Origin of the sequence: Cupriavidus sp. H18C1 (assembly GCF_049311595.1) — a bacterium.
Taxonomy (GTDB): Bacteria; Pseudomonadota; Gammaproteobacteria; order Burkholderiales; family Burkholderiaceae; genus Cupriavidus; species Cupriavidus cauae.
In genome coordinates, this window is the sequence record NZ_CP186009.1 from 1,896,417 (window position 1) to 1,954,087 (window position 57,671).

General features: G+C 69.8%; 44 protein-coding genes, 7 pseudogenes and 1 riboswitch (2 of these 52 cut by a window edge). Of the genes and pseudogenes, 22 read left to right on the forward strand and 29 right to left on the reverse strand.

Going from position 1 to position 57,671, the window contains the following annotated elements:
• From OJJOAM_RS24405 to OJJOAM_RS24415, 3 genes are all read right to left on the reverse strand, one after another.
• A protein-coding gene (locus OJJOAM_RS24405) for an autotransporter outer membrane beta-barrel domain-containing protein (RefSeq protein ID WP_422650177.1) crosses the window boundary here: on the reverse strand, nt 1–2,368 show its 5' portion. The gene continues 848 nt to the left of window position 1, outside the view; only the first 2,368 of its 3,216 coding nucleotides appear in the window; it begins with the start codon at nt 2,366–2,368; the stop codon falls past the left edge of the window.
• Nucleotides 2,369–2,684: 316 nt separating this feature from the next.
• The gene (locus OJJOAM_RS24410; protein WP_422650178.1) at nt 2,685–3,689 is read right to left on the reverse strand and encodes a tripartite tricarboxylate transporter substrate binding protein; all 1,005 of its coding nucleotides are present in this window, start codon (nt 3,687–3,689) and stop codon (nt 2,685–2,687) included.
• Nucleotides 3,686–4,567 carry an amidohydrolase family protein gene (locus OJJOAM_RS24415; protein ID WP_422650179.1) on the reverse strand — a complete coding sequence of 294 codons (882 nt, stop codon included), beginning with the start codon at nt 4,565–4,567 and terminating at the stop codon, nt 3,686–3,688. Before OJJOAM_RS24415 ends, OJJOAM_RS24410 begins: the two co-directional genes overlap by 4 nt.
• 115 nt (nt 4,568–4,682) lie before the next feature.
• On the opposite strand from OJJOAM_RS24415, the gene OJJOAM_RS24420 reads away from it, so the two are divergent.
• From OJJOAM_RS24420 to OJJOAM_RS24440, 5 genes and pseudogenes are all read left to right on the forward strand, one after another.
• Nucleotides 4,683–5,570: a LysR substrate-binding domain-containing protein gene (locus OJJOAM_RS24420; RefSeq protein WP_422650180.1), complete on the forward strand. Its 888-nt coding sequence runs from the start codon at nt 4,683–4,685 to the stop codon at nt 5,568–5,570.
• A 178-nt stretch (nt 5,571–5,748) separates the two neighbouring features.
• The gene (locus tag OJJOAM_RS24425; protein WP_422650181.1) at nt 5,749–6,741 is read left to right on the forward strand and encodes an SDR family oxidoreductase; all 993 of its coding nucleotides are present in this window, start codon (nt 5,749–5,751) and stop codon (nt 6,739–6,741) included.
• 468 nt (nt 6,742–7,209) lie between these two features.
• Complete coding sequence (locus tag OJJOAM_RS24430; protein ID WP_422651051.1) at nt 7,210–8,358, forward strand: MFS transporter; 1,149 nt, start codon at nt 7,210–7,212, stop codon at nt 8,356–8,358.
• A gap of 141 nt (nt 8,359–8,499) precedes the next feature.
• A pseudogene (chrA, locus tag OJJOAM_RS24435) lies at nt 8,500–9,699 on the forward strand (chromate efflux transporter); the annotation flags it as partial.
• 330 nt (nt 9,700–10,029) lie between these two features.
• Nucleotides 10,030–10,734, forward strand: a pseudogene (locus OJJOAM_RS24440) (UdgX family uracil-DNA binding protein); the annotation flags it as partial.
• Here the strand turns inward: OJJOAM_RS24440 and OJJOAM_RS24445 are convergent.
• From OJJOAM_RS24445 to OJJOAM_RS24470, 6 genes and pseudogenes are all read right to left on the reverse strand, one after another.
• A complete protein-coding gene (locus OJJOAM_RS24445; RefSeq protein WP_422650182.1) occupies nt 10,731–11,114 on the reverse strand; it encodes a Na+/H+ antiporter subunit G in 384 nt (127 codons plus the stop codon). The pseudogene OJJOAM_RS24440 and the gene OJJOAM_RS24445 overlap by 4 nt on opposite strands.
• 10 nt (nt 11,115–11,124) lie before the next feature.
• On the reverse strand, nt 11,125–11,400 hold the full coding sequence (locus OJJOAM_RS24450) for a K+/H+ antiporter subunit F (RefSeq protein WP_422650183.1): 276 nt from the start codon (nt 11,398–11,400) through the stop codon (nt 11,125–11,127).
• Nucleotides 11,385–11,888, reverse strand: a complete 504-nt coding sequence (locus OJJOAM_RS24455) for a Na+/H+ antiporter subunit E (protein WP_422650184.1) — start codon at nt 11,886–11,888, stop codon at nt 11,385–11,387. The genes OJJOAM_RS24450 and OJJOAM_RS24455 overlap by 16 nt, the downstream gene beginning before the upstream one ends.
• On the reverse strand, nt 11,885–13,435 hold the full coding sequence (locus OJJOAM_RS24460) for a monovalent cation/H+ antiporter subunit D (RefSeq protein ID WP_422650185.1): 1,551 nt from the start codon (nt 13,433–13,435) through the stop codon (nt 11,885–11,887). The genes OJJOAM_RS24455 and OJJOAM_RS24460 overlap by 4 nt, the downstream gene beginning before the upstream one ends.
• Before the next feature lie 167 nt (nt 13,436–13,602).
• Nucleotides 13,603–13,923, reverse strand: a pseudogene (locus OJJOAM_RS24465) (Na+/H+ antiporter subunit C); the annotation flags it as partial.
• Nucleotides 13,923–16,638: pseudogene (locus OJJOAM_RS24470) on the reverse strand (monovalent cation/H+ antiporter subunit A). The pseudogenes OJJOAM_RS24470 and OJJOAM_RS24465, both read right to left, overlap by 1 nt.
• On the opposite strand from OJJOAM_RS24470, the gene OJJOAM_RS24475 reads away from it, so the two are divergent.
• Both OJJOAM_RS24475 and OJJOAM_RS24480 read left to right on the forward strand, forming a co-directional pair.
• A complete protein-coding gene (locus OJJOAM_RS24475) occupies nt 16,553–16,831 on the forward strand; it encodes a hypothetical protein (RefSeq protein ID WP_422651088.1) in 279 nt (92 codons plus the stop codon). The pseudogene OJJOAM_RS24470 and the gene OJJOAM_RS24475 overlap by 86 nt on opposite strands.
• A 282-nt stretch (nt 16,832–17,113) precedes the next feature.
• Nucleotides 17,114–17,542, forward strand: coding sequence for a hypothetical protein (locus tag OJJOAM_RS24480; protein ID WP_043437284.1), 429 nt, complete (start codon nt 17,114–17,116; stop codon nt 17,540–17,542).
• Nucleotides 17,543–17,731: 189 nt separating this feature from the next.
• Here OJJOAM_RS24480 and OJJOAM_RS24485 read toward each other — a convergent pair whose 3' ends face one another.
• From OJJOAM_RS24485 to OJJOAM_RS24505, 5 genes and pseudogenes are all read right to left on the reverse strand, one after another.
• On the reverse strand, nt 17,732–17,947 hold the full coding sequence (locus OJJOAM_RS24485) for a hypothetical protein (RefSeq protein WP_422650186.1): 216 nt from the start codon (nt 17,945–17,947) through the stop codon (nt 17,732–17,734).
• A 36-nt stretch (nt 17,948–17,983) separates the two neighbouring features.
• A complete protein-coding gene (locus OJJOAM_RS24490; protein WP_053823726.1) occupies nt 17,984–18,433 on the reverse strand; it encodes a PA2169 family four-helix-bundle protein in 450 nt (149 codons plus the stop codon).
• A 218-nt stretch (nt 18,434–18,651) separates the two neighbouring features.
• Nucleotides 18,652–19,248, reverse strand: coding sequence for a GTP cyclohydrolase II (gene ribA, locus OJJOAM_RS24495; RefSeq protein WP_149318165.1), 597 nt, complete (start codon nt 19,246–19,248; stop codon nt 18,652–18,654).
• Nucleotides 19,249–19,459: 211 nt separating this feature from the next.
• A pseudogene (gene cls, locus OJJOAM_RS24500) lies at nt 19,460–20,888 on the reverse strand (cardiolipin synthase).
• Nucleotides 20,889–21,163: 275 nt separating this feature from the next.
• Nucleotides 21,164–23,008, reverse strand: a complete 1,845-nt coding sequence (locus OJJOAM_RS24505; protein WP_422650187.1) for a phosphodiesterase — start codon at nt 23,006–23,008, stop codon at nt 21,164–21,166.
• Between the two features lie 524 nt (nt 23,009–23,532).
• On the opposite strand from OJJOAM_RS24505, the gene OJJOAM_RS24510 reads away from it, so the two are divergent.
• The 3 genes from OJJOAM_RS24510 to OJJOAM_RS24520 all read left to right on the forward strand — a co-directional run bounded on the left by OJJOAM_RS24510 (nt 23,533) and on the right by OJJOAM_RS24520 (nt 27,811).
• Nucleotides 23,533–25,035, forward strand: a complete 1,503-nt coding sequence (locus tag OJJOAM_RS24510; protein WP_422650188.1) for a methyl-accepting chemotaxis protein — start codon at nt 23,533–23,535, stop codon at nt 25,033–25,035.
• Nucleotides 25,036–25,355: 320 nt separating this feature from the next.
• Nucleotides 25,356–26,864: a class I adenylate-forming enzyme family protein gene (locus OJJOAM_RS24515; RefSeq protein ID WP_422650189.1), complete on the forward strand. Its 1,509-nt coding sequence runs from the start codon at nt 25,356–25,358 to the stop codon at nt 26,862–26,864.
• 47 nt (nt 26,865–26,911) lie between these two features.
• A complete protein-coding gene (locus tag OJJOAM_RS24520) occupies nt 26,912–27,811 on the forward strand; it encodes an IclR family transcriptional regulator (RefSeq protein WP_422651052.1) in 900 nt (299 codons plus the stop codon).
• A 1,230-nt stretch (nt 27,812–29,041) separates the two neighbouring features.
• On the opposite strand, the gene OJJOAM_RS24525 is transcribed toward OJJOAM_RS24520, so the two are convergent.
• Nucleotides 29,042–30,742, reverse strand: a complete 1,701-nt coding sequence (locus OJJOAM_RS24525) for a thiamine pyrophosphate-binding protein (protein WP_422650190.1) — start codon at nt 30,740–30,742, stop codon at nt 29,042–29,044.
• Between the two features lie 388 nt (nt 30,743–31,130).
• Here OJJOAM_RS24525 and OJJOAM_RS24530 point away from each other — a divergent pair, with 388 nt between their 5' ends.
• Nucleotides 31,131–31,499, forward strand: coding sequence for a 5-carboxymethyl-2-hydroxymuconate Delta-isomerase (locus OJJOAM_RS24530; RefSeq protein ID WP_149318159.1), 369 nt, complete (start codon nt 31,131–31,133; stop codon nt 31,497–31,499).
• A 145-nt stretch (nt 31,500–31,644) separates the two neighbouring features.
• Nucleotides 31,645–31,872, forward strand: a complete 228-nt coding sequence (locus tag OJJOAM_RS24535; RefSeq protein ID WP_422650191.1) for a hypothetical protein — start codon at nt 31,645–31,647, stop codon at nt 31,870–31,872.
• 306 nt (nt 31,873–32,178) lie between these two features.
• Here the strand turns inward: OJJOAM_RS24535 and OJJOAM_RS24540 are convergent, their stop codons facing one another.
• From OJJOAM_RS24540 to OJJOAM_RS24550, 3 genes are read right to left on the reverse strand one after another with little or no spacing between them, the layout of a single operon-like run.
• Complete coding sequence (locus OJJOAM_RS24540) at nt 32,179–33,243, reverse strand: alpha/beta fold hydrolase (RefSeq protein WP_422650192.1); 1,065 nt, start codon at nt 33,241–33,243, stop codon at nt 32,179–32,181.
• A gap of 38 nt (nt 33,244–33,281) precedes the next feature.
• Nucleotides 33,282–34,700: a heavy metal sensor histidine kinase gene (locus OJJOAM_RS24545; protein WP_422650193.1), complete on the reverse strand. Its 1,419-nt coding sequence runs from the start codon at nt 34,698–34,700 to the stop codon at nt 33,282–33,284.
• The gene (locus OJJOAM_RS24550) at nt 34,697–35,380 is read right to left on the reverse strand and encodes a heavy metal response regulator transcription factor (protein ID WP_006580091.1); all 684 of its coding nucleotides are present in this window, start codon (nt 35,378–35,380) and stop codon (nt 34,697–34,699) included. Before OJJOAM_RS24550 ends, OJJOAM_RS24545 begins: the two co-directional genes overlap by 4 nt.
• A 473-nt stretch (nt 35,381–35,853) precedes the next feature.
• Here OJJOAM_RS24550 and OJJOAM_RS24555 point away from each other — a divergent pair, with 473 nt between their 5' ends.
• Complete coding sequence (locus OJJOAM_RS24555; RefSeq protein ID WP_422650194.1) at nt 35,854–36,237, forward strand: hypothetical protein; 384 nt, start codon at nt 35,854–35,856, stop codon at nt 36,235–36,237.
• A 292-nt stretch (nt 36,238–36,529) separates the two neighbouring features.
• Here OJJOAM_RS24555 and OJJOAM_RS24560 read toward each other — a convergent pair whose 3' ends face one another.
• Together OJJOAM_RS24560 and OJJOAM_RS24565 are read right to left on the reverse strand one after the other, a co-directional pair.
• A complete protein-coding gene (locus tag OJJOAM_RS24560) occupies nt 36,530–36,973 on the reverse strand; it encodes an HU family DNA-binding protein (RefSeq protein ID WP_149318156.1) in 444 nt (147 codons plus the stop codon).
• A 278-nt stretch (nt 36,974–37,251) separates the two neighbouring features.
• Entirely contained in the window at nt 37,252–37,749 is a 498-nt protein-coding gene (locus OJJOAM_RS24565) for a DUF962 domain-containing protein (protein ID WP_422650195.1), read from the reverse strand.
• 324 nt (nt 37,750–38,073) lie between these two features.
• Between OJJOAM_RS24565 and OJJOAM_RS24570 the strand changes: the two genes are divergently transcribed.
• The 5 genes and pseudogenes from OJJOAM_RS24570 (at nt 38,074) to OJJOAM_RS24590 (ending at nt 43,392) form a co-directional block, all read left to right on the forward strand.
• A complete protein-coding gene (locus OJJOAM_RS24570; RefSeq protein WP_422650196.1) occupies nt 38,074–38,829 on the forward strand; it encodes a Crp/Fnr family transcriptional regulator in 756 nt (251 codons plus the stop codon).
• Nucleotides 38,826–39,695 carry an arylamine N-acetyltransferase family protein gene (locus OJJOAM_RS24575; RefSeq protein WP_422650197.1) on the forward strand — a complete coding sequence of 290 codons (870 nt, stop codon included), beginning with the start codon at nt 38,826–38,828 and terminating at the stop codon, nt 39,693–39,695. The genes OJJOAM_RS24570 and OJJOAM_RS24575 overlap by 4 nt, the downstream gene beginning before the upstream one ends.
• Before the next feature lie 221 nt (nt 39,696–39,916).
• Entirely contained in the window at nt 39,917–40,681 is a 765-nt protein-coding gene (locus OJJOAM_RS24580; protein ID WP_422650198.1) for an SDR family oxidoreductase, read from the forward strand.
• Nucleotides 40,682–40,703: 22 nt separating this feature from the next.
• Nucleotides 40,704–42,496 (forward strand): annotated as a pseudogene (locus OJJOAM_RS24585) (class I adenylate-forming enzyme family protein).
• A gap of 404 nt (nt 42,497–42,900) precedes the next feature.
• Nucleotides 42,901–43,392 carry an acid phosphatase gene (locus OJJOAM_RS24590; RefSeq protein WP_422650199.1) on the forward strand — a complete coding sequence of 164 codons (492 nt, stop codon included), beginning with the start codon at nt 42,901–42,903 and terminating at the stop codon, nt 43,390–43,392.
• Nucleotides 43,393–43,417: 25 nt separating this feature from the next.
• Here OJJOAM_RS24590 and OJJOAM_RS24595 read toward each other — a convergent pair whose 3' ends face one another.
• The 5 genes from OJJOAM_RS24595 to OJJOAM_RS24615 all read right to left on the reverse strand — a co-directional run bounded on the left by OJJOAM_RS24595 (nt 43,418) and on the right by OJJOAM_RS24615 (nt 46,796).
• A complete protein-coding gene (locus OJJOAM_RS24595) occupies nt 43,418–43,942 on the reverse strand; it encodes a CreA family protein (RefSeq protein ID WP_422650200.1) in 525 nt (174 codons plus the stop codon).
• Nucleotides 43,943–43,968: 26 nt separating this feature from the next.
• Entirely contained in the window at nt 43,969–44,454 is a 486-nt protein-coding gene (locus tag OJJOAM_RS24600; RefSeq protein WP_149318152.1) for an acyl-CoA thioesterase, read from the reverse strand.
• A gap of 173 nt (nt 44,455–44,627) precedes the next feature.
• Nucleotides 44,628–44,909 (reverse strand): HU family DNA-binding protein, encoded by a 282-nt coding sequence (locus tag OJJOAM_RS24605; RefSeq protein ID WP_006577833.1) that lies wholly within the window; start codon nt 44,907–44,909, stop codon nt 44,628–44,630.
• Between the two features lie 268 nt (nt 44,910–45,177).
• Nucleotides 45,178–46,398, reverse strand: coding sequence for a Bcr/CflA family multidrug efflux MFS transporter (locus OJJOAM_RS24610; protein WP_422650201.1), 1,221 nt, complete (start codon nt 46,396–46,398; stop codon nt 45,178–45,180).
• A gap of 158 nt (nt 46,399–46,556) precedes the next feature.
• Complete coding sequence (locus OJJOAM_RS24615) at nt 46,557–46,796, reverse strand: hypothetical protein (protein ID WP_422651089.1); 240 nt, start codon at nt 46,794–46,796, stop codon at nt 46,557–46,559.
• On the opposite strand from OJJOAM_RS24615, the gene OJJOAM_RS24620 reads away from it, so the two are divergent.
• A complete protein-coding gene (locus OJJOAM_RS24620) occupies nt 46,684–47,214 on the forward strand; it encodes a hypothetical protein (protein WP_422650202.1) in 531 nt (176 codons plus the stop codon). The genes OJJOAM_RS24615 and OJJOAM_RS24620 overlap by 113 nt on opposite strands.
• A 181-nt stretch (nt 47,215–47,395) precedes the next feature.
• On the opposite strand, the pseudogene mdoH reads toward OJJOAM_RS24620, so the two are convergent.
• A pseudogene (mdoH, locus tag OJJOAM_RS24625) lies at nt 47,396–51,480 on the reverse strand (glucans biosynthesis glucosyltransferase MdoH).
• A gap of 774 nt (nt 51,481–52,254) precedes the next feature.
• Between mdoH and OJJOAM_RS24630 the strand changes: the two are divergent.
• On the forward strand, nt 52,255–52,737 hold the full coding sequence (locus tag OJJOAM_RS24630; protein WP_422650203.1) for a hypothetical protein: 483 nt from the start codon (nt 52,255–52,257) through the stop codon (nt 52,735–52,737).
• Between the two features lie 30 nt (nt 52,738–52,767).
• Here OJJOAM_RS24630 and OJJOAM_RS24635 read toward each other — a convergent pair whose 3' ends face one another.
• Nucleotides 52,768–53,421 carry a surface-adhesin E family protein gene (locus OJJOAM_RS24635; protein WP_422650204.1) on the reverse strand — a complete coding sequence of 218 codons (654 nt, stop codon included), beginning with the start codon at nt 53,419–53,421 and terminating at the stop codon, nt 52,768–52,770.
• Between the two features lie 142 nt (nt 53,422–53,563).
• The gene (gene ribB / locus OJJOAM_RS24640) at nt 53,564–54,193 is read right to left on the reverse strand and encodes a 3,4-dihydroxy-2-butanone-4-phosphate synthase (protein WP_422650205.1); all 630 of its coding nucleotides are present in this window, start codon (nt 54,191–54,193) and stop codon (nt 53,564–53,566) included.
• A gap of 326 nt (nt 54,194–54,519) precedes the next feature.
• Nucleotides 54,520–54,710: riboswitch (FMN riboswitch) on the reverse strand.
• 262 nt (nt 54,711–54,972) lie between these two features.
• Between ribB and OJJOAM_RS24645 the strand changes: the two genes are divergently transcribed.
• Complete coding sequence (locus OJJOAM_RS24645) at nt 54,973–55,551, forward strand: acyloxyacyl hydrolase (protein WP_422650206.1); 579 nt, start codon at nt 54,973–54,975, stop codon at nt 55,549–55,551.
• A gap of 4 nt (nt 55,552–55,555) precedes the next feature.
• On the opposite strand, the gene OJJOAM_RS24650 is transcribed toward OJJOAM_RS24645, so the two are convergent.
• The gene (locus tag OJJOAM_RS24650; protein ID WP_422650207.1) at nt 55,556–56,461 is read right to left on the reverse strand and encodes a helix-turn-helix domain-containing protein; all 906 of its coding nucleotides are present in this window, start codon (nt 56,459–56,461) and stop codon (nt 55,556–55,558) included.
• Nucleotides 56,462–56,666: 205 nt separating this feature from the next.
• Here OJJOAM_RS24650 and OJJOAM_RS24655 point away from each other — a divergent pair, with 205 nt between their 5' ends.
• Nucleotides 56,667–57,671 carry the 5' portion of a hemolysin family protein gene (locus OJJOAM_RS24655; protein WP_422650208.1) on the forward strand. 309 nt of this gene lie beyond the right edge of the window, so the window shows 1,005 of its 1,314 coding nt (coding positions 1–1,005); its start codon is at nt 56,667–56,669; the stop codon falls past the right edge of the window.

A 57,671-nucleotide genomic window follows, 5' to 3' on the forward strand; every position in this document is an offset into this window, starting at 1 on the left:
GGAAGTTGCCGTCACGGCTGTGGCTGCCCTCCCACTTGCCGACCATGCGCAGCCACCCGGACCGCGGCTGCTGACTGGCCGGCGCGAAGCCCTGCGATTCGACGAACTGCGGCTCGCCGAGCCGGTCGTGCAGGCTGTGCACGAACATCTCGCCGGCGACGCGGCGATTGGCCAGGTACGCCGCCGCTTCGGGCCGGAACAGCGGCCGCGGCGGCTGCGGCCCGGGCGGCGCGGGTTCCCGCTCGGAACGCAGATACCACGACTGCGGCGACGAGGGATCGAGGCTGCCGCGAAACAGCCGGTACTCATAGGCGCCGGCCACCACGCGGCCATCGAGCGCGAAGGCGTCGGTCGTGGTGGTGGCGCCGCTGGTCGCCTCGACCACCTGGATACCGTTCGCGCTCGTCAGAGCGCCCGCGCCACCGGCGTTGACGATGCGCAACCGCGACCGCCCGCCCGCACTGCCCTGCACCACCAGCTTGTCCGACGGCGAACCGTCGCCATCGAGCCGCGTGTTCAGCGCGATCAGTCCGCCGACCCCGGTGTACTGCTGCACGGTCAGCGTCTTGAAGGCGCCGGCCACCGGCGGCGCGAATACGACCTGGCTCGCATCGACGGTCAGTCGCGTCAGGTTGGAATTGCCGGTCATGTCCCAATGCGTGTTCCGTCTCAGGGTCACATCGGACACGCTGCCCGGCTCCGTCAATGCCGCGCCGGTGATGCGGCTGTTGTCCGCGACGATCGTGCCGAAGCCCGGCTCGGGGCTGATGGTGACGATCGTGGTGCCGGTCGCCATCGAGGTGTCGCGCTCCGTTGCCACCGGGTTCGATGACGCCTCGTTCGCGCGCTGCTCGCCCGGCGGCTGCATCGTGCGGCGCGCCGCGGCGGTAAAGGCGTCGTTCGGTCCGACCCGCAGCCATAGCGTGCCGCCGGTGACGGTGGCATCCGCCAGCCCGACTGTCGCGGTGCCGCCCGCCACGGCGATGGCGGGACCGGAAGCACTGGTCAGCCGACTGCCGCCGATCAAGTCGGCGCGCGAGTGGGTTCCCGACAGACCGGTGAGGAACAGGGCCGACGCATCGGCGCCGCTTGCCTCCGCGGCGATCCCCGTCGCGGTGACGGCCGCCCCCTGGTACACCGCAAAGGCATGGGCGCCGCTGCCCTGCGTGGCGACCGCGGTGCCGTCGAGCGCCGCCGACGATCCGTCGCCGATCGCGCTCAGGCCGTGACTGCCATCGCCGGCGGTGCGCACGCTGCCACGCGCGATCGTCAACGTGCCGGCGCCAAACACGGCGGCGCCGGGCGCATCCGCGCCGGCGGTCGAGACGGCGACCTCGGTGGCGTCGAGCGTGGTGCCGGCATCGCCGGCGAACAGGCCGACTGCGCGCTCGCCGCCTGTCGTCACCGCGCCGCGCAGCAACGCGACGTTGCCGCCTGCCCGTGCATAGGCGCCGTAGCCGTCGATGCCGGCGGTGGTCACGGTGCTGTCCGTCGCGGCAAGTTGGCCGGTGTGGGCGGCAAACCAGCCGGCGGCACTGTCGCCGCGGATATCGGCCGTCGTGCGCACGGCGTCGATACGCGCGCCGTCGGTGGCGAAGGCGCCGTGCGCATTGCTGCCGGCGGTCGCCACCGTCGCGTCGGCGATCGCGATCCGCGCGCCGGGCCCACCCATCCCCGAAGCGCGCACCGCAATGCCGGTGGGCCCTTCCGTGACGATCGATCCGCCGTTCATCGTGATCGCCGCACCCGTCTGCGCGTTGAGGCCATAGCGGCCGGCGGCCGCGGCCTGGCGCACCGTGATGGGCACGCGCGTCAGCGACAGCGTGCCGCCTCCGATCGCCATCGCCCCGCTACCGCCTCCGGTCGTGGTGATGGCCCCGTCGATCAGCGCCGCGGTACTGCCGGCGCCCTGAACGAATACGCCGTGGGCACGCAGATCGCCGCTCGCGCCGCCGGCGGTCGCGATGGACGCACTGGACAGGGCGACGCTCCCGCCCGAAAACACGCCGACGCCGAATTCGCCGTTTGCGCTGGTGCCGATCGACAGACCGCCCGACGACGCAGCGCCAGGCGGCGTCTCGACGACCGCGTTCTGCTCGACGCGCAGGGCCTGCCCGGCCGCCGTGCGCGTCGACAGGCGAATCGGCCCTTGCGTGGTATCGAACACCACGCGGCTGCCGTTCCTGGCAACGAGCGCCCAGCCTGCGCCGGGCGTGGCAGGCACGTCGATCGTGGTACCGCCGGCCACGACCGCGTCCTGCGCGTCGAGAATGATGGAATTGGTGATGAGGCCCGGGCCGATCGGCGTCTGCACCTGCGCCTGGGCGCCGATGGCGCCCAGTGCCGCGAGTCCGATGCAATGCCTCACCAGTGGTTTGCCGCGCCGCGTGGGCGAGGGACGCGGGGGGACGCACCCCCGCTTGCTGACAACAGGTTGTGCGCATGACAGTCTCCCCCGGTTTCGAACGACATGCCGGCGGACCGTCGTCGTCGGATCCGTGCCGCGGCCTTTCGTCGAAGGCCTGCGTGGGCCCGCCTGCATGGCGGTCTATTCTGCGACTGTCACGCGCAGAGAGTGCGCGTTTTTGTGCCGGGGATTTTTGATCTGCGGCGCTGCCGTCACCGGCCGCGTCGCGCCGCCGGCGCATGCCGGTCGGCATGCCGCCGGAGCGAGACCGCGGAAGTCAATCGAGGCTGAGCTTCGCCTGGGCCGCGACCTTCTTCCACTTGGCGATTTCGGCGCGGCGGAAGGCGTCCAGCTCGGCCGGCGTCGAGCCGACGGTCTCCGCGCCGAAGCCGGCAAGCTGCTCGGCCACGACGGGGTCCTTCAGCACCTGCGCCAGCGCGCGCGACACCTGCTCGACGATCGCCGGCGGTGTGCCTGCCGGCGCGAACACCGCGTTCCACTCGTAGCTCTCGTAGCCCGGCACGCCCGACTCCGCGATGGTCGGCAGGTCGGGCGCGGCCTTCGAGCGCTTGGCGCCGCCGACGGCGACCGCACGCAGCTTGCCGCTCTTGATGTGCTGCCACGCCGAACCCATGCTGGCGAACATCACCGGCACCTGGCCCGCCATCACGTCGACCATCGCCGGACCGCCGCCCTTGTAGGCAACGTGTTCCAGTCGCGTGTTCGCCATCAGGTTGAACAGCTCGCCGGCCAGATGCTGCGCCGAGCCGTTGCCCGCCGAGGCGAAGTGGACCGGCTTGCCGGCATTGGGCTGGCCGAGCTTGATCAGGTCGGCCACCGACTTGACCGGATACGAGGGCGTGACGACCAGCGCATTGGGCACGCGCAGCAGCAGCGACACCGGCGCGAAATCCTTCAGCGTGTCGAACTGCATGCGGCTGTGCAGCGCCGGATTCTGCGCGTGATTCGAGGCATCGAGCATCAGCGTGTAGCCGTCGGGCTTGGCGCGCGCGACATAGGCACCGCCGATCATGCCGCCCGCGCCGCCGCGGTTGTCGATCACCACCGGCTGGCCGAGCAGGCTCGACAGCTTCGGTGCCAGCAAGCGCGCGACCACGTCGACTGTGCCGCCGGGCGGATAGGTGACGACCAGCGTCACCGGCCGCTCGGGATAGGCCGCGGCGACGGGCGCGGCGACACCGGCCAGCAGCACCGCCGAGGCGGCGAACAGACAGGCGCCGGCACGGCGCGACAGCGTGTGGAACAGGGCAGGCAGCATCATGCGAAGTCTCCTTGGAATTGGAATTGGAATAGGTTCAGCGCGGTATCGCCGAGCAATTGCCGGCGCTGCGCGGCATCGTCGATCCAGTCGTCGAGCCATTGCCGGGTGGGGCCGTAGGACACGTGTGGATGTTGGGTATGAGGCCAGTCGCTGCCCCACAGCAGGCGCCTGGCGGTGAAGGTCTCCAGCAGCCGCTGCGCGGCAAGCCGCCCCGCCTGCGCGCATTGCGCATCGGGCCAGTTGCGATAGGCGCCGGACAGCTTGACCCAGACCCGACCGCTGTCGGCGTGGCGCAGCAGAGCGTCGAAGCCGGGGTCCGCCGCGCCGAGCGCGGGATCGGGCCGGCCGAAATGATCGACGACGATGCGGCAGCGGGCCGCCAGCAGCGCCGGCATGACTTCTCGCAGCCGCGCCGCGGGCAGATGCAGTTCGACGTGCCAGCCGCGGGCATGGATGCGCTCGAGCAGGCCGCGCCACGGCGCCGCGCCGAGGTCGGGCGCCGGCAGGCCGATCAGGTTCAGCCGGATGCCCACCACGCCGGCGGCGGCCATGGCGTCGATCTCCGCGTCGTCGATGGACGGGTCCACCACCGCCACGCCGCGCAGCCTGGCCGGCTCCGCACGCAGCGCGGCCAGCAGGTAGCGGTTGTCGGTGCCGAGGAAGCTCGGCTGGACCAGCACGCCATGGGTCAGGCCATGCGCGTCGAGCTGCGCCAGGTAGTGGCCCAGCAGCGCGTCGTGGTCCGGCCGGTAGCGCCGGACCGCGGCCAGCGCCAGGCCGTGCTCGAACACATGGGCATGCGAGTCGACGGCGGGTGGCGCGGATGGTGGCGCGGATGGCGGGGCAAACGGCGGCGCGGATGGCGAAGACTGGGACAAGGCGCGGCTCCGGATGGAAAACGGCTGAACGGACAAACGATAGTTCGGACGGATTCTAGGGAGCGCGGGTATAGTTTTCCATTATCCAGAATCTGATTATTCATACCGTTTCGATATGGAAACCCGCCACCTGCGCTACTTCCTCGCCGTGATCGACCAAGGCAGCGTCAGCCGCGCCGCAGACTGGCTCGGCATCGCGCAGCCGGCGCTGAGCACCGCACTGGCCCGCATGGAGAAGGACCTCGGGGTCCGGCTGTTCGAGCGCTCGCGCCGCGGCGCGCAGCCGACCGCGGCGGCGCTGGCGATCCTCGACGATGTGCGCACCAGCGTCGAGCGCATCGACGCGGCGGCCCGGCGCGCGCAAGAGATCGGCCGCGGCAGCGCGGGGCAATTGACCATCGGCCTGGTGTCCTCCGCGCTGTTCGATACGCTGCCGCGCGCGCTGCGCGAGTTGCGTCGGCGCGCCCCCGGCGTGCGCGTGATCCTGCGCGAGATGAGCAATGCCGAGCAGGCCGAGGCGCTGCGTACCGGCGCCATCGACCTCGGCCTGATGCATACGCCGGTGGCGGTCGGCGGCCGCATGCGGGAGCGCCCGCTGCTGCGCGACCGGCTGGTTGCCGCGATTCCCGACGAGCTCGAGCCTGGACCGGACGGCAAGGTGTCGCTCGCGCAGATCGCCGACGCCGGCCTGGTGCTGTATCCGCAGGCCCAGCTGCCGGCGTTCTATGCCGGCATCCTTGATGCGATGCGCAAGGCCGGCCACGAGGCGCACGTCGCGCAGGAGGCCAACCGGACGCTGACCGTGCTGGCCTGTGTCGCGGGCGGCTGCGGCGTGGCGCTGTTGCCCAGCTGGATCCGTTCGCTGAACTTCCGCGGCGTGCGCTTTTGCGAGGTCCGCGACGGCAACGGGCTGCCGACCTTCGACCTGTCGGCGATCTGGCCGGCGCGCTCCGTGCCGACGCTGGCGGATCTGTTCGCCAGCCTGGAGATGGGGCCGGCGTAGCAGCGCGGCACGGGCGCGGACAGGCACCGCGGCGAACAGGCACGGCGGGACGGGCTCAGCGTCCGACACACTCGCCGGATGACACGCTCGGCGGATAACAGGTTCGGCAGAGGATGTCGCCGTGGCATGCCGTTTGCATCGTCACCCCGCACGATTGCCGATCCGCGAAGGAGTGACCATGCGTCCGTCCCGTCCCGTCACCATCGTCATCACCGGCGCGTCCAGCGGCATCGGACGGGCCACCGCCGAAGCCTTCGCCCGCAGAGGCGTGCGCCTCGTTCTCGCGGCGCGCGGCGAAGCGGCGCTGCGCGAAGTGGCCCATGTCTGCGCGGCGCACGGCGCCGATACGCTGACGGTTCCGACCGATGTCGGCGACGCGGAAGCCGTCGCGGCGCTGGCCCGGCTCGCGGCCGACAGCGGCGACGGCCGCATCGACGTCTGGATCAACAATGCCGGCGTCGGCACGGTCGGCCTGCTGGAACAGACGCCGGTGCACGCCCACGAGCGGGTACTGCGGACCAACCTGATCGCCTACCTGTACGGCGCGCACGCGGTGCTGCCGTACTTCAAGCGCGAGGGACACGGCACGCTGATCAATGTGCTGTCGATGAATGCGTGGTCGCCGTCGGCTTATGGCGTGTCCTACACCGCCAGCAAATATGGCCTGCGCGGCTTCAGCGAGGCGCTGCGCGCCGAACTGCTGCCCTTCCCCGGCATCCACGTCTGCGACATCTTTCCGGCGGTGGCCGATACGCCGGCCTTCCGGCATTGTGCCAACTACACCGGCAAGGCGATCCGCCCGCCCCGGCCGCTGGTCGATCCCCGCACCATCGCCCGGGCCATCGTGCGGGCGGCCGCGCGGCCGCAACGTCAGGCGACCACCATCGGCAGCGTGGCGTGGCTGTCCCGCCTCGGCAACTTCGTCACTCCAGGCCTGACTCGCCGCTTTTCCCAGCAACTGGCGCAGCGCTACATGGACCGCGCCGATCCGGCGCCGCGCACCGACGGCAATCTGTTCGATCCGACCGAGGGCTATATGGCGGTGGACGGCGGCTGGCGGAACCGCAACGGGGGCTCGCGCGCCACCCAGGCCGGCCTGATCGGCGCCGGTCTGCTCGCCGTCGGGATCTCCCTGGGCATACGGGCGCTGTGGCGGCGGCAGCCCGACTAGGGGGCCCTCCGAGAGCCCCCTCCGAGAGCCCCTCCGAGAGCCTTCCGAGAGCCTTCCGAGAGCCTTCCGAGAGCCTTCCGAGAGCCTTCCGAGAGCCTTCCGAGAACCCTCGGAGGACCGCCCAGGCGGCCGCTCAGATGCCCCAAGGGGTCCGTCCTGGTGCCGGCGCCGTCATGCTGCGTCGCAGCACGGTCGCGCGTTTTGCTTCACAATAACGGCGAAACCGGCCGCCCGGATCGCTTCGATCGCGACCGAGCGTGTCAGCGGGCCGCAGAGCCCGCGCTCCGGTGCATCACAAGACCCAAACAACACGCGTCCGCGCGATCTCTTGCAGTCATCTCCTCATGTCCGCCCCTGACGGTAGCCCATACGATCCGATCGACTCCTTTTCACACGACGCTCCCGCCTCTTCCCCCAGCCGCTTCTCCCGCCAGCAGCAAGGCGGAGCGCCGCGCCGGGCGGCTCGCGCTGCTGGCGCTGGGCGTCGGCGGCTTCGCCATCGGCACCGGCGAATTCGTCATCATGGGCCTGCTGCCCGACGCCGCCAGCGACCTCGCCATCACGATCCCGGCCGCCGGCCACCTGATCAGCGCCTACGCGCTCGGCGTGGTGATCGGCGCCCCGCTGCTGGCGGTGCTCGGCGCGCGGTTGCCGCGCCGCACGCTGCTGCTGGCGCTGATGGCGGTCTTCGCGATCGGCAACTTCGCCAGCGCGCTGGCGCCCGGCTACGGCTCGATGATCGTCGCGCGGCTGCTGACCGGCTTTCCGCATGGCACCTACTTCGGCGTGGCGGCGCTGGTCGCCGCCAGCCTGGTCGCGCGCGAGCGCCGCGCGCAGGCAGTCGGCATGGTGATGCTGGGCCTGACCGTCGCCACGCTGGTCGGGGTGCCGATCGCCGCGGCCATCGGCCAATGGCTGGGCTGGCGCTCGGCCTTCGCGCTGGTCGGCCTGATCGGCGCGCTGACGGTGCTGCTGGTCTGGCGCTGGGTGCCCTTCGTGCCCGCCGACCGCCACGCCAGTCCGCTGCGCGAGCTGTCGGCGCTGGGCCGCAAGCAGGTCTGGCTGACGCTGGGCATCGGCGCGATCGGCTTCGGCGGCATGTTCGCCGTGTTCAGCTATATCAAGCCGACGATGATCGAGCTGGCGCACATGTCCGCCAGCGGCATCCCCTTCGTGCTGGCGCTGTTCGGCGTCGGCATGGTGATCGGCAATCTGGCCGGCTCGAAGCTGGCCGACAAGGCGCTGATGCCGACGATCGGCGGCGTGCTGGTCTGGTCCGCGGCGGTGCTGGGCGCCTTCGTGCTGACGGCGCCGCACGCGTGGCTGGCGTCGGCCAATGTGCTGCTGATCGGCACCGTGGTCGCGCTCGGGCCTGCCCTGCAGATCCGCCTGATGGACGTCGCCGGCGATGCGCAGACGCTGGCCGCGGCGCTCAATCACTCGGCCTTCAACATGGCCAACGCGCTGGGCGCCTGGCTCGGCGGCGTGACCATCGCGGCCGGCCTGGGCTGGCAATCGACCGGCTGGGTCGGCCTGCTGCTGGCGGCGGGCGGCCTGCTGGTCTATCTGCTGTCGCTGTCCGACGCCTCGCGCCGCCGCGCGCCGGCCGCCGCCTGAGGACGGGCCGCGACCGGGCACGACGGCCCACGACAGCCCGCGATGGCCGCGATGACCTGCGATGGCCGATCTGTCATCGCGCTGCGCTACCATGGCGTTCCCTGCACCCGAGCCCACGCCAGCCCCATGGAGCCAGAACCGATGCCGGCCACCGACGGCCATAGCCTCGCCCCGAACCGGCGCCCGGTGTGGGAGGTGTTCCTGGCCTTCCTGCGGCTGGGACTGACCTCCTTCGGCGGGCCGGTCGCGCATCTGGGCTATTTTCATCAGGAATTCGTGGTGCGCCGGCGCTGGTTCGGCGAGCGCGCCTATGCCGATCTGGTCGCGCTGTGCCAGTTCCTGCCGGGCCCGGCCAGCAGCCAGGTCGGCATGGCGATCGGGCTGTCGCGCGCGGGCTTTGCCGGCATGCTGGCGGCCTGGGTCGGCTTCACGCTCCCGTCGGCCATCGCGCTGATCCTGTTCGCGCTGACCCTGTCGACCTGGGGCAATGTGCTGCCCGCCGGCATGCTGGCCGGGCTGAAGATCGTCGCGGTGGCGGTGGTCGCGCAGGCGGTCTGGGGCATGGGCCGCTCGCTGTGCCCGGATCGCCCCCGCGCGACCATTGCCGCGGTGGCGGCCTGCGTGGTCGTGCTGGTGCCCGGGGCGCTGGCCCAGGTCGCGGTGATGGCGGCGGCCGCGCTCCTCGGCCGCGCGATGCTCAAGAGTGCCCCGGCCGCCGAGCACGAGGCCTTGCCGATCGCGGTCGACCGCCGGGTCGGCGCGCTGCTGCTGTCGGTCTTCGCCGCGCTGCTGGCGCTGCTGCCGCTGGCCGCGCAGGCCTGGCCCGGCCACACTCTGGCGCTGGCCGATGCCTTCTACCGCGCCGGCTCGCTGGTGTTCGGCGGTGGCCACGTGGTGCTGCCGCTGCTGCAGGCCGCGGTGGTTCCCACCGGCTGGGTCGACAACGACGCCTTCCTGGCCGGCTACGGCGCGGCGCAGGCGGTACCCGGTCCGCTGTTCACCTTCGCTGCCTTCCTCGGCGCGGCGATGCGGATCGAGCCGAGCGGCTGGGCCGGCGCCGTCCTGTGCCTCGTCGCCATCTTCCTGCCTTCCTTCCTGCTGGTCGCCGGCGCCCTGCCGTTCTGGGAGCGGCTGCGCCGCAGTCCACATGCCCAGGGCACATTGGCCGGCGTCAATGCGGCGGTGGTCGGCGTGCTGCTGGCGGCCTTGTACGATCCGGTCTGGACCAGCGCGATCCACCGCCCGGCCGACTTCGCGCTCGCGCTCGCGGCGCTGGTGGCGCTGATGTTCTGGAAGCTGCCGCCGTGGCTGGTGGTGGTGGCCTGCGCGCTCGGCGGCTGGGGGGTTGTCGCTGTTGCCGCTCTGATCCGGCCCTATCCCGTCCGAGCCGATCGGATAGGAATCGGGGGATCGGGCTCGGACTCGGACTCGGACTCGGGCATCGGCATCGGCATCGGCATCGGCATCGGCATCGGCATCCGCATCCGCATCCGCATCCGCATCCGCATCGAGGATAGGGGCTCGGCACCGTTGGCATGCGGCGTGCTTGAAACTGACAACGCGGCTCGCCAGCACCGCTGCCCACGCGCCATGTCCTCGCCATCCCGCCCCACTTCTCCCGACGAAGCGCAAGACCCCGCGCCGGAACCGTCCGACCAGCGGCCGGCCACGCTCGATGCCTGCCGCCGCTGCGACCTGTGGCGCAATGCCACCCACGGTGTGCCCGGCGACGGCCCGACACCGGCGCCCGTGATGGTGGTCGGCGAGCAGCCCGGCAATCAGGAGGATCTCGCCGGCAAGGCCTTCGTCGGGCCCGCCGGCCGGCTGCTCGACGAAGCGTTCGAGAAGGCCGGCTTGTCGCGCGAGTCGGTATTCCTGACCAATGCGGTCAAACATTTCAAATGGGAGTTGCGCGGCAAGCGGCGCTTGCACAAGACCCCGGCACAACGCGAGATCGAGGCCTGCGGCTATTGGCTCGAGGACGAATTCGAACGGGTGGCGCCGCGCGTGGTGGTGGCGCTCGGCGCGACGGCGCTGAAGGCCGTGCTGGGCGTCAAGGCGACGGCGCTGCGCAAGGTGCTGGGCCAGCCGATCGAGCACGAAGGCCGCACCGTGATACCGACCTACCACCCGTCCTATGCGCTGCGCGTGCCCGATCCCGTGGCGCGCGAGGCCGCCTTCGATGAGATCGTCGCGGCATTGAAGCTGGCCGCGAAGTTCAGCGGCAAGGCGGCGCGCAAGGGCGCCGGCAAGACGGTCGCAAAACGGGCCGCTGCCGCCAAGTCGGCGTCGGCGTCCGCGCCCAGGGCCGCACCCAAGCCGCCCGGGCCTGAACCCAAGCCAAAACCAAAACCAAAACCCGCCGCGGAACCCTAACGCCCTTCGATGCCGTCATCGTCCTCGGGCACGGACTCGGCGCCGCGGTCGGTCAGCCAAGGCCGGCCGCGCGTGACCGGATGGACCGGCACCCGTTGCTGCATCGCCGCCTTGGCCAGCATATGCGCGCTGATCGGCGCGGTCAGGAACAGGAAGGCGGTCAGCAGGATCTCGTGCAGGCTCCAGCCCTCTCTCACGCTGCTGAAGTAGACGACGGACCCGATCACCACGCCGCCGACGCCGAGCGTGGTCGACTTGGTCGGCCCGTGCAGCCGCATGAAAAAGTCCGGCAGGCGCAGCAGGCCGATCGCGCCGACCAGCGTGAACAGACTGCCGATCAGCAGCAGCGCGCAGACGATGGCCTCGAGATAGAACGGCATCGCGGGCTCCCTACTTCAGCTCGATGATGTCGCCGCGCTGCAGATACTTGGTCAGCGCGACCGTGCCGATGAAGCCCATCACCGCGAGCAGCAGCGCCACCTCGAAGAACTGCGACGAGCCGAGCCAGATGCCGAACACCACGATCAGCGCGATCGCATTGATGTTCAGCGTGTCGAGCGCGACGATGCGGTCCGGCAAGGTCGGGCCGATCAGCAGGCGCAGCAGCGTCAGCAGGAAGGCGATGCCGAGCATCGCCAGCGAAATCGGAATCACGATGGCAAGCATAGGAAGATCTCCCTCAAGGGCGCCTCGTAGCGCGACTTGATGCGCGCGATCATGTCGTCCGCATCGTCCAGATCCAACACATGGATCAGCAGGCAGCGGCGATCGTCGCTCAGTTCGGCGCAGACGGTGCCCGGGCTCAGGGACACGATGCTGATCAGCGCGGTCAGCGCGATCTCGTGCTCGGACTCGAGCGGAAGCTCGATAAAGGCCGGCTGCAGGCGCGGCCCACGCACCAGCACCAGCCAGGCGACATGCACGTTGGCGACGACGATGTCGACCGCGACATGCCAGATCAGTCGCAACGCGAGCCACGGCCGCGCCAGCCGCAGCGGCCGCAGCCACAGCCGCCGGCCGACGCGCAGGCCGATGGCCCAGGCCAGCAGCGCGCCCAGCAGCCAGTCGCCCGGCGCGGCGGCATTGCCGAGCAGCAGCCAGACCGCGAGCAGCATCGCGCTGAGCCAGGGATGGGGCAACAGGCGCCGCATCATCGTGCCGGCTCCGTCGGCGCGCCCAGCACCGCGCGCGTGTAGGCGGCGCGGTCGAACAGCTGCAGCGCGGTGGCATCCAGATAGCCGGACAAGGGCCGCGCGAACACGACCAGCGCCACACTGCACGCCAGCAGCAGCGCGCAGCAGACCAGCTTGGCCGCGTCCGGCCGGCGCACCGGCGGCGTACTGGCCTCGGGCCGCGTCGCCATGCCGTGCTCGTGCGCGGCGGCGGCTGCCGGCCCCTGCCACAGCAGCCGGCTGCCGGTGCGGCTGATCGCGACGATCAGCGCCAGGCTCGACACCAGTACCGCCGGCCACAGCACCGCCGCGCCGTTCCACTCGCCATACAGCGGCACCGCCTGCATCAGCATCACCTTGCCGATGAAGCCCGACAGCGGCGGCAGGCCTACCACGGCGATCGCGGCGGTCAGGTACAGCGTGCCGGCCAGCCGCGAAATGCCGCCGCCGACGGGCATCCTGCCGGACGGCATCTCGAGCGAATCGGCCAGCAGGAACAGCGCGGCGGTGCCCACCGTGGTGCTGGCGAGGTAGTACAGCGTCGCGCTCCAGGCCTGCGGCGTCTGGATCGAGACGCCGGCGCACAGCAGTCCGACCGACACCAGTACCAGATAACCGGTCAGCCGCTTCATCGAACGCGCCGCCAGTGCACCGCATGCGGCCAGCACCATCGTCACGATCGCAAGCCACCACAGCCAATGGTGCATGAAGCCGCCGAACCAGCCGCGCCCGCCGTCGAACAGCAGCGCATGGCAGCGCAGGATCGCGTAGATGCCGACCTTGGTCATGATCGCGAACAACGCGGCCACCGGCCCCGCCGCCGCGGCATAGGCGCGCGGGAGCCAGAAGGACAGCGGAAAGATCGCCGCCTTCAGCCCGAACACCAGCATCAGCATCGCGCCGGCCGCCAGCGCCAGCGGCACCTCCGCTGGCGCCAGCCGCGCCAGCCGCTCGCCGAGATCGGCCATGTTCAGCGTGCCCGTGATGCCGTACAGCACGCCGATCGCCAGCAGGAAGAACGAGGAGCCGACCAGGTTGAGCACGACGTAGTGGAGGCCGGCGCCAATCCGCTCGCTGCCGCCGCCATGGACCAGCAGCGCGTACGAGGCGATCAGCAGGATCTCGAAGAACACGAACAGATTGAACAGATCGCCGGCCAGAAAGGCGCCGTTCAGGCCCATCAGCTGGAACTGGAACAACGCGTCGAAATGCCGGCCGGCACGGGTATCGCGTTCGCCCGCGCTGAGCACCGCGGCCGCGCCGAGCAGCGCCGTCAACAGCAGCATCAGCGCCGCCAGCCGGTCCAGCTGCAGCACGATGCCGAACGGCGCGGCCCAGTTACCGAGAGCGTAGACCGCGATATTGCCGCTGGCCGCCTGGCCCACCAGGCCGGCCGCGATCGGCAGCAGCGCCAGCGTGGCCAGCACGCCGAGCCAGCGCGAGCGGGCGCGCCAGCGGGCCGGCATCACCACCAGCAGGCCGCCGCAGAACAGCGGCAGCAGGATGGGCAGCAGCATGGCGTGGTTCATCGCGCCTCCTCGCTGGCCGGGGATGGCGCGGTCGATGACGCCGTCGATGGTCCCGTTGGTGGCGCCGTTGGTGGCGCCGTCGACGGCGATGCCGAGCGCGCGCGCTCGGCATCCTCCGGACGTTCGGGCCCCGGCGGCTGCCCGGATGCCGCCGACGATGGATCGGCCGGCTCGTCGCCGTCCACATGGTCGCTGCCGCGCAGCGCACGCGAACGCAACGCCAGCACCATGATGAAGGCCGTCATCGCGAAGCCGATCACGATCGCGGTCAGCACCAGCGCCTGCGGCAACGGGTCCGCATACTGCGCGCCGGGCGCGATGATCGGCGGCTTGCCGGTGGTCAGCCGGCCCATGCCGAGCAGGAACAGCGTGACCGCATAGGTCAGCAGCGTCAGCCCGAGCACCACCGAGAAGGTGCGGGCGCGCAGCACCAGGTAGATCCCGCAGGCGGCGAGCACGCCGATGGCGGCGGCGAACAGGGCTTCCATCAGGCGGCCTCCGCGATCTCGCGCGCGGCGGCCACCCGCTTGTCCCGCACGCCCAGGTGGGACACGATCAGCAGCACGGTGCCGACCACGGTCAGATAGACGCCCAGGTCGAACAGCAAGGCGGTCGCCAGTTCGATCTCGCCGATCCAGGGCAGAGGGAAGTGGCCGAAGGCGGTGGTCAGGTACGGATAGCCGAACGCCCAGCTGCCCAAGCCCACCAGCCCGGCGATCAGGATGCCGGCGCCCGCGATGGCGCGATGATGCAGCGTGATGCGCGACTCGGTCCACAGCACGCCGCTGGCGATGTACTGCAGCAGCAGCGCCACCGCGGTGATCAGCGCGGCGACGAAGCCGCCGCCGGGCAACTGGTGCCCGCGCAGCAGCATGAAGATCGCCACCAGCATCGTCAGCGGCAGCATCAGCCGCGCCAGGATCGCGAGCAGCAGCGGATGGCTCTGGCGCGACCACGGCATGTCGTTGGGGCCGGCCGTCGGCGCCGGCAGGCGCAGGCCCTTGAGCAGCGCATGCACGCCGAGGCCGGCGATCAGCAGCACGCAGATCTCGCCCAGCGTATCGAAGCCGCGGAAATCGACCAGGATCACGTTGACGACGTTATGCCCGCCACCGCCCGGCACGCTCTGCGCGATGAAGAAATCGGCGATGGTCTGGTGCGGGCGCGTCATCACTGCGAACGCGGCCACGCCCACGGTGCCGCCGCCGGCCAGCGCCAGTGCGGCATCGCGCAGATGCCGCGCGGTGCCCGCCCGCTCCGGCAGGTCGACCGGCAGGAAGTACAGCGCCAGCACCAGCAGGATGATGGTGACCACTTCGACCGAGATCTGCGTCAGCGCCAGGTCCGGCGCCGAGAAACGCGTAAAGGCCAGCGCCACCATCAGCCCGCACAGGCTCGCCATCAGCAGCGCCACCACGCGCTGCCGGCGCGCCGCGACCACGGCGATGGCGCCGATCGCCAGCAGGGCGAGGCCGGCCGCCGTGACCGGATCCACCGGGGAGAGCGGCGCCGGGCCCTGGGCCTGCTCGAGCTCGAACAGATAGCGGGCCGGCAGCAGCACCATCGCCGCGATGGCGAAGGCCAGATAGCGCTGCAGCGAGCCGTTCTCGAACAGCAGCGCCACGCGGCCGGCGGCGCGCTCGATGCGTTCGACCGCATCCTCGAAGCGGTCGCGCGCGTTCAGCTGTGGCAGCTTCGCGTGATAGTGGCGGAAGGAATCGCGGCGCAGGAAGAACAGCGCGCCGCCCGCCGCCATCGACAGGGCGCTCATCGCCAGCGGCAGATTGAAGCCATGCCAGGGGCTCAGGCTGTAGATCGGCAGCGGCGCGCCCATGGTGCCGCGCGCGGCCGCATCGAGCAGGCCGCCGACGGTGTGGTTGGGGAAGAGCCCCACCACCAGGCACGTGACCACCAGGATCTCGACCGGGATCTTCATCCAGCGCGGCGGCTCGTGCGGCGGATGATGGGGCAGGTCGTCGGGTTCGCCGTCGAAGAACACGCCATGGATGAAGCGCAGCGAGTACGCCACCGTCAGCGCGCCGGCGGCGGTCGCCAGCGCCGGAATGGTCCAGTTGAACGGACCGAGCAGGCCTTGCGCCAGCGTCTCGCCGAAGAACATCTCCTTGGAGAGGAAGCCGTTGAGCAGCGGCACGCCGGCCATCGCCAGCGACGCGACGATGGCCAGCAGCGCGGTGTGCGGCATGTAGCGGCGCAGCCCGCGCAGGCGGCCCAGGTCGCGCGTGCCGGTCTCGTGGTCGATGATGCCGGCGGCCATGAACAGCGAGGCCTTGAACACCGCGTGGTTCATGATGTGGAACAGCGCGGCCACCGTGCTCAGGCCGGTGTCGAGACCGAACAGCAGCGTGATCAGGCCCAGGTGGCTGATGGTCGAATACGCCAGCAGCCCCTTCAGGTCCCGCTGCAGCAGCGCCATGCCGGCGCCAACCACCAGCGTGGCAAGGCCGGTCAGGCTCAGCATGTAGAACCACCAGTCGGTGCCCTCGAGCACCGGATACAGCCGCGCCAGCAGGGAACACGCCGGCCTTGACCATGGTGGCCGAATGCAGATACGCCGAGACCGGCGTCGGTGCCGCCATCGCGTGGGGCAGCCAGAAGTGGAACGGAAACTGCGCCGATTTGGTGAAGACCGCGAGCAGCACCAGCACGATCATCGGCGGATACAGCGGGTGTTTCTGCACGGTGCCTGCGCTGGCGATCACGTCGGACAGCTCCATGCTGCCGCAGATATGGCCGAGCAGCAGCACCCCGGCGAGCAGCGCGAGCCCGCCGCCGCCGGTGATCGTCAGCGCCATGCGCGCGCCCTTGCGCGCATCGGAGCGATACGACCAGAAGCCGATCAGCAGGAAGGAGACGATGCTGGTCAATTCCCAGAACACGACCAGCAGCAGCAGATTGCTCGACAGCACCACGCCGAGCATCGCCGCCATGAACAGCAGCAGCAACGCGAAGAAGCGCGCGGTCGATTGGCTGCGCGACAGGTAATAGCGCGCGTACAGCAGCACCAGCAGGCCGATGCCGAGCACCAGCAACGAGAAGGCGAAGGACAGGCCGTCCAGGCGGAAGCTCAGCGCGAAGCCCAGGCCGTCGAGCCACGGCATGCGCCAGGCCAGCACCTCGCCGCTGAAGATCTCGTGCCGCACGCTGGCCAGCAGGGCCAGTCCGAGCATCGGCGTGCCCAGCACCAGCGGCGCGGTCAGCGCGCGCAGATGGCGGCCGACCAGCGGCGTCAGCATCGCCGCGACCAGCGGCAAGGCGATCAGCCACAGCATCACCATCTGTCGTCTCCGGCAGAGGGTGCGGGAAGGCGAAGGGAAGGCGGCGGACCCAGCCGCGCCGAGCATCGTGTGCGCAACATGCGGCTATTGTGCCCCATGACACCGCCGTCGCGGCAATCGTTATGTCTGCCCTAAAAATAATTCACATCGAATCCGGGCCATTGAGCGCGCGCCTGCATGCCGCACCGGGTGTGTCACCGCATTCCAAAGATCGCGGCCATTCGGGATAGCACGAGGTTGGATCGCCCCCCGGCGCCTACATATACTGGCATGCGGCCTGCATCGACGGCCGCACGACGCATCGTCCACGAGCAAGCACACGCACCGCGCCGCTACCCCTGTCGCGCGGGACGACCGCACAACACCGAACCGGGAGCGGAGAATGGGGATGCTGACTGAAGAACAATACCAAGCCACGCAGGAATCGCGCCGCGCCGGACTGCGCGCGCTGCGCGCCGCGCTGCTGAAATCCCACAAGGAGATCATCCAGCACGACCGTAACGAATATGAACGCCTCTATGGCCCGATCCCCGCGGGCCAGTTCGTGCAGATCGTCACCGAGGACAACTACTTCCGCTGGCTCGACCCGCTGTCGCGCCTGATCGTCGAGATCGACGAGGAGCTCGACGGGCCCAAGCACCACGACGGCACCTGCCGCGCGGTCGCCGAGGCGGCGGCGCGGCTGTTCAGCACGCAGGGCGACCCGGCGTTCCGCGAGCGCTATCACGAGGCGCTGCAGGACGAGCCCGCGGTCACCGTGGCGCACGGGCAACTGATGTCGGTAATCGCACAACTTCGCAAGCTGCCCTAGCGGACGCACAAGACAAGACGCGGGAGCCTTGCGGCTCCCGCGTTTCGCTTTTGCGCGCACGGCCGGCAGCGGGCGCCGCCGATCGCGCGGCCGATCGCTCAGCCGATCGCTCAGCCAATCGCTCGACCAGCCGCGCGACCAGCCGCGCGACCAAGACTCGCGGCCAATCGCCGCGGCCCGTCCGGTCGATCAGTCCGCGCCGCCGGCCTTGCCGCCCTTGCGTTCCTTGCCGGACTGCCCTTCGCTGTCGTCCTTATCGGGCTCGACCGCGATCGGATCGCTGGCCGGGAACGTTTCCTCCAGCGCCTCGTCGAGGTTGCGCTCGGTATGGTCCTCGGCCGCCCCGCCCTCGCCTTGCTGGCCGGAGCGGGGAACCGCGGTGTCGGGCTTGCCGGGCTGGCTCATCGTCTGTCTCCTTCGCGTGGCGGCGGCCGAGGCCGCTCAGGTCGCGCGATAGCGATTGCGCAGGTCGCGCACCAGGTCATGGTTGCGCAGCACGCCGTGATACTGGCGTTCGATCAGCGCGCGCACTTCGAAGCTCAGATCGTCGTGCTGGAGGGCGTCCGCGTATTTCTTCTTGGCCACGTCCTCGCCGCGCTCGCATTCCTCCAGGATAGACAGATCGGTGCGGTTCGCGACCGCGCTGCGCAGGCTGACCCAGCCGCGATGCAACGCGCCGGCCACGCTGCCGCCCTCTTCCGGCCGGCCGCCCAGCGCGATCACCTGCGACTGCAGCTCGCGGATGGCGGCGCCGATCTCGGTCGCGCGGCTGGTGAACAGTTCCTTCAGCTCAGGATTGGTGGCGTCCTCGGCGGCCTTCAGAAAGCCTTGCTCGCCGTCGCGCGACACCTCGATCAGATCGTTGAGCACATCGACGTTCTTGTCTGCCATGGCGACTCCTCGTTATCGTGATGCCGCCGCATGCCGCGGCGGCGGTTGCAGAACGGTTGCAGCGAGGCTGCAAAACGGCGCGCACCGCGTGCGGTGCGACCATGCCTTCACGATAAGAGAAGCGGCGGGTGCGGACTGTAAGCAGGCCGCGTGAGAAGCTGTCGGCCGATGCCTACAGGGTTGCCCCCAAGGACGGCGAGCGCATGCGCGGCGCGACGTCAGTCGAGCAGATGCCCGAGCCGCACGCGCTTGGTGGCCAGGTATTTTTCGTTCTCGGCGTTGGCCGGCACGCTGTGGCGCACCTGCTCGAGCACGGTGATGCCGGCCTCTTCGAGCTGCTGCCGCTTGCGCGGATTGTTGCTCATCAGCCGGATCGACTTGACGCCCCACTGGCGCAGCAGGTCGGCGGCGAAGGCATAGGTGCGCGAGTCGACCGCCTGCCCCAGCGCCAGATTGGCATCGACCGTGTCGAGCCCGCCATCCTGCAGGCTGTACGCGCGGATCTTGTGGCCCAGGCCGATGCCGCGCCCTTCGTGGCCGCGCAGATACAGCAGGATGCCGCGGCCTTCTTCGGCGATGCGCTCCATCGCCAGCGCCAGCTGCTCGCCGCAATCGCAGCGGCACGAACCGAATACGTCGCCGGTCAGGCATTCCGAATGCAGCCGCGTCAACACGCCCTCGCCGGCGATGTCGCCGACGCTGAGCGCCAGGTGTTCCGTCCCGCTGGTCGCGCCCTTGAAGGCGTGAGCGGTGAACTCGCCGAAGCGGGTCGGCAGCCGTGCCGAACCGATCAGCGTGATTTCCGTGTCGTTCATATCATCTTGCCAATGCGTGTGCGCCGGATGCCGTGGCAGCGGCCGGGATGGGGTCCCGGGGGGAGTCCGCTGCCGGCTGGGTGATGCCGGCCGATGGCCCCTTCCAGGGCGGCGCCTGACGGCAAGGATACCGCGAATCGGAAAAATGCCGCTCGGCGCGCCGTGCCGGGCCCTTCACCCCTGCCGCGCTTGCCGGCCCATCGAGCAACGGCTACAGGATCGGCGCGAACAGCTTGGCCACATGCATCGCCACGCGGCGCGGCCCCGGCGCGGCCAGGTATTCGTCGCGGCCGATCTCGCGTGCCTGGGCAAAATCGGCCAGCAGCATCCCCTCGACCTGGCTCGCGAAGGCGCGATCGGCCGTCATCACCGTCAGCTCGAAATTGAGCCGGAACGAGCGGTTGTCCAGGTTCGCGGTGCCGACCGCGGCGAGCTCGTCGTCGATCAACATGACCTTCTGATGCAGGAAGCCCGGGATATAGCGATAGATGCGGATGCCCGCGCCGATCGCCTGGTAGGCATACAGCGTCGAGGCGGCGAACACCACCTTGTGGTCGGCGCGTCCCGGCATCAGGATGCGCACGTCGACGCCGCGCAGCACCGCCAGCCGCAGCACCGCGAACACCGCCTCGTCGGGCACGAAGTACGGCGTGGTGATCCACAGCCGGTTGCGCGCGGCCTGGATCGCCTCGACGAAGAACAGCGAACAGGTCTCCTGCGAATCGGCCGGGCCGCTCGGCACCACCTGGCACACCATCGCGCCGGCCGGCTCGGACGGCGGCAGCAACAGCGTCGGCACTTCGCGCGAGGCCCAGTACCAGTCCTCGGCGAAGGTCATCTGCAGGTCCAGCACCGCCGGTCCGCGCACCTCGATATGGGTATCGCGCCATGGCGCCAGCGGCGGCCTGCGGCCCATGTATTCGTTGCCGACATTGTGGCCGCCGATGAAGGCGCGTTCGCCATCGACCACCACCAGCTTGCGGTGATTGCGGAAGTTCAGCTGGAAGCGATTGACGAAGCCGCGGTGCGGCGCGAACGCGCTGACCTTGACGCCGCACTCCGCCATGCGCCGAACGTAGTGGCCCGGCAAAGGCGTGGCAGCCGATGCTGTCGTACAGGAAATAGATCTCGACGCCGGCGGCCGCCCGCTCGCACAGCAGTGCCTGCAGCTCGCGCCCGAGCTCGTCGTCATGGACGATGAAGAACTGCACCAGCGCGACGCGGCGCGCGGACTTCAACGCGGCGAAGATCGCCTCGAAGGTGGCCTGTCCATTGACCAGCAGTTGCACATGATTGCCGGACAGGCAATGCAGCCCGGTCAGCCTTGGCAGTGCGCGCAGGCCCGGATGATGCGGCTGCCGGACGATGCAGGCCTCGCGTTCGCGCGGCTCCATGCCGTGGCGCAGCTCGCGCATCTGGGCGCGATAGAAGCGGCGCGCATTGACATAGCCGACGAAATTGCTGCTGCCGAACACCAGGTAAGGCACCAGCGCCAGATACGGTATCAGCAGCAGCGAACCGGCCCATGCGATCGCGCCGGGCGCGGTGCGGACCGTCATCACGGCATGCATGGCGGCGAACACGCCGATCACGTGGAAACACAGGACAATCGTCGCGACAACGCTGGTGCTCAATAACATCGGGCTGCCATCCGCTGCGGAATGCGGTTGAACGATGAACGGTGAACAGTGAACACTGAACTGCCGCGCATTGTGGCATAGGCGGCCCGCATCGCGCCCGTCCATGTATGCAACATGGACGCGCTCATGGCATCGGCGCCGCCCCCTGCATTTTTTTTAGGCAGTCCGATGGCGCGACGCGCCGGCGCGCGCCTGGCGCCGTGCCCGGTCGGGTTATCCACACAATCTGTGGATAACCCGAACGCCCGTTCGCGAGCCGGGCGCTTGCCGGCCGCTCAATGTGGACGGCCCTCGCTGCGCTCCTCCGACGGACCGCCCGGCCCCAGTGTCGGCGTCAGGTCGACCACCGCGAAACCGCTCGGGTCCTTCTTGGCATCGCGCTTGGCCGCGGCCGCGGCGGCGGCAATATGGCTGCTGCCGACGCGCCAGCCGTCGGTCTCGGTGCGGGCCACCCCGTGGGCCACGCGGACCGCGCCGATCGCCATGCTGACCATCGGGAAGAATGCGGTGCGGCCATGGCGGTCCTCGCCATGGATGCCCCCTGCCGCGCGATCGCCCGCGTCGTACAACTCGCGTGCGGCGCGATTGAAGCGCGCGATCGCGCCGCGCGCGCGCTGGTTCCAGTCCGGGCTCTGGTACAGCACCAGGAAGTCGTCGCCGCCGACATGCCCGAGGAAGTCGCGCACCGGGTCGCAGGCATCGGCCAGGATCGCGGCCGCGCCCTTGATCATCTCGTCGCCCTTCCAGTAGCCGTACTGATCGTTGAAGGGCTTGAAGTGGTTCAGGTCGACATAACAAGCGCAGAACGCCGCGCCCGCGTCGAGCAGCCGGTCGACATGCTGGTTCAGCGGGATGTTGCCCGGCAGGAAGGTCAGCGGATTGGCATAGCGCGCCGCCTCCATGCGGATCTCGGTGACGGCGCGGATCAGGTCCGCGCCGGTGCCCAGGCCCACATAGCGGCCGCCATCGGTGATGATGAAGCCGTCGGCCAGATAGCGCTGGTTGCCGCTGGCCAGGCTCTTGGCCATGGTCTCGATGGTGGCCTCGCGATCGAAGCAGACCGGCTCGCGATGCGCCATCAGGATGCAGGCCTTCTTGCCGTACAGCTCGCGATGGAACGGCGCGGCATAGCGGTCAATGAAGCTCTGCCGGTTGATGATGCCGATCGGCCTGCCCTCCGGATCGAGCACGGCCAGCGCATGCAGCCCGGGATGGGCGTGGAACAGCGCCAGCACCTCGTTGTTGGTCTGCTCCGGCCGCACGGTTGGCGCGCGCCGCAGCAGCTTGCCGGCATTCGGCCCGGTCCAGCCCGAGCGCACCACCTGCGGAAACACCGCGATCTGGCGCGAGCCCAGCGCCTGCACCACGTCCTGCGGCGGCGCCTGCGACGGCTCGGGCAAGGGCCGGCCGAGCAGATAGCCCTGGCCGAACGGCACGCCGAGATCGCGCAGCACCGCAAGCTCCTCGTTGTCCTCGATGCCTTCCGCAATCACGCTGATGCCGAGCGCATCGGCCAGGTTCAACACCGTGCGCATCAGTTCGAGCCGCCGCGAGCATGAGGCCACGCCGTGCACCAGCGACTTGTCGAGCTTGATGAATTGCGGCGTCAGCTGGACCAGCAGATCGAGGTTGGCATGGCCGGTGCCGAAGTCGTCCAGCGCATAGCGCAGTCCGAGATCGCGCAGCACCGCCATCGCGTCCGCGAACGCCGCCATGTCGCCGATGCGGGTCTGCTCGGTCAGCTCGATCACCACGCGCCCCGGGGCCACGGTGTTCGCCAGCAGCGCCGCCATGCCCCTGCCATGATCGGCCAGCAGATGGCGCAGCGTCATCGGACTGAAATTGACGAACAGCGCCCCGGGCAACTGCAGCTCGGCGAAGCGCGCCAGCGCGGCGCGGGCCGCCTGCACTTCCAGCGCCATGGTGTCGGCGGGGCTGACAGCGAGCCGGAACAGCGCTTCGGGCGAGGCCAGCGGCGAGCCCTCGGGTCCGCGCAACAGCGCCTCGTAGCCGAGCAGATCGGCCGACTCGAAGCGCACGATCGGCTGGAAGACGGCGCGCAGCGGCGGCAGACGCATCGGCGCGGCCGCTGCGGCGGGTTCGATCACGGCAACGGACATGGGGATCTCGACAACGGTGGCAAGGACGCCGGGGTGGACGCGGCGACGGCGTGTGTGGCCTCGCACCGGTATCGGCGGGGCGCCCCGGCAAGGCAGCCTATTTCATGACAGTCATATGACCGCCATATGACAACCCCGCCGCATGGCAGGACGTCACGGCAACGTCACATCGCCTCGCCAGCATGGGGCCCAAACAACAATTCACGGGCGCCGCATGCGGCGGGGGAAAACCATGTTGCAAGGATTCGGAACGGGGTGGCCGCGCTGGCGGTCGAGGTTCGGTTTGCGGTCGAGGACAGGCGCGGAGATCGCACCGATGATTGGCACCGCTGCCACGGCGGGAACGGCGCCAGCGGGCACGTCGCCATGGGGGGCCATCCGGGCCATCGGGGCCGGCGTGGCCATCCGAGCCATCGGAGTCCTCGGAGTCCTCGGAGTCCTCGGAGTCCTCGGAGTCCTCGCCTTCCTCGGCGGCCCGGCGGCGGCCACGCCTGCCGCTGGCCGCGCGCCTGGGCACGGCGTTCGTGCTGGTCTACCTGTTCGGCGCCGCGGCCGCGGTCAGCGGCATCGTCAATCTGGTCGCGTTGAAGGACAAGACCGACACGCTGTATCAGCGCGACATGCGCGGGTCGGTCGCAGCCGAGCGCGCCAAGTCCGCGCTGGCCGGCCTGGGGCACGCGCAGCTGGCGTTGACGATGGCCACCAGCACGGCCGAGCGCGATACCGCCGCGCAGCAGATTGCGCAGGCGCTGCGGACGCTCGACACCACGCTGGCCGGCGTCGCCCGCGCCGCGCCGGACCAGGCCGAAGCGGTGGCGCGCGAGCGCGCCACCGCGGCGCAGCTGATGCAGGGCTATGTCGAGCTGCTGCAAAAGCAGCCGCTCGACGCGCTGCAGTTCGACAGCGCGGTCTCCGTCGAGGGCCACTTCGTCGCCGAACAGCTGGCGAAGCTCGGCACGCAGATCGAGCAGGCGCGTGCCCGCCTGGAGAAGCAGGCCGCCGATACGGTCGCCTCGGTCTCGTCGAGCCAGGCGCGGGCGCAGTGGATCACGATGGCGATGCTGGCGGCGAGCCTGGCCGCCGCGGCGGTCCTGGCATGGCTGGCGGCACGCGCATTGCTGGCCGAGCTCGGCGGCGAGCCGCGCGAGGCGGCCGACGCCGCGCGGCGCATCGCCGCCGGCGACCTGACCGATGGCCAGCGCCTGCACCGGCGTGGCGCGCGCGGTCTGTTGCAGGACCTGGCCGCGATGCGCGAGGCGCTCGCCGCGATGCTGGCGCGCATTCAATCCTCGGCGCGCCAGATCCACGGCGCCAGCGAGCAGATCGCCGCCGCCAACCGCGACCTGTCCGAACGCACCGGCCGCCAGCTCGCCGCGGTCGAGGAGGCCGCCACCAGCATCGGCGAACTGCGCGGGCTGGTCGAGCAGATCCACGTGCGTGCCCACGAGTCCAGCGCGATGGCCAGCCAGGCGCGCGACGCGGTCGGTACCGGCAGTGCCGTGGTGCGCAGCATGCGTGCATCGATGGATGCGGTGCAGGCGCGCTCGCGCGACATCTCCGAAGTGGTGGGCGTGCTGCAGGGCATCGCCTTCCAGACCAATCTGCTGGCGCTCAACGCGGCGGTCGAGGCCGCGCGCGCCGGCGCGGCGGGCCGCGGCTTCGCCGTGGTCGCCAACGAAGTCCGCGCCCTGGCGCAACGCAGCGCGCAGTCGGCGCGCGATATCGGCGCGCTGCTCGGCGAGGCGACGCGCGACATCGAGGCCGGCGCCGGCCTCAGCGGCGAGGTCGAACAGGCGATGGCGGCGATCGAGCAGGCGGTGTTGCGCAGCCATACGCTGGCGGAGCGGCTCAATGGCCTGGCGGAGCAGCAGGCGGCGGGAATCGCGGTGGTCGACGGCGCCGTCGCGCGCCTGGACGGCACCAGCCGGCAGAACGCGGAACTGGTGACCACGGTGGCGCAGCAAGCCGAGTCCCTGGACTGGCAGGCCGGCGAACTGGCCGCCGATGTGGGGCGCTTCCGCTTCTGAGCCGGGCCCGTCGGCAGGCGAGGCGCTCCGCCGTCTTGGGACGGTGCTGGACGCATCCCGCAATGGGATTTGATTGTTCTGCAGTGCAGAACATCGATTCTGCATTGCAGTTGACGGCATCATCGAACGATGCAACCATCGCGGACAGATCAAGCCGGCGGCCACGCCGGCAACGCCATTCCGGAGACTTCGATGAGCAGCACCTTCAGCGCCAATGCCGGCGCCAATGCCGGCGCCACTGCCGGCCCCAATACCGGCGCCAATTCCCCCCGCCCCCCTCGACGCCCGCTTCCCAGCCCTCCGCCGCCACGGCGCAGTTCGTGCCGCCCTATGCGCGCCTGCACCAGGCCATCGCACCCTGGGCCGCCGACCGCCCCGACGTGGTCGCGCTGATGGATGGCGAGCGCTCGATCCGCTATGGCGAGCTGGACGGCGCGGTGCGCCAGAGCGCGGCGGCGCTGGCCAAGGCCGGCGTGCGCGGCGGCGACCGCGTGGTGCTGGTGACCGAGAACAGCGTCGGCTGCGCGGTGCTGATCCTGGCCCTCAGTTCTCTCGACGCGTGGGCGATTCCGGTCAACGCCCGCCTGTCCGCGCGCGAGATCGACAACATCATCGAGCACGCGGGCGCCCGGCTCGCGCTGTATCTCGACAATGCCTACCCCGAGGCGCGCGAGCACGGCCTGGCGCGCGGTGCCCAATGGGCCGAATGGCCGCATGTCGGTCGCCTGTTGATCGGCAAGCTCAATGCCGAGGCGGTGCCCGAACCGGTGCAGGCCGACGCGCGCGAACAGGTGGCCGCGGTGATCTACACCACCGGCACCACCGGCGCATCGAAGGGCGTGATGCTGACGCATTCGAACCTGATGTTCATCGGCCACAGCAACCGCGTGCAGGCGCGCGTGCAGCCGGGCGATCGCGTCTATGGCGTGCTGCCAATCTCGCATGTGTACGGGCTGTCGGTGCTGCTGGTCGGCCCGCTGTCCAACGGCGCCACGGTCTACTACGAACCGCGCTTCCGGCCCGAGCGGCTGGCCCGCGCGCTGGTCGAGGAAAACCTGTCGGTGCTGCACGGTGTCCCGGCGATGTACGCCAAGCTGATCGAATGGGGCCGCAGCCAACCCACGCCGCTGCGCGCGCCGGCCCTGCGCATGGCGCAATCGGGCGGCGCGCCGCTGACCGCAACGTTGAAGGCCGCGTTCGAGCAAACCTTCGGCATCACGCTGCACAACGGCTACGGCATGACCGAAACCTCGCCGACCGTCAGCCAGACGCGCGTCGATGCGCCGCGCAGCGACTGCTCGGTCGGCCCCGCGGTGCCGGGCGTCGAGGTACGGCTCGACGATCCCCTGCCGGACGGCAGCGGCGAGCTGCTGGTGCGCGGCCCCAACGTGATGAAGGGCTACTACAAGCGGCCCGATCTGACCGCGCAGGCGATCGATGCCGACGGCTGGCTGCATACCGGCGACCTCGCCAGGATCGACGACGACGGAGCCATCTCCATCGTCGGCCGGTCCAAGGAAATCATCATCCATTCGGGCTTCAACGTGTATCCCGAGGAAGTCGAGCAGTCGATCAACGCCTACCCGGCGGTGGTGCAGTCGGCCGTGGTCGGACGCGCCGTCGAGGGCAACGAGGAAGTGATCGCCTTCGTCGAGGTCCGCGCCGGCATGACGCTCGATCCCGCGGCGCTGAAGACCTTCCTGCGCGAACGCCTGTCGCCGTACAAGATTCCCGCGGAAATCAAGGTGGTCGCGCAGCTGCCGGCCGCGCCGTCGGGCAAGATCCTGAAGGCCCGGCTGCGCGAGATGCTGGCCGCCGGCGAGTTCTGAGCACAGATCGCACGAGCACCATGGCAAGCGACGACCAGGCCCAGCCAATGGCGACCGAGGCGGCGGCGCGGGACGACGCCGGCAGCGGCACCGTCGAAGACGCGCCCCGCCACAAGGAAGACCGCCACTTCGTCACCGCGCTGGCGCGCGGCCTCGATGTGCTGGCCTGCTTCCGCGGCTTCGATGCGCAGCTGGGCAACGCGGAACTGGCGCAGCGCTGCGGCCTGCCCAAGTCCACCGTATCGCGGCTGACCCATACGCTGACCGAGCTCGGCTATCTGCGCCTGGAGCCGGACGCCGGCAAATATCGCCTCGGCAGCTCCGCGCTGGCGCTCGCGCCGACCGCACGCGAAGGCGCCGATGTGCTGGCGGTCGCGCGGCCGCATATGCAGCGCCTGGCCGATCTGTCGCAGGGCGTCGCCTCGCTGATCCTGCGCGACCGCGGCCGCATGCTGATCTTCGAGAACTGCCAGGCCGAGAGCTATCTGACCTTGCGCGTGGCGGTCGGCACGCGCATCTCGGGTCTGACCACCGCCGCGGGCCGCGCCTACCTGCAGGCGCTACCGGCCGCCGACGCGCGCCAGGCGCTGGCCGCCTTCCGCGCCAGCGACGGGCTGCCCGAGGCCGATGCCCAGGCGGTGCTGGCGCGCAGCCGCGAGGAGGTCCGCCGCATGGGCTGCACCACCTCGTTCGGCGATTGGCTGCCGGATATCAATTCGATCGCGGCCGCCTTTCATCCGGGCCCGGCGCTGCCGCCGATGACGTTGAGCTGCAGCGGCCCCAACGCGGTCGTCCCACCGCGGCATCTGCTCGACGTGGTGCGGCCGGTGCTGATCGAATGCGTCGCGCGGATCGAGCGCGAACTGGGGGGCGCGGAACCCGGCCGCGTGGAAACCGGCCGTGTGGAACCGGGCGGCGCGGGACCGGGCAGCATGCCGAGACGCTGAGGGCGCGGCCATCGCGCCGGGCAGGCTACCGTTTGCCATACGGACCGCGCCAAATCCGCAAGAACGCGGCCGGCATGCCGCCATGATTCCGGTGTCCCGCAAACCGATGGGCCCCGCCTGGCTGGCGCGGCCCATCGGACGCGGCAACTGCCGCGCGCCAGTGCGGCGTTTACCGGAGCGCCCCCTCATGCCCACCCTGCCCTGCCTTGCGCGCCCCGTCCCCGCGGCGCACTATTCGACCCCGCACGAATTCTTCGACGCCGTTGCCAAGGGCAGCGACGAATCGACGCTGAAGCGGATCGTCCTTCAACGCGGCGCGTTCTTCGTCGGCGGCCGCGGCTACAGACTCGTCGTGGAGAATGCCGCGGGCGCCGGCGCCGGCAAGCCCGCCGATGTCCGGCTGGAGCGGAACTGGCGCGAACTGGGCTGGTTCCGTCGCGTCGTGGTGACGCTGCTGAACTGTGTCGTGCCGCGTGACCGGCATCGCTGCCCGCGACCCAGTCGCGGCCAGCTTCCCGCCGTCTTGCACACCGTTGCGCGACTTCGCCAGCGGGTCGGTATGGCCGTCGCTGCTGCGCCGCCGTCCGCCAACCCGCCGCACGTTCCCGCCGGCACCGGCGTCGATGTCAACGAACCGCGCCCGCGGATTTCCCCGGTGCTGTCGCCCGAAGCGCGCCGCGCGAGGCTGAAATTCCTGGCCGATCGCATCGGCAAGGCGAACCATTGCAAGCTGTTCGCGCACAGGGCGAAATGGTGCAAGGTGGTTCGCGCGATCGCCGGCAACGACCCGCCCGAGTGCCTCGACGTCGTCGCCGCCGTGGTGCTGGCGCAGATGGCGGAAGTGGTCAGGTACCTGCGTCGCAACCGGCCACAGACCGAAAGGGCCTATGCCGACGTGCTGGCCGTTCTGCACGCGCTGCACCAGGCGGCCGATGCCAAGGACGACACCCTCGCGGAACTTGCCGCCCGCCTGACCGACGTGTGGAAGCAGCACTGGTGGCGCGGCGAGATCCCCAGGTATTCCGCGTTCGCCGAGTTCCGGCTGCCGGCAGGCGTGGCGCAGCGCATCGGCGCTTCCTTGCGCGAGGACTGGTTGCTGGTGAACGACGAGCTGTGCACGCTGGACCTGCGCGACCGCCTGATCAAGCGCCTGGTCGCCGCCACTTCGGCAAAGTCCACTGCCGCCGACAGCCCGGCCACCAGCTCCGCTCCGGCGGCCCCCTCCCCTCGCTATGCGCTGAGCCGCATCGCCGGCGTGATCTGCCGCGGGTCGGTGCACAGCTCCAGCAGCGCCGGCTTGCCCGCGGCACAGGCGCGGGCAAAGGCGTCGGCAAACCCGTCCGCGCTGGTCAGCCGCTCGGCCCAGGCCCCACAGGCCTGCGCCAGCGCGACGAAATCCGGATTGACGATGCCGGTGCCGCTGACGCGGCCCGGATAGCGGCGCTCCTGATGCATCCGGATCGTGCCGTACATGCCGTTGTTGACGACCAGCACCACCACATTGGCACCCACCGAGGCCGCGGTGGTCAGCTCCTGCGGATACATCTGGAAGCAGCCGTCGCCGGCGAAGCACACCACCGTGCGCTCCGGATGGCGCAGCTTCGCCGAGATCGCAGCGGGCAGCCCATAGCCCATCGCGCCGCAGGTCGGCGCCAGCTGCGTGCGCGGCCGGCGATAGGCGAAGTAGCGATGCAGCCAGACCGCATAGTTGCCGGCCCCGTTGGTGACGATCGCATCGTCCGGCAGCGTGCGGTTCAGATGGTCGACCACCGCCGTCATGTCGACACCGGCGGCGTCCGCCGGCGGCGCGGCCGGCGCGACGAAGCCCTGATGATCGGCGCGCGCCGCGGCGGTCCATTCGCGCCAGCGGATCGTGTCCGGCGCCCGCAGACCCGCCAGCATCGCGGCTCCCGGGCCGATGCCGGCGTGGATCGCCAGCTCGGGCTGGTACACCCGGCCCAGTTCGGCCGCATCGGCATGGATATGCACCAGCCGCTGGCGCGGCCGCGGCGGCTCGAGCAGCGTATAGCCGTCCGTGGCCACGTCGCCGAGCCGCGTGCCGAAGGCGACGATCAGGTCCGCACCGCGCACGCGCTCGGCCAGGCGCGGATCGACGCCCAGGCTCAGGTGCCCGACATAGTGCGGATCGCGATTGTCCAGCACGTCCTGGCGGCGGAAGGCACAGGCCACCGGCAGGTCCCAGGCGTGCACGAAGCGCGCGAACGCCGCGGCATCCTCGTCGCGCCAGTTGGCGCCGCCGGCGATCACCAGCGGACGCTGCGCGGCGGACAGCAGCTCGGCCAGCGTGGCGGCATCCGCGGACGACGGCGAGGCGACCGCGGGCCGATACGCGCCGGTGTCGCGGCAGACCGCATCGCCGTCGAGCACGTCCTCGGGCAACGCGAGCACCACCGGTCCGGGCCGGCCCGAGGTCGCGACCTGGAAGGCGCGCGCCACCAGTTCGGGGATGCGCGCGGGGTCGTCGATCTCGGCGACCCATTTGGCCATGCCGCCGAACATCGCGGCGTAGTCGACCTCCTGGAACGCTTCCCTGCCGCGGTGCTCGCGGGCGATCTGCCCGACGAACAGGATCATCGGCGTCGAATCCTGCGCGGCGATATGGACGCCGACGCTGGCATGCGTCGCCCCGGGTCCGCGCGTGACGAAGCAGATGCCGGGACGTCCGGTCAGCTTGCCGTCGGCCTCGGCCATATTGGCCGCCGCGCCTTCGTGCTTGCAGACGATCAGGTCGATGGCGGGCTGGTCGTGCAGGGCGTCGAGCACGTCGAGGAAGCTCTCGCCCGGCACGCAGAACACGCGCTCGGTGCCGTGGATGCGCAGCGCATCGACGAGGATGCGGCCGCCGCTGCGTGGCGCGGGCGCCGGCGTGCCGGCGGAGGACGATGGGAGATCGGCGTTAGGCTGGGTCATCGGCTGGCTCATCGAATCGGAAACGGGACGAGAATCGGGAACGACATCGGGAACGAAATCGGGAACGACATCCGGAACAGGCTCCTGAACGGGATCGGGACGGGATCCGAACCGAATCGGGACCTGGGCCCTGCATCGCCCCATTGTGCAGGCGAACGCGATACGGCAGGCAAGGCAGGACCGATTATCGCGCCAAATTTCGAGGCGGCCTCCGCGCGCCCTCGCGGGGCGTTGGCCTCGCCGCGGCACGGCGCTTATCATGACTACCCCGCGCGAACGTCATCGCCGCCGACCGCGGCAGTGCGCTTCGGAACGAACCGAACACCGATGTCTTGGACGCGCGCGGCAATTTGCCCGCTGTCTTTTCCCGCCACCGACGGAGTCCCCGATGCCCCATCTCGTCATTGAAATCACCGAAAACGCGCGCCTGAACTGCTCGCCCGAGGAACTGCTCGACCAGGCCAACGCCGCGCTGCTGGCCTCCGGGCAATTCCAGGAGCCCGATATCAAGTCGCGCTGCATCACGCTGGAGACCTACCGCCAGGGCACCGAAGCGGTCGAACGCGCCTTCGTTCATGGCCGGCTGTCGATTCTCGATGGCCGCGACCTGGCGACGCGGCAGGCGCTGGGCCAGGCGGTCTGCGAGGTGATCGCCGAAGCGGTCCGCTCGGGCGCGAACAACACGCCGGTGCAGATCAGCGTCGAGGTGCGCGAGATGGAGCGCGCCAGCTATGCGAAGCAGGTGATCGGGGGCTGAAGGCCGGTCCGCGCAGGATGGCGGACCGGGCCCGTTACCGGGATGCCGTCGGGGATGCCGTGGGGGGATGCCGTGGACGATGCCGTGCCCGATTCCGCAGGGGGATGCCGCAGGGGATGCGGCATAGGATGCCGCATCCCCTGCGGTGGCCGATGCGGTGGCCGATGCGGTGGCCGAGGTGGTGGCCGAGGTGGTGGCCGAGGTGGTGGCCGAGGTGGTGGCCGAGGTGGTGGCCGAGGTGGTGGCCGAGGTGGTAGCCGAGGTGGTTGGCAATGCGGTGGCCGAGGCCGTGGCCGGTACCGCCCCAGCGGCCTCGTCCAGCCCCAGCACCGACAACATCACGCCGGTCTGCCACCTGAAATACGGGTTGTAGGTGAGCCGCGCGTGCACCTTGCCGGGCTCCCGATAGCCCCAGTCCGAATACCAGACCTCGCCGCCATCGACGCAGCGCTGGTATTCGGCCGGCTCCTGCCCGTTCAGGCACAGCCGCAACGATCCCTGCCGCCCATAGAGCGGATTGGCATCGGAAAACAGCACGCCCATGTGCGAGAACTGGCTGATGCGCTCTGCCGGCAGGCGGTCCGGGCGGACCAGCACGCGCGCGAGACCGGCATCGGCGCTCGCGTCGGCCCTCGCCTCGACGCTTGCATCGACGCTTCGACCGACGCTCCGATCGACGCTAGGGATCGACGCTTGCAGCGAAGCTCGCATCGGGTCTCGCACTGACCCGCACGTCGCCGCTCGCATTGCCCTGCTGCCCCCCATACCAGATCAGCCGGCTCGCCGGATGCGTGAAGCGCGTACCGAACACCTCGCGCACGTAATGCGAGTCGACCACCGAATCGTGCTCGGCGACGATCAGCAGCGCGGGCTTGTCGTATGGGCGCGCGTTCAGCGCCGCGCGCGCCGCGACATTGCTGCGGTAGTACTGCGCGAAGCCATTGGTCGGCGTGTTCAGATAGCGGACCGGCGTCTGCTGCGGCCGGTCGTCGCCGGTCGACAATAGCCACGGCATCACCGGCGCGAGCCACGGCGTCAGCCATTCCCATCGGCTACCGGAACGCAGCGCCGGCGACACCAGCAACAGCCCGGCGATCTCGGCATGCGCCTGCGCATAGTCGAGCACCAGATTGGCACCGGTGGAGAAACCGCCGAGATACAGCGGTCCATCGCCGACGGTGTCCCGTAGCGCCGCGACCTGCTCGCGCAGCACGCGCTGCCAGTCCTCCAGCCTGACGCCCATCAGGTCCGCAGGCGCGGTGCCATGGCCGGGCAGCAGCACCGTGCGCACCAGCAGGCCGCGCTCTGCCAGCCGCGGCGCGATATCGACGAAGGACCACGGCGAATCGCCGAGCCCGTGCACCAGCAGCGCCCCGCCGCGCGGCGTGCCGGCGGGACGCCATTCGCGCGGCAGATTCCATTCGGTCTCGGCTTGCATATCGGCCGACACGTAGCGGCGCCGGCTTTCCAGCGCGGCGAGCGCTTGCGCGCGATGCGCGGCGAAGGTCGGTGCGATGGCGGGCGCGCGCGCCGCGCTGTCGTCCAGCCCGTTGTGGTCCTGCCGGCTGTGGTCCTGCCGGCTGTGGTCGTGCCGGCTGTGGTCGTGCCGGCTGTGGTCGTGCCGGCTGGGGTCCTGCCCGCCGTGGTCCTGCGCGGTGAGGCTGCAAGCCGAAGCCAGCACCATCAGCCCGGCGGCGGTCGCGACCAGCGCGGCGACGCCGAGGCGGCGGACACGGCTTGCCATGCGCACGCGCCGCGGCGTGCGCGTCCTGACGCCGCCGATCATGCCGTGGCCGCCTGTGTCAGCGAAGGCAGGCTGTCGGGCGCCGGCGCCTGCGGCGGCAGCGCCGGCAGCGTCAGGCCGATGCAGACCACGCCGCGCGACTGACGGGCGAACACGGCGCCGCCGTGCATCGTCGCGATGGCCTTGACGATGGCCAGCCCAAGCCCGTGGTTTTGGCGGCTGTCGGCGCGCGCGCTGTCGACGCGGTAGAAGCGGTCGAACAGCCGGTCCATCTGCGCGGTGGACAGCGGGTCGGCCTCGTTGCGCACCGCGATCGTCACCACGCCGCCCTCGTCGCCGATCTCGACGGCGACCGGCCGGCCGTGCAGGCCGTGCTGCAGCGCATTGCCGAGCAGATTGGTGATCGCGCGCTGCAGCAGCGAGGCGTTGACGCGGGCCCGCGCGTCGCCAACGATCTCCAGCGTCGCGCCGGCATCCTCGAACAGCATGTCGAGGAAGTCCGCGCTGCGGCGCACCTCGTGCGCCACCGACACCTCGACCAGATCGCGCGCCAGCGCGCCCCGGTCCGATTGCGCGAGAAACAGCATGTCGACGACGATGCGGCCGAGCCGCTCCAGGTCCTCCAGGTTCGACTGCAGGATGTCCTCGAGCTCGCGCGCGCTGCGCGGGCGCGACAGCGCCACCTGGGTCTGGCCGATCACGTTGCCCAGCGGCGTGCGCAGTTCATGCGCGACATCGGCATTGAAGGCGGACAGCTGCACGTAGGCACGCTCTAGCTTGTCGAGCGCGCCGTTGAAGGCCAGCACCAGGCCGGACAGCTCGGCCGGCAGATCGGTATCGGGCAGCCGCTCCAGCTTGCGCGGATTGAGCTCGCCGGCATGGCGCGACAGCGCCTCGATCGGCGCCAGCCCGACCTTGGCGATGCGCCAGCCAAGCACCGCCACCGCCAGCACGCCCAGCGCCGAGCAGACGATCAGCGCGACGCCCAGCACGCGGCTGGTCTGGTAGAACGGTGCCTGATCGACCGCGACCACCAGCGCCAGCGCCGGGCGCTCGTCCAGCGCGGGAATGATCCGCTTGAGCATCAGGAAGCTGCGGTCGTCGAACTGCACCGTCCAGACATCCGGCGCACGCTGCACGGTGACTGCGTCGCGCGGAAACGGCTTGCCGAAGCGGAAGCGCGCATCCGGCGTGTCGACGAAATAGCGCAGGCTGTCGTCCTCCGGCGTCATGCCGGTCAGCACCGCGCCGAAGCGCTCCCATTGCGGCTGCGTGCCGTAGTGGGCCGCCTTCGGGCCGATCAGCTGGAAGCGCGCCTCGAGCTCCTCGAGCTGGCGCTTCTCGAGCTCGACGCACTGGACGTAATACATCACGAAGCCGGTGACAGAGAACACCAGCGCCGCCGCGAGGGCGAACATCGCGGCCAGCCGCGTGGCGATCGAGCGGCGGCCGCTCACGCGACTTCCTCGGCGCGGCATTCGAGCACATAGCCCATGCCGCGGATGGTATGCAGCAGCTTGGGCTCGCCCGGCCAGTCGAGCTTGGCGCGCAGGCGCTTGATCGCCACCTCCACCACATTGGTGTTGCAGTCGAAGCTGATGTCCCAGACCAGCTCGGTGATCGCGGTCTTCGAGACGATCTGCGACTGGCGCCGCGCCAGCACCGACAGCAGCGTGAATTCACGCGCGCTCAGGTCGAGCCGCCGGGTGCCGCGCATCGCGCGCCGCGACAGCAGGTCGATGCGCAGGTCGCCGACCGTCAGCTGCGAGGGCTCGCTCTGGCGGCCGCGGCGGGTCAGCACATTGAGGCGGGCCAGCAGCTCCAGGAAGGAGAACGGCTTGGCCAGGTAATCGTCGGCGCCGGCGTCGAAGGCATTGAGCCGGTCGTCCAGATCGTCACGCGCGGTCAGCATGATGACCGGCGTCTGCTGCTCGCGCCGCAGCGACTTGAGCATCGACACGCCGTCGAGGTCGGGCAGCATCACGTCGAGCACGATCGCGTCGTAGGGCTCGGTGCAGGCCATGTGCAGGCCGTCGACGCCGTTGGTTGCCGTGTCGACCACGTAGCCGTTCTCCGACAGTCCACGGCGCAGATAGTCGACGGTCTTGATCTCGTCCTCTACCAACAACAGTTTCATGGGTCCGGCCCTCCACGTCCGGCAAATTGGCGGCAAGTTCGCGGCCAGGTCCGCGGCCGGGTTCGCGCACGATGTTTGGCGGCACCCGCCCCGGCAACCGGTCCGGCCGTCGGCTCGGCAAAGGGCCCGGCAATCGGCTCCGCGATCGGCTCCGTAATGGCTCCGTAATCGGCTCCGTAATCGGCTCGGCACCGCCATTTCCGGCAACTATAGGTGAAAGCCGCCGCCCGAACCTGTCAACGTTGTCAGCTTGCCGCCGGCGCGGGAATCCGCCCTGCACGCGGTGCTGCGGCCGGTTTATTTGCCCGGCCACGGGCGGTGCGCCGCGCGCCTCCGATCCTGACGCAATTGTCAGGCTGGCGTCACCGCCGCGTCCGGCCCGGTTCGTAGACTGCTAACCGTGCTTGGCCAAGCCGTCTCCCCTCGTCAAGGTTCCCAGAACCGCCCGGATCCCAATCTGAAGGAGTGTTGCCATGACTCGAACGACCTCGACCACCGTGACTCACCGAGCGTCCGGCGCCCCACCCCGTCCGCGTCCGCCGCTGGCCGCGCAGCGGCTGCGCGCGTTGCGCCAGCGCTGGCATGCGCGACGCCGCGCGATGCTGGCCGCACTGCTGCCCACCGTCGCGATGATGATCGGCGCCACCGTCTCGCTGTCGGCCAAGGCCGCGACGCGCACCACCGACCCGTACACCGACGGCGCGCGCGCGACGCAGAAGTTCGATGTGTTCACCGAAGGCGCCAGCCGCCTCGGTCCCCGCGACAGCTTCACGCAGGGCGGCCACAGCGCGGACCATCGCGATCGCTTCAGCGACGGCGCGCATACGCAGGACACGCCGGCGGACCATAGCGCCTAGAGCAGGACGCCCCCCTCGCCCTGCTGGCCGCGACTCGTGGGTGGGGGGCAAATGCCTGGCGGTTAATTGCAAATATCGGGACATCGAACGGTAGCCGATTCGCTGCAGTTCAATCCGCTGCAGCCCGAATCGTTGTCCGCCGGATCGTTGTCCGCCGAATCGTTGTCGACCGATCCGCCGCCGGTCCATTCCTCACCGACGCATCGCCAATGGAAAGGGAGCCGCATGCGGCTCCCTTCTTCACTGCTTGCCGCGACGGCCATCTGCCCGTCGCGGCCACGTCGATGACGTATTACGCGGCAGCGTCCTTCAGCTTCTTCAGCGGACGGACCTTGACCTTGACGCTGGCCGGCTTGGCCGGGAACCAGCGCTCTTCGCCAGTGAACGGATCCTTGCCGAAGCGCTTCTTCTTCGCCGGCACCTGTTGCGCGGTGATCTTCAGCAGGCCGGGCAGCGTGAATTCGCCGGCGCCCTTCTTGTGCAGCGCGCTGACGATGGTGTTTTCCAGATGGGCGAGCACCGTCTTCACGGCCTTCGGCTCGACTTGCGTCTGCGCGACCAGGTGAGCGACCAGGCTGGATTTGTTGAAGGTGTCCTTCAGCGGACGCGGGGTTGCGGTTGCGGGCGCAGCGGCCTTCTTCGCGGCAGCCTTCACGGGCGCCTTGGTTGCCGGTGCCTTCTTGGTCGCGGCGGTCTTGGTTGCAGCTTTCGCGGTCGATTTCGCTTTGGTCGCCATATTGGTCAGATAGAGTTGAACGGTTGGCGCCGCAAACCCCGCGAAAACAGCGTACGGCTGCGGCGGCCACCGAATCATAGCGGAAAGTGACGCATTTCCAAGGGGGTTTGGCTCCTTACCCCCCTAAAACCCCGTAAAAACCCGGTGAAAGGCGTGCTTTCTGTCGCGCCGATGCATCGACGCGCGTGCGCGGCAACGTTTGCGCTCTGGTGGCGGCGCGCATCGACGCGCTTGGCATCGCCTTGCAATGCCCTGCTCCCCGCGCGCGCGATGGCGATTCAGTGCGCGTGCGCATCCATCCGTTCGCGCGTATCGCGTGCCAGGCCCAGCGCGAAAGCCGTCTCGGCGACCAGGAACAGCGGCCCGATCAGCAGCCCGACGAGATCGTCGACGAAGGCCGGCTTGCGCCCTTCGTAATAGTGGCCGACGAACTGGATCACCCATCCGAGCACGAACAGCCCGATGCCGGTCGCCAGCCAGGCCGCGGTCGACAGTGCGCCGATCAGATGGCCGACATAGACGAACAGGGCGAGGATCACCGTCATCGCGATGCCAAACCCCGCCGACAGCCGCAGATAGAACAGGCACGACAGCACGTAGACCACGATGGCCGGCGTCAGCACCGCGCCGCCGTCGCCGAGCGCGATCTGCGGACGCGCCAGCAGCGTCGTGACCGCCAGCACGATCATCGGGATGCCGACAAAGTGGGTCGCCACGTTGCGGCTGTCGCGGTGATAGGCGGCGTATTGGGATAGATGGTCGACCAGGGTTTTCATGGCGTCTGCTCCTGTCAGCGGGGGACTACGAATGGCATGCCGTCGGCCCGATCCCGCGCACTACGGGCGCATTGCTGGTGCACTACGGATGCAACACGGACGCATGACGGCCGCCCCGCAGGCGCGCTCCAGCCCGGCATGATCGATTTATAGTAATGGGCGCGCCGGACGCGGTCTGTCCGAATTTTGACAGTCCGGCTTTGTCCCTAGGCTTGTTCGTGGGCTCGTCTCGGGCCCTTGTCAATCCCGCACCGGCGCACGCACCGACGCTCGCAAGGACTCACCTCGACCCTGCGCTGCGTCGCGATGACGATGGAGACCACCATGGGCATTCCGCCTCTCGCCTGCCCCACGCGCGGCACCGACACCCGCGCCGATCCGCTGGCCCCGCTGCGCACGGGCAGCTGGTTTCGCGGCCTGCCCGACGACATGCGCGCGGCCCTGCTCGAGAGCGGCACGATGCGCCGGCTCGAAGCGGGCGAGGTCCTGTTCCAGCGCGGCGATCCCTTCGATGGCCTGTACGCGGTGATCGCCGGCGCGGTTCTGGTGCATGCGCACGACGCCGGCGGCAAGGCAGCGCTGCTGGGTCTGCTGGAAGCGGGCGCATGGTTCGGCGAGATCTGCCTGTTCGACGGATTGCTGCGCACGCATGACGCCCGCGCGGCAACGCGTGCGGCGGTGTGGCACGTCCCGCGCGCCCGGCTCGACGCGATGCTGGCCGCGCAGCCGGCGTGGTGGCGCGAGTTCGGCAAGCTGCTGGCCGGCAAGACGCGCGAGGCGTTCCGCTATGTCGAGGAGGCGCAATTGCTGCCGCCGCTCGCGCGCACCGCGCGGCGGCTCGCGGCGATTGCGCGCGCCTATGGCGACACGCCCACCGCCGCGTCCGAACTCGCGGACGACGCCGCACGACAGCCCCATCGCTCTATCCACCTGCCGCAGGAACAGCTGGCGCAGATGCTCGGCCTGTCCCGGCAGACCGTCAATCACGCGCTGCGCGAACTGGAGGCACGCGGCCTGCTGCGGCTGCGCTATGCCGATATCGAACTGCTCGATCTGTCGACACTGGAGACCCTGACGTGACCAAACCGCCGAACCCATCGGCCCAGCCGACCCTCGATGCCGACCGGCTCGACGCCTATCTGGACCGCATCGGCCTGCGCGAGCGCCCATCGCCCAGCCGCGAGGCGCTCGACGCGATCGTTGCCGCGCATCTGCGGCGCATTCCGTTCGAGAACGTCGACGTGCTGCTCGGCCGCCCGATCGACATCGCGCTCGACGCGGTGTTCGACAAGCTGGTGACGCGCGAGCGCGGCGGCTACTGCTTCGAGCACAACACGCTGCTGGCCGCCGCGCTGACCGCGCTCGGCTTCGACGTGGTGCCGCTGGCCGCGCGCGTGCGCTACGGCGTCGACGAAGGCGTGCCGACGCCGCAGTCCCATCTGCTGCTGCGCGTGCGCGTCGCCCACCGCGACTACATCGCCGACGCGGGCTTCGGCGGCCCCAATCCGCCCTGCGCGCTGCCGCTGTCCGAGCCGGCGCCGGAGGGGCTGCCGTACCGGCTGGTCGGCGCGCCGCTCGCCGCGGCAGCCACCGGCGCCTTCCATCTGCTCGATCTCGAACTGGCCACCGCCGACGGCTGGGCCAAGCTCTATCGCTTCGACCTGTCGCCGCAGGCCTGGATCGATTACGCGGCGCGCAACTGGTATGTCTGCACCCATCCGGACAGCGTGTTCCTGCACCGGCTGATGGCCGCGCGCACCGACGGCCAGGTCCGGCTGACGATGACCAACGGCGAGCTGACCGAGCGCGACGCCGATGGCGCCAGCCGCCACGTGCCGCTCGACACGCCGGCGGAGATCGTCGCCACGCTGCGCGAGCGGATCGGCGTGCGGCTGGACGACGAGACGGCGGCCGGCCTGCGGGAATGGCTGGCGCGGCGGGCCTGAGGCAAGGGGCGCGCACCCCGCGCACGCCGCGCACCATGCACGCCGTGAATCCCCCGCAGAAAGAATGCTGATAAGGGGCGAGGAACGCGCGCCGGCCTGTGGACTCGGCCAGACCCACCGACCATAATGTGCCGGTCGCCGCCGCGCGTGCAACGCGAGCCGCGGCGCCACACCAAACATCAGAGTCCACCGAAAAACGGGATCGGTAGAGGAGACACCCCATGTCATTGTTCGATCTGAGCGGCAAGGTCGCCATCGTCACCGGCTCTTCGCGCGGCATCGGCCGCGCGATCGCCGAGCAGATGGCGGTCCAGGGCGCCAAGGTGGTCATTTCGTCGCGCAAGGCCGAGGCCTGCCAGGAAGTGGTCGACGCCATCAACGCCAAGCACGGCGACGGCACCGCGATCGCCGTGCCGGCCAATATCTCGTCCAAGAGCGACCTGCAGCATCTGGTCGACGAGACCAACCGCGTGTTCGGCAAGATCGACGTGCTGGTCTGCAATGCCGCGTCCAACCCCTACTACGGTCCGATGGGCGGTGTCACCGACGAGCAGTTCCGCAAGGTGCTCGACAACAACGTGATCTCCAACCACTGGCTGATCCAGATGGTCGCGCCGCAGATGATCGATCGCAAGGACGGCTCGATCATCATCGTGTCGTCGATCGGCGGCCTGCGCGGCTCGCCGACCATCGGCGTCTACAACATCTCGAAGGCGGCCGATTTCCAGCTGGCGCGCAACCTGGCCGTCGAGTTCGGCCCGCACAATGTGCGCGTCAACTGCATCGCCCCGGGCCTGATCAAGACCGACTTCGCCCGCGCGCTGTGGGAAGACCCGGTGCGCTACAAGCAATCGACCGAGAACGCGCCGCTGCGCCGCATCGGCGAACCGGTCGAGATCGCCGGCGCGGCGGTCTACCTGGCCTCGCGCGCCAGCACCTTCATGACCGGCCAGGCGCTGGTGGTCGACGGCGGCGTGACGATCTGAGCGGCGCCGCGCCCGCCGCCCGATGGCCCCGCCGACCCGCAGTTCACAGGGCAGCCCGCAAGGAGATTCGCCGGCCTGGCCGGCAATCTCGCTGGCCCAAGCCCATGCCCGCCTGACCGCTCCCGGCGCACCGTTCGAAACCGAGGTGCGCGAGATCCGCGGCATCCCGACCACGGTCTGGAAGCACGCGCCGCCGACGCTGCGCGACCTGTTCCTGCAGGCCCGCGCGCGCGGCGAGCGTACCTTGTCGTCTACGAGGACCAGCGCGTTTCCTATGCCGGCTTCGCGCGCGCCGCGCTGGCGATCGCGCATGCATTGATCGAGGACGGCGTGCGCCCCGGCGACCGCGTCGCGGTGGCGATGCGCAACCTGCCCGAATGGCCCGCGGCCTTCTACGGCGCGCTGCTGACCGGCGCCATTGCGACGCCGCTCAATGCATGGTGGACCGGCCCCGAGCTGCAATACGGCCTGGCCGATTCCGGCTGCAAGGTCGCCATCGTCGACGACGAACGGCTCGAGCGGCTGCGTCCGCATCTGGCCGAGTGCCCCGCCCTGCTGCGCGTCCATGTCTGCCGCTTCGGCGCGGATGCCGCGATGGCAGCGGATGCCGACACGCGCGTGGTGCCGCTGGAGCGGACCACCGGCGACGTGATGGCCTGGGACGCGTTGCCCGAGCTGCCGCTGCCCGACGTGGCGATCGATCCCGAGGACGACGCCACGCTGTTCTATACCTCCGGCACTACCGGCAAGCCCAAGGGCGCCATCGGCACGCACCGCAATGCGACCACGGTGGCCTTCTGCGGCGGCTTCGGCCCGGCGCGCAACTTCCTGCGCCGCGGCGAAGCGATTCCCGAACCCGACCCGCAGGCACCGCAGAAAGCCACACTGCTGTCGGTGCCCTTTTTCCACGTGACCGGCTGCATGTCGGTGCTGAACGGCGCCTTGCACGCCGGCAGCAAGATCGTGCTGATGCGCCGCTGGGACGCGCTGCGCGCGCTGGCGCTGATCGAGCGCGAGCGCTGCACGGTGGCCGGCGGCGTGCCGACCATCGCCTGGCAACTGGTCGAGCATCCCGAGCGTGAGCGCTTCGACCTGTCGTCGCTGGAGAGCGTCAACTACGGCGGCGCGCCGGCCTCGCCCGAGCTGGTCCGCCGCATCGTCGAGGTGTTCCCCAAGTCGATGCCCGGCATCGGCTGGGGCATGACCGAGACCTCGGCCACCTTCACCAGCCACAACGCCGAGGAATACCTGCATCGTCCCGACAGCAGCGGCCCCGCGCTGCCGATCGGCGAGATGAAGGTGGTCGACGCGCACGGCCGCGCGCTGCCGCCCGGCGAGGTCGGCGAACTGATGGTGCGCGGCGCCAACGTCGTGCGCGGCTACTGGAACAAGCCCGAGGCCACCGCCAACACCTTCGTCGACGGCTGGCTGCGCACCGGCGACATCGCACGGCTGGACGAGGAAGGCTTCCTCTATATCGTCGACCGCGCCAAGGACATGCTGATCCGCGGCGGCGAGAACATCTATTGCATCGAGGTCGAGAGCGCGCTGTACGAGCATCCTGCCGTGATGGACGCCGCCCTGGTCGGCATCCCGCACCGCACGCTGGGCGAGGAACCGGGCGCGGTGGTGGGCGTCAAGCCGGGTGCCAGCGTCACCGAGGCCGAGCTGCAGGCCTTCGTCGCGCAGCGGCTGGCGGCGTTCAAGGTGCCGGTCCGCGTGATCGTGCGCGACGAGACGCTGCCGCGCAACGCAAACGGCAAGATCCTGAAGTCGGAACTGCGCAAGCTGTTCGACAATGGCGCGAGCGCGTAGCGACGCGCCACGCGCCCTATCACGACAACCGGGAGCCCCTATCTTGGCCACTGCCGCCTCGCCCATCCGCGCCGCCTGGCGCGGCACCCTGTCCGTCTTTGCCGTCGCCGCCTTTCTGGCAGGCGCCTACGGTTGTGCCAGCCAGGCCCCCATCAGCCGGGCCGGCGACGTGCCGGAACTGCGGCCGGGCGTCCTCGCCGGCTATCTGCCCGCGGACCAGCGTCCCGACAGCCTGCGTCTCGTGCCGCCACCGCCGGCGCCCGGCTCCCAGGCGCTCGCGGCCGACGAGGAGGCCGCGCGCGCGAGCCTGGCCAAGGCGGGTACCCCCCCGCTGGCAACTGGCCGTCGAAGACGCCAACCTGAAATTCCCGCAGGCGGCCGAGACCTTCTCGTGCGCGCTGGGCGTGCCGATCAACGAACGCGATACCCCGCAGCTCTACCTGCTGCTGCGGCGCAGCCTGGTCGACGCCGGCCTGTCGACCTATCGCGCCAAGGACCATTACCGGCGCCAGCGTCCCTTCCTCGTCAACCATCTGCCGACCTGCACCCCGGACGAGGTCGCCAAGCTGTCCAAGGACGGCTCCTACCCCTCCGGCCACAACGCGGTGGGCTGGGCCTGGGCGCTGATCCTGACCGAGGTCGACCCCGAGCGCGCCGACGCGATTCTGGCGCGCGGGCTCGCCTACGGCCAGAGCCGCCTCGCCTGCAACGTGCACTGGCAGAGCGACGCCAACCAGGGCCGCATCATGGGCGCGGCCACGGTGGCGCGGCTGCATGCCGACCCGACCTTCCGCGCCGACCTCGCGGCGGCCCGCACCGAGGTGGCCGCCGCCCGCGCCAAGGGGCTGAAGCCGACGCGCGACTGCGCGGCGGAGCGGGCGGCGCTGGGGCAGTAGCGCCCCCCACGAAAGAGAGAAGCGCTCAGCGCAGCGGGATCGGGGTGCCGGCCTCCACCGGCACCGCGGTCACGCTGTTCTTCGGGCTGCCCGAGACGATGCGGTCCGAATAGGTCAGGTAGACCAGCGTGTTGCGCTTGCGATCGACCACGCGCACCACGTGCAGGGTCTTGAACAGGATCGACATGCGTTCGGAGAACACATTGTCCTGCTGGCGCAGCGGGCCCTTGAAGGCGATCTTGCCGACCTGCCGGCAGGCGATCGAGGCTTCGGCCGGGTCCTCGGCCATGCCAAGCGAGCCCTTGATGCCGCCGGTGCGGGCGCGCGAGACGTAGCAGGTGATGCCGTCGACTTCGGGGTCGTCGTAGGCCTCGATCACGACGCGGTCCGAGCCGGTCACGCGGAAATGCGTGTTGACGCTGCCGATTTCTTCGGCATGCGCGGGCGCGATCGTGGCGAACGCCAGCGCACCAACGAACGCACCAACCAACGGACGAACCCACGCACCAGTCCGCACGGCGGCCAGCGATGCGGCCGAACCTGCGGCCATCGGACGACGGGATGCGCGAGCCATGGTCAGCTCACCGCGCCCTGGATCTGGTCGTGCCGGTGCTCCATCTCCTGGCGCAGTTGCCGGCGCAGTTGCGCGGCGGCGAAGCGCTGGCGCTCGACCTCGTCGCGCGGCACCAGCGGCGGCACCTCGGCCGGCTTGCCGTCGTCGTCGACCGCGACCATCGTGAAATAGCAGCTGTTGGTATGGCGCACCAGCTTGCTGCGGATGTTCTCGGTGATGACCTTGATGCCGATCTCCATCGAGCTGCGCCCGGTGTAGTTGACCGCGGCGAGGAAGGTCACCAGTTCGCCGACGTGGATCGGCTGGCGGAACACCACCTGGTCGACCGACAGCGTGACGACATAGCGGCCCGCGTAGCGGCTGGCACAGGCGTAGGCGACCATGTCCAGATATTTGAGGATGGTGCCGCCGTGGACATTGCCGGAGAAATTGGCCATGTCCGGCGTCATCAGCACGGTCATCGACAGTTGATGCGAGAGGTCGTTCATCGGGGGGCGGCGCGGAGGAATCGGCGCGGGTGGGTTGAGAATGGGGTGGCGGAATGCGGCGGCGGAACGCGCTGCAGGATGCGAGTGTAGCGCGGCGCGGCGACGGCGGCGCCAAATGAAAAAGCGGCCCACGTGGGCCGCTCTCTCCGGTTGGCATCCGAGGATGCCCGCTCTTACTTCTTCTTGTTCACAGCGTCCTTGAAACCCTGGCCGGCAGAGAACTTGACCGTCTTGGCGGCCGGAATCTTGATCGTTTCGCCGGTGCGCGGGTTGCGGCCGGTACGGGCGGCGCGCTTGCCGGCGCCGAAGCTGCCGAAGCCCACCAGCGTGACCGAATCTCCCTTGGCAACCGCCTTCTTGATGTTTTCCAGCGCGGCGTTCAGGGCGCGCTCTGCTGCAGCGTTGCTCAGTTCCGCGTCTGCGGCGATGGCAGACACCAGTTCACCTTTATTCATGGCTGTATCCCTTGTTGGTCGTCGTCACCGGTGACCAGCCTGAGCCGTTTCACCGACCGGCGCAGTCTAATCCGCCGCTTGCGCCTTGGGCAATCCCCAGTCGCACCGACGCAACGAAAATGCCGGAAATCCTTCCGTCAAGCGGCTTTCGGGGGAGATTTACCCCCCTCAATTCGGGGCTTTGACGCGGGTCCGACAGCGGGTTATCCCGAACCTGCGGCAAGGGCCGCGGCGGCCCCGCATCGCCCCGCCTCCCCCGGCCGGCAGCCTATTCCGCGGCGGCCACCACGGCGGAACGACGGCCATACATGCGCATCAGCACCGCGCCGATGCCCGCGATGGCCATCACCACGCCCAGCGGCAAGGCGGTGCCGTCGTGCCACAGGCTGACCGCGGTACCGGCCAGCGTGCCCATGCCGAATTGCAGCGTGCCCATCAGCGCCGATGCGGTGCCGGCGCGATGGCCCTGGTGCGCGAGCGCCAGCGCCGACGCGTTGGGCGTGATGCAACCCAGCCCCGCCACGAAGACGAAGAAGCCGACCAGCAGCACCGGCAGCGCGGCGACGTTGGCGAGGTTGGCCAGCGCGAGCAGCAGTCCGGCGCCGCACGGCGCCAGCAGCGCCAGCTGCAGCACGCGGTCGAGCGAGCGGCCGCGCACCAGCGCCGCATTGATCTGCGACATCGCGATCAGGCCGAACGCATTGGCGCCGAAGACGAAGCCATAGTGCGAGGGATCGATGCCGTGCAGTTCCATCAGCACGAAGGGCGAGCCGGCAATGTACGCAAACATGCCCGACTGCGCGAAGCCGGCGCACAGCGAGTAGCCGAGAAATTCGCGATCGCGCAGCAGTGCGCCGTAGTTGCTGAAGACATTGCCCAGGCGCAACGGCGTCGCGCGGCGCGGGTCGAGCGACTCCTCCAGGCGGAAATGCACCAGCAGCAGGACCAGCGTGCCGACCGCCGCCATCACCCAGAAGATCGCGCGCCAGCCCAGCGCGGTCAGGATCGCGCCGCCGACGATCGGCGCCAGGATCGGTGCGAGGCCCATCACCAGCATCAGCGACGAGAACGCGCGCGCGGACTCGTGCGCCTCGAGCCGGTCGCGCACCATCGCGCGCGCCATCACCATGCCGGCGCAACCGCCGGCCGCCTGCACGAAGCGCCAGGCCATCAGTGCCGGCGCATCGCCCGACAGCGCGCAGGCCACCGACGCCAGCACATAGAGGCTGAGCCCGACATACAGCGGTGCCTTGCGGCCGAAGCGGTCGCTGACCGGACCGTAGAACGACTGCCCGATCGCGAGGCCGACCAGGAAGGTGCCGAGGGTCAGCTGCACGCTGCCGATGTCGACGCCAAGGTCGGCGGCCAGCGTCGGGAACGCGGGCAGGTACATGTCGATCGACAGCGGCGCCAACGCGGTCAGCGATGCGCAGATCAGCAGCCACAGCGGAAAACGCGGCGTCGTGGCCGGGCGGTAGGATTGGGTCATTGGCGGACGACGGAACGCCGTCAAGCGAAAGGCGCAATTGTTGCACACCGTGATGTATTGCGTGCCTGCGGGTTCCGCGTCCCGGGGTCGGGCAGGTACAATGCACCCGGTCGACACACTGCCGGTCCGTCTTCATCGCCGGTCTCGATCGCGGGACTTCAGCGCAGCCCCAGCCCCGTGCCGTTCCAGGCGTTCTTTCCCTGCATGCGAACCATATCGAACCACACGACTGCATCGATCGCCCGAGGAACGTCGGCCTCCATCGGGATCGCTACCGCAACCTGGTTGCTGTGGGCCTCGTCCGCCTGCGCGGCGCCGGTCACGGCGCGTACCGTCGCGGTGCATCCGGCCGCGAGCGCGGCCGTGGTGGTCGATGAAGCCGATTCGCTGACCCGCATGCTGCGCGGCGCGGCCACCGGCCAGAACACCGGCGCGGCCGGCGTCCCCGAATTCCTGCGCAGCTCGCGCCGGCCCGATACCGTGCTGGCACGCGCGTGCCGCCAGCTCAACGACGCGCTGCCGATCGAGATCGACAAGGAAACGCGTCTGCGCCGCTGCCAGGCGGTGCCCGGCAAACACATCCTGTTCCAGCTGGAATTGACCAACTACAGCGGGCCGATGCTGGACCTGGCCAGCTTCGAGGTCAGCTACGCCGCGCCGCTACAGCGCAATATCTGCGCGAATCGGGACGTCGAGATCCTGACCAAGCTGGGCGTCAGCATGATGTTCCGCTACATGACACGCAAGGCGCGCGGCGAGCGCCGCGTCGGCGACGTCTATATCAACGGCCCGATCTGCACGGCGGCACTGCGCTGAGCGTCCCGGTTCGTTTCCATCGGCGATGGCATGGCCACCGCTGCTGCCCTCTGCCCCACTCCCGCTCCCGCATGCGGGAGCGGGGGGCGAGGCATTGAATTGGCGTTGGCGAAGGAAGCCCGCGTTTGGGTTCTCCCTCTCCCTCAGCGGGAGAGGGTCGGGGAGAGGGAGTGGTGTCCGATCAAGCCGCCGCACTCCCCCGCGGGCGCAGGGGCACGACATTGGCGGCGCGGCGCAGCAGCGCGCGCGTGGCCTTCCAGCCGTCGTCAGCCAGCGGCGACGACCAGACCGCCTCGTGCAGCCGCGACAGCGCCAGCGGATCGTTCAGCAGCAGCAGCTTCTGCTTCGCGCTCAGATTGCCCGGGCCATTGGTCAGCGCCTGCTGCACCAGCACCGCATGCTGGCGCTGCGTGCCGGCCGGCTGCACCACGCGCGCGGTCGCGGTCGCGCACATCAGCGCATTGGTGACCGGATCGACCACCGCATCGACGAAGCCCGGCGTATCGCCTGCCTCCGCCACATGGCGCTGCGTGTCGACGATCTCGCGCGGCGGCTCGATTTCTTCCGGAATCACGAACAGTCCGGCACGGCGCGTGGCACGGCCCAGGCTGACGCGCGAGAGCCAGACCGACAGCGGGATCGACAGCGCCAGCGCGCCGACAATCGGCAGCAGCCACCAGACGAAGCCCGGATCGAGCCAGTACACCAGCGCGCCCCAGCCGAGGCCCAGCACGGTGTGCCAGCCGTGGCGGCGCACCGCCTCGCCCCAGGTCGTCTCGGCGTCCTCGCGCGGCGGCGACTTCCACGAGATGCCCCAGCCGATATAGGCGGCCAGCACGAACTGCGTATGGAACAGCATGCGCACCGGCGCCAGCAGGGCCGAGATCACGACCTCGATCAGCATCGACAGCACCAGCCGCAGCGCCCCGCCATAGCGGCGCGCCTGCTTCATCAGCAGCACCACGCCGAACAGCTTCGGCAGGAACAGCAGCGTGGCGGTGGCCGAGAACAGCGCAAGCGCCTTCTCCGGATGCCACTCGGGCCAGTTCGGATAGAACTGGTACGGCTGCGAGAAGTACTCGGGCGGCACCAGCGCATGCTTGGCCAGCATCGCGGTCGACAGCAGCAGGAACAGGAACCACAGCGGCGCCGACAGATACGCCATCACGCCGGTCAGGAACACCGCGCGGTGCACGGCGTGGAAGCCCTGCTTCATCCACAGGCGGAAGTTCATCAAGTTGCCCTGGCACCAGCGGCGGTCGCGCTTGACCTCGTCGAGCAGATTGGGCGGCAGCTCCTCGAACGAGCCCGGCAGATCGTAGGCGATCCACACCCCCCAGCCGGCGCGGCGCATCAGCGCGGCCTCGACGAAATCGTGCGACAGGATCTCGCCGGCCAGCGGTCCCTTGCCGGGCAGCGGCGCCAGCGCGCAATGCTCCATGAAGGGCTTGATGCGGATGATCGCGTTGTGGCCCCAGTAGTGCGATTCGCCCAGCTGCCAGTAATGCAGGCCGGCGGTAAACAGCGGTCCGTAGACGCGCGTGGCGAACTGCTGCACGCGCGCGTACATCGTCTCGCGGCCGGTCGCCAGCGGCGCGGTCTGGATGATGCCGGCGCCCGGGTTGGCCTCCATCAGCCGCACCAGCGTGGCCAGGCAATCGCCGCTCATCACGCTGTCGGCGTCGAGCACCACCATGTAGCGATACTTGCTGCCCCAGCGGCGGCAGAAGTCGGCGACGTTGCCGGTCTTGCGCTTGACGCGATGACGGCGCCAGCGATAGAAGATGCGGCCGAAGCCGTTGACCGCGCGGCAGGTCTCCATCCACGCATCGGTTTCCGCGGTGCGCAGGTCGGGATTGCCGCTGTCGGACAGCACGAAGAAATCGAAGTGGGCGAGCTCGCCGGTGCGTTCCAGCGATTCGTAGGTCGCGCGCAGTCCGGCGAAGACACGGGTCACGTCCTCGTTGCAGATCGGCATGATGACCGCGGTGCGCGCCTCCTGGGCGATCGGCGCGTTGCCGGTCGCGGAGCGCGAGATCAGATGGCGGTCGCCCCCCCTTGGCCAGCACCAGGAAGCCCATCATCGCGGTCCAGAAGCCGGCCGAGACCCACGAGAACAGCACCGTGAACAGGCCCAGCGTGATCATCTCGAGGGTGTCGTTGCCCTTGTACGGCAGCACCGTCGACATGAAGTACGTCGCCATCATGGTCTGCACGATCACGAGGAACAGCAGCACCCAGCGGCGGTGTGCCCCGGCCGGATGCCACTTGCCCTCGGCATCGGGGCCGTCGTGCAGCGTGTCCCAGGTCTCGGGAACGGGCGGCTTGCCGAACAGCCTGCGCACGCCGTTGCGCACGAAGGCGGCGACCAGGTGCGGCGGCCACGGCCGCGGCACCATCGACGCGCGTTTGGGTTCCGGGCCGGTGGCCACATGGACCGTGCCGTCGGCGCGCCGCTCGATCAGCGGTTCGCCGCCGACCTTGGGCTCGCCGTAGGCCAGTTGCAGGCGCCGCTCGATCGAGCCGTAGGCCGCGCCGGCGGGTGAAGCCGCGCCGTCGCCATTGGACAGCGCCTTTTGCAGCGAGCGCACGCCGGGATCGTCGCCGGTGGCATCGCCCTTGATGACGATGCCTTCATGCAGCGCGGTATCGGCGAGCAGGTCGCGGCGCTGTTCCGGCGATACCGGCAGGCGGTCGACATAGCGCTCGCACGCCGCCGCGGCCGAGCGCTGCTTTAGCCTGGGGGGTAAGATGTAGCTCCATGTCTCTGACAGGGTTGTGTTGCCGTTGCGAAGATAGCCGCGCAACTCGACCGGCTTGTTCTCGTCCTTGCGGCGCAGGAACATCGTCATGCGCCAGCCACCGGTGGCCTCGTTACGCTGCGTCGTCGTGCGCAGCAGTTCGGCGTTGCCATCGGCCGATACCACCGCATCGATATGCGCGGCGGGATCCAGCTTCTTGAATGCGGGCCCCTCGAAGTCCACCAGCAGCGAAAAGCTGGTGTCCTCCTTGTTGCGGGTCAGCCCCTGCCCGCGGCGGGTCTGCGTGACCCACGACAACGGCGGCATGCGCTCGCGGTCCTTCTGCCACAGCAGCCGGTATTCGAGATCGAACGGCTGCTTGGGCTTGGGCGGGTTGTCCGGGACCCAATAGGCCACGATGTTGTCGTTGGTCTCGTCCGGCGTCGGGATCATCACCAGTTCGACGCGCCCCGAACCCCAGTTACCGCGCGGTTCGACCCAGCCGCTCGGCCGGCGTTCATACCATTCGCCGATTTCCTGGTAGCTGGCGAACGAGCGGTCGCGCTGCATCAGGCCGAAGCCCTGCGGATTGGTCGCCGAGAACGAGGTCACCAGCAGGCGGCGCGGATTGACGAGCGGACGCCAGATCCATTCGCCGGTACCCAGCTGGATCGACAGCCCGTCGGAGTCGTGCACCTCGGGACGGAACTCCGGCGCCGCGGGCGGCTGGTTCTCGCCGAACAGGTACATGCTGGTCAGCGGCGCCAGGCCAAGCTTGGTGACGTTCTCGCGCAGATACAGGCGTGCCTTGACCTCGGTCTCGGTGTCGGCGCCGGGCTTGATCACGAAGCGATAGGCACCGCTCATGCGGCGCGAATCCATCAGCGCATAGATGACCAGCTGCTTGTCGCCCGGTGCGGGACGCTCGATCCAGTACTCGACGAAGCGCGGGAATTCCTCGCCCGAGGCGAGCGCGGTGTCGACCGCCACGCCGCGCGCCGACAGCCCGTACCACTGGTCCTTGCCGACGCCGCGGAAATAGCTGGCGCCGACGAAGGACACCACCTCGTCCTTGTGCTTGCCGTTGACCGGATGCAGCACGCGGAAGCCCGCAAACCCCAGGCCCTTGAGCATCTCGGGGTCGAACTTGTGCGAGCCGTAGTTGAAGTCGGCCGGATTGAAGCGCATCTCGCGCACGCGGTTGCCGGTGACCTCGTTGATCTTCACGGGCTGGTCGAACACCATGCCCTCGTGGAAGAACGACAGCTCGAACGGCAGCTTGGTATTGCGCCAGACGAAGCGTTCGGGCTTGTACTGGATCTCCCGATAGCGCGGGTACGACAGTTCGCGCAGCTCGGTCGGCAGATGGGCCTTGGGGGGCCTTGTACGGGGAATTGGCCAGCTGGCGCGCGCGCGCCGCCACGGTATCGAAGCTGAACGCATGCGCCGCCATCGCGAAGCAGGCCAGCGCACCGGCACACAGCCAGCGCCCCAGTCGCACGCCGTCGAAGCGCGCCGACGGCATGGGCCGGCGAGGACGGGCGGAAAGCGGCAAGGAAGTGGCGGAGTCGATCATGAATGCCGTCATCAAAGGCGGTAGTCGGTAATGCAATTGGTTATTCGGGAAGCCGCGGACAGTGGCGCGGAAACTCGTCGATGGCCAGGCCGGAGAACCGGTGCCTGAGCCGCCCCATGACGGACGTTGCCGGGGGCTGTGACTTGGGTGACGCTTGGAAGCTGTTGGATTTGCTGCAATGCGGGACAAAACCTTAACAAATTTGCCTACCAAAAGTCACGTTTCGGTCACGCAACGGTTGCAACAATTTGAAACGATTGTTGCTCATGCGCCTCTTGATTGATCAACGTCGGGTATCCTCCTCCTGGTTCAAATGACGCCGAGGTTGCACCGCAACAAGACCGTCGCCGCGACGGGCGCGCAGGGCCTGTCCGCTCCTGTCGTCCTGCGCACAGGAGCAGCGAATCGGTGACGGGATCGGATGCGCGCCGGACGGCACGCGGGTCGGTTGGATGCGGCCATGTCGTTCCGACGGGAAGCGCCGGAACGCCAACGTGCCGCAGCGGGCGCGACGATTGAAACTAGGCCCCTGTCATTGCCACGTCAATCGGACGCTGTCCGACAAAACCCGGCTTGGGTGGGGCGGGACACGCAGGCCGGCGCGCGGCGGCCGCGGCGGGTGTCGACGCGCACTACAATCGACCGATCCGTTCGATGGCGCGCCCGCGTGAAACCGGGCCGCCCTCGCCCACTACGCTGACCACGCTGACAAGGGGGGATGCGATGCCGCACGCAGCGCCTGCCCGCCTGCCGATGCCGCATGCGGCGCGCGCCCGCCTGCCGCTGCCGCGGCGCCTTGCGCCTGCACTGGCGTTTGCACAGGCGCGTGCACTGGCGTTTGCGCTGGTGTTTGCGCTGGTCCTGTGCGCATCGGCGCCGGCATGGGCTTATGTCGACCACTATCTGACCAGCACGATCGTCGGCACGATGACGCAGAGCGAGGCGCGCGCCTTCGCCTCCGCGGTCAATCGCGCGCTGACCGCGACCGAGGACGGCACCGCGGTCTCGTGGCGAACCCAGGCCACGCCACGGCGCCCGGCCACCTACGCGAGGATCACGCCGCTGCAGAGCAAGACCGACCACGGCCAGCCCTGCCGCCAGATCCGCAGCGAGCTGCAGCGGTCCAGCAACGAGGAAAGCTGGACCGGCTGGTTCTGCAGGCAGCCGGATGGCCGCTGGCGGGCGCGGGCTGTCGACGAAGAATAAGAGATAAGGGAGAGCCGTTCGGCGCGGTGCTCAGCGGCACAGGCGCGCCATCACCTCGCCGGCCAGCGAGCCCGATGCGGCCGGCTGCGGCGTCGCGCGCTGCGGCGAACGGATCGTGTACAGCGGCTCGCCGCGCGCGAAGCGGCGCGGGAACAGCGTCTGCTCGACCACCGCGTACATCGACGTGGCGCAGTCCAGCACCATGCGCCGCAGCGACGACTGGATCGGCTCGCCGCTGGTGGTGTGGATGGCGCCGCCGACCGGCGCGTTGCGCATCACGACGACGCCGATGCGCGCGCCCTTGCGGCGCACCGAACGCTGGTCCAGATAAGAGATCACGCCATTGGCGCCCATCAACGGCAGCCAGCGTTGCGGGTCCGGCGCGGACGGGTCCGGCGCGGCCAGCGTCACGCAACCCTCGCGCGGCGTCGAACGAAATACGGTGCCGCCGTTCGGCCCCTGGCATTGATAGAGCCCGGCGGCCGCGGCGGGCAGCACCTTGCCGCGCGCGGTATCGGCGCGGGCATCGGCGCTCCACAGCGCCGCCAGCGTCAGCGTGGCGGCCAGCAGCAGCGGCGCGAGGGATGGGGAGACGGCGGATCCGGAAGAAGGGAAGCGAAGCGACACGGCGCCGGCGCGGAGGGCGTGGTGGCGCAGTGCGGGCGTGACGGCACGAGACGACATGATGCGGGGCGCGTTGGCGAAACAGGGACGGCCCGGGGACCGGCGGCAGGCGCGGCCGCGATGATGCCTGGGCCGCGCAACAGGCGGCATTGTCGCACAGCGACGCGCCGCCGCGGCCGGAAAGGTCCGCCCCCCCCCGCCCTCAGTGCCCCTGCTGTCGCCAGGCCACCAGTTCCGCGATGGTCAGCACCGGCAGATCGTGCTGCGCGGCGAAGACCAGCGCCTGCTCGTAGCGGGCCATCGTGCCATCCGGATTCATCAGCTCGCACAGCACCGCGGCCGGAGACAGGCCCGCCAGCCGCGCGAGATCGACCGATCCCTCGGTATGGCCGCGCCGGGTCAGCACGCCGCCGTCGGCGGCGACCAGCGGAAACACATGGCCGGGACTGACCACCGCGTCGAGCCCCGCATCGTCGGCGATCGCAGCGCGGATCGTGGTAATCCGGTCGGCCGCGCTGACGCCGGTGGTGACACCGGTGCTCGCCTCGATCGAGACCGTGAACGCGGTGCCGTACTGGCTGCGATTGTTCTCGACCATCGGCCGCAGTCCCAGCCGCGCGACCTTCTCGCGCGTCAGGCACAGGCAGACGATGCCGCTGCATTCGCGGATCAGCATCGCCATATTGGCGGGCGTCAGCCGCTCGGCCGCGACGATCAGGTCGGCCTCGTTCTCGCGGTCGTGGTCGTCCATCAGCACCACGGGGCGGCCCTCTCGCATGGCCCGCAGGGCCTGCTCGATGCGGGTCGGCAGATCGTGGGGAAGCGCCGGCACGATGGCGGCGGCAGCGTCGACCGTGGGCTGCGGGGCAGCGGCGTGGTCGGGGGGAAGCGGTAGCGTGGGAAGAGATAGTGGACAGCATTGAAACGCTCCTTGCGTAAAGATCAACGGGCGTTTCAGGGGGATTGGCGTCACAAGCGGGAGCGCGCACGAGAGCCGGCCCGAAGCCGACCTGCGTGATCGTTCACGACGCCGCCCACTCGCGCATGGCAAGGCAACGAACCGCGGAGCCGCATGCACGAGGCACACGACCGCGCAGGCCCGCGCCGTTCCAGCCTGACCGCAGTGAAGCGGCAGTGAAGCGGCAGCGATGCTTGCTCGCCCATCTTCTTTCATCCGGACTATGACCGTCGGCCCTGGCCTCTCACCAGGTCTGCTGACCCCGCGCGAATCCATGTACCAGACAAAGGAAGACATGGATCGACGCGGGCGCTCGCGGGCTCGCCGGCGCGTCGGAGAACGCGTTCGGCATACCGCCGGTGGGGACTTTCACCCCGCCCTGAAGACGTAACGAAACCGGCGAAACGCGCTTGCCCTTCGAGGAATCGTGGCCCGATTCCCGGGGGGCGGAGGCCCGCGCCGGCGTTGCGATGTTAGCACGCGATGCGGCGTAAGCGCCCGATCTGTACTACAACTAAACGACTTGCGCGGACGCCGCGCCCGCCATGCGGGCATCGAAATCCCGGCGCCGCGCAGGCTTTCCGCGCTCTCGCCCGCGTTTCCCGTTCCCGTTTTTCTTGCCGCGATCACGATGCCATTCGACGACAATCCGCTTGCCCGCCTGTCCCGCCGCCCTTCCCCCTTCCCGTCACGCCACGCGCGCGCTGCTCTGGCTCGCCGCCCTGCCCCTGCTGATTGCCGGCAGCGCGGCATGGGCCGACCCCACCGTGCAGATCGGCTACGGCACCGACAGCCGCACCGACGTGCGCAAGGTCGATATCGCCTTCGGCTGGGACTCCGGCTTCGGCTGGGGCGACCCGATGGGCCTGCGGCTGGGGCTGTCGTGGGAGCTCAATGTCGCGCGCTGGGACAGCACCAGCGATGCCAACCCGCGCAACCTGTGGGAGATCGGCGCGCAGCCCGTGTTCAAGCTGGCCTGGCAGCGCTATCGCTGGGTGCCCTTCCTTGAGGCATCGATCGGCGTGCGGTTGATGAGCGGAACCCGGACGTCGGACAACCACACCATGTCGACCGCGTTCCAGTTCTCCGACATGGCGGGCGTCGGCATCGCCTTCGGCAAGGATCAGCGCTTCGCCGTCGGCTACCGCTACCAGCACATCTCGAATGCCGGCATCAAGAAGCCCAATCCCGGCTCGGACTTCCATACCGCCTATCTGCGCTACCGGTTTTGACGCGCTACCGGTTCTGAGCGGTGGCCGGCGCGGCGTCCCGCCCCAGCGCCTCGAGCGCGAGGCGCGACGGTTCGTCGGCCGGGAAGAAGCATTCGATCCGCAGCTCCTGCAGCGTGACGTCGTGCGGATTGCCCAGCGTGGTCAGCGTCGAGAACAGCGAGGCCTGGAAGCCGTCGGCGCGCAGCACCACCGGCAGCACCGGCGGCAGCGGGCCCTCGCTGCCTTCGTCGTCGGCATGCGGCACGCCGCCTGGCCCGATCATGTCCGGATGCCATTGCGCGATGCGGGCGAAGATCTCGCGCGCGACGCGATCGTGCGCCTGCGCCTGCAGCTCCTGCCAGACCCGGCGCAGCAGATAGCGGCCAACCTGACGGGCGTTCTCGATCAGCGGCCACAGGCCCTGCGGATCGAACACGGTCAGCATCAGGTTGATGCGCTGGCCGCCGCCGGCGTCGTTGCCCAGGCCCTCGGGCAGCACCGCGGCCGGGCGGCCATCGAGCAGCACGTCGAGCATGCGGCGATAGGCGCGGTTGGCATCGCCGATATTCCAGAAGCGGTCCAGCACCACGGCGGGATACGGCTCCTGCTTGGCGAGGATCAGCGCGATGGCCTGGCGCACCATCTGCAGCGGCGGTTCGGCCAGCGCATGCTCGCTGTACGCGGGGGCGAAGCCGGCCGCCAGCAGCAGCCGGTTGCGCTGGCGCAGTGGCACGCCGAGCCGGTCCGACAGCGCGAGGATCATCTCGCGGCTGGGGCGGGCGCGGCCCGATTCGAGAAAGCTGATATGCCGCTGCGACACCCCCGCGGCAAGCGATAGCGCCAGCTGGCTGTAGCCGCGGCGCCCGCGCCAGTAGCGCAGCAGGGCGGGAAAGTCGAGGGCGGTTTCGGAGGCGGGGGTCAGCGTGTCCATGGCCGCATTACAGCATGCGGTGCGCGCTGTGGCGATAACCTGCCAGGTAATGAACGCCGACCCGAACGCCGGACCGAAGCCGGACCGAAGCCCGACCGAGGCCCGACCGAAGCCCGACCGAAGCCCGACCGAAGCCGGACCGGCCACATGCCGATGTTATGCTTGACGGCTCGACAACACCCGCGCGCGTAGGGCGCGCAACCCGATGGAAATAGCCATCCTGCTGGCGCTGATCCTGCTCAACGGCGTGTTCGCCATGTCGGAGATCGCGCTGGTTTCGGCCCGCAAGGCCCGCCTGCAGAAGCTGATCGACGAGGGCGATCGCGGCGCGATCGAGGCGGTCAAGCTGGGCGAGGATCCGACCCGCTTCCTGTCCACCGTGCAGATCGGCATCACGTCGATCGGCGTGCTCAACGGCGTGGTGGGCGAGTCCGCGCTGGCGCAGCCGCTCGGCATCTGGCTGCAGGGACTGGGCATGGCGCAGCCCACCGCGGGCTATGTGGCGACCGCGATCGTGGTCGCCGGGCTGACCTACTTTTCCATCGTGCTCGGCGAGCTGGTGCCCAAGCGGCTGGGCCAGCTGGCGCCCGAAACACTGGCGCGCGCGGTCGCGCGGCCGCTGTCCTGGCTGGCGGTCGCGTCCACACCCTTCGTCAAGCTGCTGTCGAGCTCGACGCGTCTGGTGCTGCGGCTGATCGGCGTCAAGAGCGGCGCCGGACCCGCGGTCACCGAGGAAGAAATCCATGCACTGCTGGTCGAGGGCTCGGAGGCCGGCGTGATCGAGCGCCACGAGCACACCATGGTACGCAACGTGTTCCGGCTCGACGACCGCCAGCTGACTTCGCTGATGGTGCCGCGCGGCGACGTGATCAGCCTCGACGTCGAGCTGCCGCTGGAGGAAAACCTGCGCCGCATCGAGGAGTCGGACCATTCGCGCTTTCCGGTGGTGCGCGGCGGCATGCACGACGTGATCGGCGTGGTCAGCGCGCGCCAACTGCTGGCGCGCAAGCTGCGCGGCGAGGCCACCGACCTGGCCGCGGTGATGCAGGCCCCGGTCTATGTGCCGGAGAGCGTCACCGGCATGGAACTGCTCGAACATTTCCGCTCCTCGGGCGGGCAGATGGCCTTCGTCATCGACGAGTACGGCGAGGTGCTGGGCATCGTCACGCTGCAGGACCTGATCGAGGCGATCACCGGCGAGTTCAAGCCG

Coding starts and splice junctions, on each gene's coding strand:
- OJJOAM_RS24410 (WP_422650178.1), bottom strand. CDS start 3,689: ATGATGCTGCCTGCCCTGTTCCACACGCTGTCGCGCCGTGCCGGCGCC.
- OJJOAM_RS24420 (WP_422650180.1), top strand. CDS start 4,683: ATGGAAACCCGCCACCTGCGCTACTTCCTCGCCGTGATCGACCAAGGC.
- OJJOAM_RS24425 (WP_422650181.1), top strand. CDS start 5,749: ATGCGTCCGTCCCGTCCCGTCACCATCGTCATCACCGGCGCGTCCAGC.
- OJJOAM_RS24445 (WP_422650182.1), bottom strand. CDS start 11,114: ATGCCGTTCTATCTCGAGGCCATCGTCTGCGCGCTGCTGCTGATCGGC.
- OJJOAM_RS24450 (WP_422650183.1), bottom strand. CDS start 11,400: ATGCTTGCCATCGTGATTCCGATTTCGCTGGCGATGCTCGGCATCGCC.
- OJJOAM_RS24455 (WP_422650184.1), bottom strand. CDS start 11,888: ATGATGCGGCGCCTGTTGCCCCATCCCTGGCTCAGCGCGATGCTGCTC.
- OJJOAM_RS24460 (WP_422650185.1), bottom strand. CDS start 13,435: ATGAACCACGCCATGCTGCTGCCCATCCTGCTGCCGCTGTTCTGCGGC.
- OJJOAM_RS24475 (WP_422651088.1), top strand. CDS start 16,553: ATGCGCCAGGCCAGCACCTCGCCGCTGAAGATCTCGTGCCGCACGCTG.
- OJJOAM_RS24480 (WP_043437284.1), top strand. CDS start 17,114: ATGGGGATGCTGACTGAAGAACAATACCAAGCCACGCAGGAATCGCGC.
- OJJOAM_RS24485 (WP_422650186.1), bottom strand. CDS start 17,947: ATGAGCCAGCCCGGCAAGCCCGACACCGCGGTTCCCCGCTCCGGCCAG.
- OJJOAM_RS24490 (WP_053823726.1), bottom strand. CDS start 18,433: ATGGCAGACAAGAACGTCGATGTGCTCAACGATCTGATCGAGGTGTCG.
- ribA (WP_149318165.1), bottom strand. CDS start 19,248: ATGAACGACACGGAAATCACGCTGATCGGTTCGGCACGGCTGCCGACC.
- OJJOAM_RS24505 (WP_422650187.1), bottom strand. CDS start 23,008: ATGTCCGTTGCCGTGATCGAACCCGCCGCAGCGGCCGCGCCGATGCGT.
- OJJOAM_RS24520 (WP_422651052.1), top strand. CDS start 26,912: ATGGCGACCGAGGCGGCGGCGCGGGACGACGCCGGCAGCGGCACCGTC.
- OJJOAM_RS24525 (WP_422650190.1), bottom strand. CDS start 30,742: ATGACCCAGCCTAACGCCGATCTCCCATCGTCCTCCGCCGGCACGCCG.
- OJJOAM_RS24530 (WP_149318159.1), top strand. CDS start 31,131: ATGCCCCATCTCGTCATTGAAATCACCGAAAACGCGCGCCTGAACTGC.
- OJJOAM_RS24540 (WP_422650192.1), bottom strand. CDS start 33,243: ATGGCAAGCCGTGTCCGCCGCCTCGGCGTCGCCGCGCTGGTCGCGACC.
- OJJOAM_RS24550 (WP_006580091.1), bottom strand. CDS start 35,380: ATGAAACTGTTGTTGGTAGAGGACGAGATCAAGACCGTCGACTATCTG.
- OJJOAM_RS24555 (WP_422650194.1), top strand. CDS start 35,854: ATGACTCGAACGACCTCGACCACCGTGACTCACCGAGCGTCCGGCGCC.
- OJJOAM_RS24560 (WP_149318156.1), bottom strand. CDS start 36,973: ATGGCGACCAAAGCGAAATCGACCGCGAAAGCTGCAACCAAGACCGCC.
- OJJOAM_RS24565 (WP_422650195.1), bottom strand. CDS start 37,749: ATGAAAACCCTGGTCGACCATCTATCCCAATACGCCGCCTATCACCGC.
- OJJOAM_RS24570 (WP_422650196.1), top strand. CDS start 38,074: ATGGGCATTCCGCCTCTCGCCTGCCCCACGCGCGGCACCGACACCCGC.
- OJJOAM_RS24580 (WP_422650198.1), top strand. CDS start 39,917: ATGTCATTGTTCGATCTGAGCGGCAAGGTCGCCATCGTCACCGGCTCT.
- OJJOAM_RS24595 (WP_422650200.1), bottom strand. CDS start 43,942: ATGGCCGCAGGTTCGGCCGCATCGCTGGCCGCCGTGCGGACTGGTGCG.
- OJJOAM_RS24600 (WP_149318152.1), bottom strand. CDS start 44,454: ATGAACGACCTCTCGCATCAACTGTCGATGACCGTGCTGATGACGCCG.
- OJJOAM_RS24605 (WP_006577833.1), bottom strand. CDS start 44,909: ATGAATAAAGGTGAACTGGTGTCTGCCATCGCCGCAGACGCGGAACTG.
- OJJOAM_RS24610 (WP_422650201.1), bottom strand. CDS start 46,398: ATGACCCAATCCTACCGCCCGGCCACGACGCCGCGTTTTCCGCTGTGG.
- OJJOAM_RS24615 (WP_422651089.1), bottom strand. CDS start 46,796: ATGCGGGTCAGCGAATCGGCTTCATCGACCACCACGGCCGCGCTCGCG.
- OJJOAM_RS24630 (WP_422650203.1), top strand. CDS start 52,255: ATGCCGCACGCAGCGCCTGCCCGCCTGCCGATGCCGCATGCGGCGCGC.
- OJJOAM_RS24635 (WP_422650204.1), bottom strand. CDS start 53,421: ATGTCGTCTCGTGCCGTCACGCCCGCACTGCGCCACCACGCCCTCCGC.
- OJJOAM_RS24650 (WP_422650207.1), bottom strand. CDS start 56,461: ATGGACACGCTGACCCCCGCCTCCGAAACCGCCCTCGACTTTCCCGCC.